General features: G+C 68.8%; 56 protein-coding genes and 2 pseudogenes (2 of these 58 cut by a window edge). 11 read left to right on the forward strand and 47 right to left on the reverse strand.

The window, feature by feature from the left end:
• The 4 genes from cysT to AC0LPE_RS15080 all read right to left on the reverse strand — a co-directional run.
• A protein-coding gene (cysT, locus tag AC0LPE_RS15065; protein ID WP_016694104.1) for a sulfate ABC transporter permease subunit CysT crosses the window boundary here: on the reverse strand, window positions 1–52 show its 5' end (the start). Its footprint begins 746 nt before the window's first position; 52 of the gene's 798 nt are visible here — the first part of the coding sequence; its start codon is at window positions 50–52; its stop codon lies off the left edge, out of view.
• A 114-nt stretch (window positions 53–166) separates the two neighbouring features.
• A complete protein-coding gene (locus AC0LPE_RS15070; protein ID WP_490604762.1) occupies window positions 167–1,192 on the reverse strand; it encodes a sulfate ABC transporter substrate-binding protein in 1,026 nt (341 codons plus the stop codon).
• Between the two features lie 150 nt (window positions 1,193–1,342).
• Complete coding sequence (locus AC0LPE_RS15075; protein WP_315899260.1) at window positions 1,343–1,435, reverse strand: Ms4533A family Cys-rich leader peptide; 93 nt, start codon at window positions 1,433–1,435, stop codon at window positions 1,343–1,345.
• 171 nt (window positions 1,436–1,606) lie between these two features.
• On the reverse strand, window positions 1,607–1,813 hold the full coding sequence (locus AC0LPE_RS15080) for a hypothetical protein (RefSeq protein ID WP_016694101.1): 207 nt from the start codon (window positions 1,811–1,813) through the stop codon (window positions 1,607–1,609).
• Between the two features lie 66 nt (window positions 1,814–1,879).
• Between AC0LPE_RS15080 and AC0LPE_RS15085 the strand changes: the two genes are divergently transcribed.
• Entirely contained in the window at window positions 1,880–3,826 is a 1,947-nt protein-coding gene (locus AC0LPE_RS15085; RefSeq protein ID WP_490604763.1) for a glycoside hydrolase family 15 protein, read from the forward strand.
• A 7-nt stretch (window positions 3,827–3,833) separates the two neighbouring features.
• Here AC0LPE_RS15085 and AC0LPE_RS15090 read toward each other — a convergent pair whose 3' ends face one another.
• The 3 genes from AC0LPE_RS15090 to lepA form a co-directional block, all read right to left on the reverse strand.
• A complete protein-coding gene (locus AC0LPE_RS15090; protein WP_490604764.1) occupies window positions 3,834–4,811 on the reverse strand; it encodes an ABC transporter substrate-binding protein in 978 nt (325 codons plus the stop codon).
• Between the two features lie 68 nt (window positions 4,812–4,879).
• The gene (locus AC0LPE_RS15095) at window positions 4,880–5,812 is read right to left on the reverse strand and encodes an NAD(P)H-dependent flavin oxidoreductase (protein WP_088897202.1); all 933 of its coding nucleotides are present in this window, start codon (window positions 5,810–5,812) and stop codon (window positions 4,880–4,882) included.
• A gap of 35 nt (window positions 5,813–5,847) precedes the next feature.
• Entirely contained in the window at window positions 5,848–7,743 is a 1,896-nt protein-coding gene (gene lepA / locus AC0LPE_RS15100; RefSeq protein ID WP_237451241.1) for a translation elongation factor 4, read from the reverse strand.
• Window positions 7,744–7,806: 63 nt separating this feature from the next.
• Here lepA and AC0LPE_RS15105 point away from each other — a divergent pair, with 63 nt between their 5' ends.
• Window positions 7,807–8,475, forward strand: a complete 669-nt coding sequence (locus AC0LPE_RS15105) for a type II toxin-antitoxin system PemK/MazF family toxin (RefSeq protein ID WP_088897201.1) — start codon at window positions 7,807–7,809, stop codon at window positions 8,473–8,475.
• A gap of 27 nt (window positions 8,476–8,502) precedes the next feature.
• Here AC0LPE_RS15105 and AC0LPE_RS15110 read toward each other — a convergent pair whose 3' ends face one another.
• The 7 genes and pseudogenes from AC0LPE_RS15110 to AC0LPE_RS15140 form a co-directional block, all read right to left on the reverse strand.
• Window positions 8,503–9,324 carry an aquaporin gene (locus AC0LPE_RS15110; RefSeq protein ID WP_016694095.1) on the reverse strand — a complete coding sequence of 274 codons (822 nt, stop codon included), beginning with the start codon at window positions 9,322–9,324 and terminating at the stop codon, window positions 8,503–8,505.
• A gap of 120 nt (window positions 9,325–9,444) precedes the next feature.
• Window positions 9,445–9,882 (reverse strand): annotated as a pseudogene (locus AC0LPE_RS15115) (transglutaminase-like domain-containing protein); the annotation flags it as partial.
• Between the two features lie 180 nt (window positions 9,883–10,062).
• Window positions 10,063–10,602 carry a DinB family protein gene (locus AC0LPE_RS15120; protein ID WP_059384781.1) on the reverse strand — a complete coding sequence of 180 codons (540 nt, stop codon included), beginning with the start codon at window positions 10,600–10,602 and terminating at the stop codon, window positions 10,063–10,065.
• Between the two features lie 243 nt (window positions 10,603–10,845).
• Window positions 10,846–11,085, reverse strand: coding sequence for a hypothetical protein (locus tag AC0LPE_RS15125; RefSeq protein WP_226435577.1), 240 nt, complete (start codon window positions 11,083–11,085; stop codon window positions 10,846–10,848).
• A gap of 170 nt (window positions 11,086–11,255) precedes the next feature.
• Window positions 11,256–12,332 carry a flavin-containing monooxygenase gene (locus AC0LPE_RS15130; protein ID WP_132476112.1) on the reverse strand — a complete coding sequence of 359 codons (1,077 nt, stop codon included), beginning with the start codon at window positions 12,330–12,332 and terminating at the stop codon, window positions 11,256–11,258.
• Complete coding sequence (locus AC0LPE_RS15135) at window positions 12,329–13,564, reverse strand: MFS transporter (RefSeq protein WP_132476109.1); 1,236 nt, start codon at window positions 13,562–13,564, stop codon at window positions 12,329–12,331. Before AC0LPE_RS15135 ends, AC0LPE_RS15130 begins: the two co-directional genes overlap by 4 nt.
• A 5-nt stretch (window positions 13,565–13,569) precedes the next feature.
• On the reverse strand, window positions 13,570–14,910 hold the full coding sequence (locus AC0LPE_RS15140; protein ID WP_059384774.1) for an FAD-dependent oxidoreductase: 1,341 nt from the start codon (window positions 14,908–14,910) through the stop codon (window positions 13,570–13,572).
• Between the two features lie 100 nt (window positions 14,911–15,010).
• Between AC0LPE_RS15140 and AC0LPE_RS15145 the strand changes: the two genes are divergently transcribed.
• Window positions 15,011–15,898: a helix-turn-helix domain-containing GNAT family N-acetyltransferase gene (locus AC0LPE_RS15145; protein ID WP_206039778.1), complete on the forward strand. Its 888-nt coding sequence runs from the start codon at window positions 15,011–15,013 to the stop codon at window positions 15,896–15,898.
• 17 nt (window positions 15,899–15,915) lie between these two features.
• Complete coding sequence (locus AC0LPE_RS15150) at window positions 15,916–16,227, forward strand: DF family (seleno)protein (protein WP_169687941.1); 312 nt, start codon at window positions 15,916–15,918, stop codon at window positions 16,225–16,227.
• A gap of 364 nt (window positions 16,228–16,591) precedes the next feature.
• On the opposite strand, the gene AC0LPE_RS15155 is transcribed toward AC0LPE_RS15150, so the two are convergent.
• The 5 genes from AC0LPE_RS15155 to AC0LPE_RS15175 form a co-directional block, all read right to left on the reverse strand.
• On the reverse strand, window positions 16,592–17,431 hold the full coding sequence (locus tag AC0LPE_RS15155; protein WP_132476104.1) for a F510_1955 family glycosylhydrolase: 840 nt from the start codon (window positions 17,429–17,431) through the stop codon (window positions 16,592–16,594).
• Between the two features lie 39 nt (window positions 17,432–17,470).
• Window positions 17,471–19,663 (reverse strand): copper-translocating P-type ATPase, encoded by a 2,193-nt coding sequence (locus AC0LPE_RS15160; protein ID WP_132476101.1) that lies wholly within the window; start codon window positions 19,661–19,663, stop codon window positions 17,471–17,473.
• A gap of 52 nt (window positions 19,664–19,715) precedes the next feature.
• Window positions 19,716–20,387 (reverse strand): DUF305 domain-containing protein, encoded by a 672-nt coding sequence (locus AC0LPE_RS15165; protein ID WP_132476099.1) that lies wholly within the window; start codon window positions 20,385–20,387, stop codon window positions 19,716–19,718.
• A 77-nt stretch (window positions 20,388–20,464) separates the two neighbouring features.
• Window positions 20,465–21,982 carry a multicopper oxidase family protein gene (locus AC0LPE_RS15170; protein WP_490604765.1) on the reverse strand — a complete coding sequence of 506 codons (1,518 nt, stop codon included), beginning with the start codon at window positions 21,980–21,982 and terminating at the stop codon, window positions 20,465–20,467.
• A complete protein-coding gene (locus AC0LPE_RS15175; protein WP_132476093.1) occupies window positions 21,975–22,262 on the reverse strand; it encodes an SHOCT domain-containing protein in 288 nt (95 codons plus the stop codon). The genes AC0LPE_RS15170 and AC0LPE_RS15175 overlap by 8 nt, the downstream gene beginning before the upstream one ends.
• A gap of 136 nt (window positions 22,263–22,398) precedes the next feature.
• Between AC0LPE_RS15175 and AC0LPE_RS15180 the strand changes: the two genes are divergently transcribed.
• Window positions 22,399–23,175, forward strand: a complete 777-nt coding sequence (locus AC0LPE_RS15180) for a winged helix-turn-helix domain-containing protein (protein ID WP_199233400.1) — start codon at window positions 22,399–22,401, stop codon at window positions 23,173–23,175.
• Complete coding sequence (locus AC0LPE_RS15185; RefSeq protein WP_490604766.1) at window positions 23,172–24,329, forward strand: sensor histidine kinase; 1,158 nt, start codon at window positions 23,172–23,174, stop codon at window positions 24,327–24,329. The genes AC0LPE_RS15180 and AC0LPE_RS15185 overlap by 4 nt, the downstream gene beginning before the upstream one ends.
• A 132-nt stretch (window positions 24,330–24,461) precedes the next feature.
• Here AC0LPE_RS15185 and AC0LPE_RS15190 read toward each other — a convergent pair whose 3' ends face one another.
• The 4 genes from AC0LPE_RS15190 to AC0LPE_RS15205 are packed head-to-tail and all read right to left on the reverse strand — an operon-like array spanning window position 24,462 to window position 27,086.
• Window positions 24,462–24,896 carry an arsenate reductase ArsC gene (locus AC0LPE_RS15190; protein WP_132476087.1) on the reverse strand — a complete coding sequence of 145 codons (435 nt, stop codon included), beginning with the start codon at window positions 24,894–24,896 and terminating at the stop codon, window positions 24,462–24,464.
• A gap of 27 nt (window positions 24,897–24,923) precedes the next feature.
• Entirely contained in the window at window positions 24,924–25,574 is a 651-nt protein-coding gene (locus AC0LPE_RS15195) for an arsenate reductase/protein-tyrosine-phosphatase family protein (RefSeq protein ID WP_059384770.1), read from the reverse strand.
• 25 nt (window positions 25,575–25,599) lie between these two features.
• Window positions 25,600–26,640 (reverse strand): ACR3 family arsenite efflux transporter, encoded by a 1,041-nt coding sequence (arsB, locus tag AC0LPE_RS15200; protein WP_132476153.1) that lies wholly within the window; start codon window positions 26,638–26,640, stop codon window positions 25,600–25,602.
• 32 nt (window positions 26,641–26,672) lie between these two features.
• Entirely contained in the window at window positions 26,673–27,086 is a 414-nt protein-coding gene (locus tag AC0LPE_RS15205; protein ID WP_132476083.1) for an ArsR/SmtB family transcription factor, read from the reverse strand.
• 53 nt (window positions 27,087–27,139) lie between these two features.
• On the opposite strand from AC0LPE_RS15205, the gene AC0LPE_RS15210 reads away from it, so the two are divergent.
• From AC0LPE_RS15210 to arsA, 3 genes are read left to right on the forward strand one after another with little or no spacing between them, the layout of a single operon-like run.
• Window positions 27,140–27,562, forward strand: a complete 423-nt coding sequence (locus AC0LPE_RS15210) for an arsenate-mycothiol transferase ArsC (protein WP_132476081.1) — start codon at window positions 27,140–27,142, stop codon at window positions 27,560–27,562.
• Window positions 27,563–27,620: 58 nt separating this feature from the next.
• Window positions 27,621–28,013: an arsenite efflux transporter metallochaperone ArsD gene (arsD, locus tag AC0LPE_RS15215; protein WP_064063745.1), complete on the forward strand. Its 393-nt coding sequence runs from the start codon at window positions 27,621–27,623 to the stop codon at window positions 28,011–28,013.
• A gap of 57 nt (window positions 28,014–28,070) precedes the next feature.
• Window positions 28,071–29,867, forward strand: coding sequence for an arsenical pump-driving ATPase (gene arsA, locus AC0LPE_RS15220; RefSeq protein ID WP_169687517.1), 1,797 nt, complete (start codon window positions 28,071–28,073; stop codon window positions 29,865–29,867).
• Window positions 29,868–29,937: 70 nt separating this feature from the next.
• Here arsA and AC0LPE_RS15225 read toward each other — a convergent pair whose 3' ends face one another.
• The 10 genes and pseudogenes from AC0LPE_RS15225 to AC0LPE_RS15270 form a co-directional block, all read right to left on the reverse strand.
• Window positions 29,938–30,285, reverse strand: coding sequence for a DUF3703 domain-containing protein (locus AC0LPE_RS15225; RefSeq protein WP_054720545.1), 348 nt, complete (start codon window positions 30,283–30,285; stop codon window positions 29,938–29,940).
• Window positions 30,286–30,295: 10 nt separating this feature from the next.
• Window positions 30,296–32,260: a heavy metal translocating P-type ATPase gene (locus AC0LPE_RS15230; RefSeq protein WP_169687516.1), complete on the reverse strand. Its 1,965-nt coding sequence runs from the start codon at window positions 32,258–32,260 to the stop codon at window positions 30,296–30,298.
• A complete protein-coding gene (locus AC0LPE_RS15235) occupies window positions 32,257–32,622 on the reverse strand; it encodes an ArsR/SmtB family transcription factor (RefSeq protein ID WP_169687515.1) in 366 nt (121 codons plus the stop codon). Before AC0LPE_RS15235 ends, AC0LPE_RS15230 begins: the two co-directional genes overlap by 4 nt.
• 148 nt (window positions 32,623–32,770) lie before the next feature.
• Window positions 32,771–33,637 (reverse strand): TniQ family protein, encoded by an 867-nt coding sequence (locus AC0LPE_RS15240; RefSeq protein ID WP_072738915.1) that lies wholly within the window; start codon window positions 33,635–33,637, stop codon window positions 32,771–32,773.
• Window positions 33,638–33,683: 46 nt separating this feature from the next.
• Window positions 33,684–34,748 carry an ATP-binding protein gene (locus tag AC0LPE_RS15245; protein WP_059384188.1) on the reverse strand — a complete coding sequence of 355 codons (1,065 nt, stop codon included), beginning with the start codon at window positions 34,746–34,748 and terminating at the stop codon, window positions 33,684–33,686.
• Window positions 34,745–36,799 carry a TnsB C-terminal domain-containing protein gene (locus AC0LPE_RS15250; protein ID WP_490604767.1) on the reverse strand — a complete coding sequence of 685 codons (2,055 nt, stop codon included), beginning with the start codon at window positions 36,797–36,799 and terminating at the stop codon, window positions 34,745–34,747. Before AC0LPE_RS15250 ends, AC0LPE_RS15245 begins: the two co-directional genes overlap by 4 nt.
• Window positions 36,796–37,485 (reverse strand): TnsA-like heteromeric transposase endonuclease subunit, encoded by a 690-nt coding sequence (locus tag AC0LPE_RS15255; protein WP_226435562.1) that lies wholly within the window; start codon window positions 37,483–37,485, stop codon window positions 36,796–36,798. Before AC0LPE_RS15255 ends, AC0LPE_RS15250 begins: the two co-directional genes overlap by 4 nt.
• 140 nt (window positions 37,486–37,625) lie before the next feature.
• Window positions 37,626–38,036 (reverse strand): annotated as a pseudogene (locus tag AC0LPE_RS15260) (transglutaminase N-terminal domain-containing protein); the annotation flags it as partial.
• A complete protein-coding gene (locus tag AC0LPE_RS15265) occupies window positions 38,033–39,007 on the reverse strand; it encodes an alpha-E domain-containing protein (protein ID WP_490604768.1) in 975 nt (324 codons plus the stop codon). The pseudogene AC0LPE_RS15260 and the gene AC0LPE_RS15265, both read right to left, overlap by 4 nt.
• Entirely contained in the window at window positions 39,007–40,635 is a 1,629-nt protein-coding gene (locus tag AC0LPE_RS15270) for a circularly permuted type 2 ATP-grasp protein (RefSeq protein WP_016694092.1), read from the reverse strand. The genes AC0LPE_RS15265 and AC0LPE_RS15270 overlap by 1 nt, the downstream gene beginning before the upstream one ends.
• A gap of 202 nt (window positions 40,636–40,837) precedes the next feature.
• On the opposite strand from AC0LPE_RS15270, the gene rpsT reads away from it, so the two are divergent.
• Window positions 40,838–41,098: a 30S ribosomal protein S20 gene (rpsT, locus tag AC0LPE_RS15275; RefSeq protein WP_006554505.1), complete on the forward strand. Its 261-nt coding sequence runs from the start codon at window positions 40,838–40,840 to the stop codon at window positions 41,096–41,098.
• A gap of 126 nt (window positions 41,099–41,224) precedes the next feature.
• On the opposite strand, the gene holA is transcribed toward rpsT, so the two are convergent.
• From holA to AC0LPE_RS15345, 14 genes are all read right to left on the reverse strand, one after another.
• Window positions 41,225–42,196, reverse strand: a complete 972-nt coding sequence (holA, locus tag AC0LPE_RS15280) for a DNA polymerase III subunit delta (protein ID WP_016694091.1) — start codon at window positions 42,194–42,196, stop codon at window positions 41,225–41,227.
• The gene (locus AC0LPE_RS15285) at window positions 42,193–44,553 is read right to left on the reverse strand and encodes a DNA internalization-related competence protein ComEC/Rec2 (RefSeq protein WP_490604769.1); all 2,361 of its coding nucleotides are present in this window, start codon (window positions 44,551–44,553) and stop codon (window positions 42,193–42,195) included. The genes holA and AC0LPE_RS15285 overlap by 4 nt, the downstream gene beginning before the upstream one ends.
• Window positions 44,550–45,389, reverse strand: a complete 840-nt coding sequence (locus AC0LPE_RS15290) for a ComEA family DNA-binding protein (RefSeq protein ID WP_423660204.1) — start codon at window positions 45,387–45,389, stop codon at window positions 44,550–44,552. Before AC0LPE_RS15290 ends, AC0LPE_RS15285 begins: the two co-directional genes overlap by 4 nt.
• 145 nt (window positions 45,390–45,534) lie before the next feature.
• The gene (locus AC0LPE_RS15295; RefSeq protein ID WP_088897197.1) at window positions 45,535–46,374 is read right to left on the reverse strand and encodes a DegV family protein; all 840 of its coding nucleotides are present in this window, start codon (window positions 46,372–46,374) and stop codon (window positions 45,535–45,537) included.
• A gap of 5 nt (window positions 46,375–46,379) precedes the next feature.
• Window positions 46,380–47,162 (reverse strand): diglucosylglycerate octanoyltransferase, encoded by a 783-nt coding sequence (gene octT, locus AC0LPE_RS15300; protein WP_088897196.1) that lies wholly within the window; start codon window positions 47,160–47,162, stop codon window positions 46,380–46,382.
• Window positions 47,149–47,727 carry a histidine phosphatase family protein gene (locus AC0LPE_RS15305; RefSeq protein ID WP_390889786.1) on the reverse strand — a complete coding sequence of 193 codons (579 nt, stop codon included), beginning with the start codon at window positions 47,725–47,727 and terminating at the stop codon, window positions 47,149–47,151. Before AC0LPE_RS15305 ends, octT begins: the two co-directional genes overlap by 14 nt.
• A gap of 89 nt (window positions 47,728–47,816) precedes the next feature.
• Window positions 47,817–48,224, reverse strand: coding sequence for a ribosome silencing factor (gene rsfS, locus AC0LPE_RS15310; RefSeq protein WP_016694085.1), 408 nt, complete (start codon window positions 48,222–48,224; stop codon window positions 47,817–47,819).
• Complete coding sequence (gene nadD / locus AC0LPE_RS15315) at window positions 48,221–48,883, reverse strand: nicotinate-nucleotide adenylyltransferase (RefSeq protein WP_016694084.1); 663 nt, start codon at window positions 48,881–48,883, stop codon at window positions 48,221–48,223. The genes rsfS and nadD overlap by 4 nt, the downstream gene beginning before the upstream one ends.
• Before the next feature lie 70 nt (window positions 48,884–48,953).
• Window positions 48,954–50,399, reverse strand: coding sequence for a VWA domain-containing protein (locus tag AC0LPE_RS15320; protein WP_160875653.1), 1,446 nt, complete (start codon window positions 50,397–50,399; stop codon window positions 48,954–48,956).
• 1 nt (window position 50,400) lies between these two features.
• Entirely contained in the window at window positions 50,401–51,297 is an 897-nt protein-coding gene (locus AC0LPE_RS15325) for an AAA family ATPase (RefSeq protein ID WP_120279733.1), read from the reverse strand.
• Between the two features lie 29 nt (window positions 51,298–51,326).
• Complete coding sequence (locus AC0LPE_RS15330; RefSeq protein ID WP_490604770.1) at window positions 51,327–52,610, reverse strand: glutamate-5-semialdehyde dehydrogenase; 1,284 nt, start codon at window positions 52,608–52,610, stop codon at window positions 51,327–51,329.
• A gap of 48 nt (window positions 52,611–52,658) precedes the next feature.
• Window positions 52,659–53,765, reverse strand: coding sequence for a D-alanine--D-alanine ligase family protein (locus tag AC0LPE_RS15335; protein WP_172414872.1), 1,107 nt, complete (start codon window positions 53,763–53,765; stop codon window positions 52,659–52,661).
• 71 nt (window positions 53,766–53,836) lie between these two features.
• Entirely contained in the window at window positions 53,837–54,976 is a 1,140-nt protein-coding gene (locus AC0LPE_RS15340; protein WP_490604771.1) for a cystathionine gamma-lyase, read from the reverse strand.
• 5 nt (window positions 54,977–54,981) lie between these two features.
• On the reverse strand, window positions 54,982–55,980 hold the full coding sequence (locus tag AC0LPE_RS15345) for an NAD(P)H-dependent glycerol-3-phosphate dehydrogenase (RefSeq protein WP_088897192.1): 999 nt from the start codon (window positions 55,978–55,980) through the stop codon (window positions 54,982–54,984).
• A gap of 240 nt (window positions 55,981–56,220) precedes the next feature.
• Between AC0LPE_RS15345 and cofC the strand changes: the two genes are divergently transcribed.
• On the forward strand, window positions 56,221–56,257 hold the 5' end (the start) of the coding sequence (gene cofC / locus AC0LPE_RS15350) for a 2-phospho-L-lactate guanylyltransferase (protein ID WP_088897191.1). It continues 665 nt past the right edge of the window; only the first 37 of its 702 coding nucleotides appear in the window; the start codon lies at window positions 56,221–56,223; its stop codon lies off the right edge, out of view.

Here is a 56,257-nt window from a genome sequence, read left to right on the forward strand (position 1 = left end):
ACCACAGGGTGGCGATGCCGATACCGAGGGGCCCGACGGCGCCGGTGAACATCCGGCGACGTGGTCGGGCGGGGGCCGTGGCGGACGGCCCGCGACGCGAACCCGCCGGGGCGGGAGACGAATCTCCCGACCCGGCGGTGTGTTCCGAAACGGTCACGCGCGTGCTCTACTTCGTGGCGTTGTCGTAGATCACCGCGATGGTGCCGGTGCTGTCGGCGAACAGCTCCTCGTTCACGGTCTCCCAGCCGCCGAGATCGGCGACGGTCCACAGCTTCTCCGGCTGCGGGAACTCGTCGGCGAACTCCTCGGCGACGGTCGGGTCGACGGGCCGGAAGCCGGCCTCGGCCCACAGGCGCTGGGCGTCGGGGGTGTACAGGAAGTCGTTGAACGCCTGCGCGACCTCGACGTCCTTCGCGTTCTTCAGCACCGCCGCGGGGTTCTCGATCTTGAACGTGACGGGCGGGGTGACGTGCTCGACGGGGTCGCCGTTGCGCTCGATGAACAGCGCCTCGTTCTCGTAGCTCAGCAGCACGTCGCCGGTGCCCTGCAGGAAGGTCTCGGTGGCCTCGCGACCGGACTTCGGCTGCACCTTCACGTGGTCGGTGACCAGTGCGTCGACGTAGTCGATGCCGGCCTGCGGATCGGCGCCGCCGTTGCTCTTCGCGGCGTAGGGAGCGAGCAGGTTCCACTTCGCCGAACCCGAGCTGAACGGGTTGGGGGTGACGACCTCGACGTCCGGCCGGAGCAGGTCGTCCCAGTCCTGGATGTTCTTCGGGTTGCCCTCGCGGACGACGATGGTGACGACCGATCCGAACGGGATCCCGTTGTAGGCGTTGTCGTTCCAGTTCTCGTCGACGAGGCCCGCGTCGACGAGACGGGTGATGTCGGGTTCGACGGAGAAGTTCACGAAGTTGGCCTCGGCACCGTCGCGCACCTTGCGGGACTGATCTCCGGAGGCGCCGTAGGACTGCTGGAAGACGACGCCTTCCCCCTCCTCGGTCTCCTGGAAGGCGGGGATCAGCGAGTCGAATCCGACCTTGGGCACGGCGTAGGCGTAGAGGTTGATCGTGCCGCCGGATCCGTCGCCGCCGCTCTCGGCTCCGACGGTGTCGCTCGAACCGCCGGCGCAGGCGGTGAGGGAGAGCGCGGTGACCGCGGCGAGCGCCGCGACGACGAACCTGGAACGTTTCATGACGAGCCTCCTGAGGGGCTGTTTCGAGGGGGGGATGAACGCGACCGGCCACCGGACGAGGGGCTGCCGGATCGGACCGGCCGGGATTCGCGAGGATGCGGCACCGACGGACGCGAGGATCCGCAGACGGGGACCGCAGAGAAGAAGGGTTCAGCGACAACAGTCGATGTCGGCGACCGAAGGCATGCCCACAGCGATCAACGCCAACTCGTGGCGGATGCGGGGCAGAGTGGTCGCGGACACGCGGCAGAGATTAGCAGAGGTCGAGGATCGACCGAAATCGACGATTCGGACACCGGGCGTCGAGCACCGGACCGGATGCGCGAGCGGCGTGCTCACATGGAGACGAGCCATGCGACGACGACGATGATCAACAGCGCGATCAGCGCCAGGGTCACGCGCGAACGCGGCATGTCAGCAATCCTCCGTCGTCGTGGCGGGCGAGTCCGTCTCTCCACGGCCGAGCAGTCCGAAGACTCCGGCCATCGCCCGATCGAGCAGCCATGCGACCCCGAAGCAGGCCGGCACCAGCACTGCGAGCACCAGGGCCACCTGAGGGACGAAGGACAGGCCTGCGAGCCACAGCTCGAAGCCGTCCCACCACGAAGCCACCCGATCCATTGCCTACACCCTAGTAGGTTCGGCAACCGCCCTGCGATCCGCCCGGCCCGCGGTGATCATGGAGGGATGGACCACCACCACTCCTCCTCACCGCTGTCGGGGGCACCCTTCCGAGGGAGTCCGTTCCCGCCGATCGACGACTACGCATTCCTCTCGGATTGCGAGAGCACCTGCCTGATCGCGCGCGACGGCACCGTGGAGTGGATGTGCGTGCCCCGTCCCGACTCCCCGAGCGTGTTCGGGTCGCTGCTGGACCGCAGCGCGGGACATTTCCGGTTGTCGCCGCACGACCGCACCGTTGCTGCGGCACGCCGGTACCTGCCGGGCGGTCTGGTCCTCGAGACGACCTGGCAGACCGACACGGGTTGGATGATCGTGCGGGACGCGCTGGTCATGGCGCCCTGGTACGACGTCGAGGAACGCTCCACGACGCACCGCCGGACCCCGTCCGACTGGGAGTCCGAGCACATGCTGCTGCGCACGGTGCGCTGCGTGAACGGGACGGTGGATCTGTACGTCAGCTGCGAGCCCGCCTTCGACTACCACCGCGGCCGCACCGAATGGAGCTACACCGGCAAGGTCTACGAGGAGGCCACCGCGGTATGCCGGAATGCGCCGGACGAACATCCGACGCTGCGCATGACGACGGATCTGCGCCTCGGGATCGAGGACCGCGAGGTCCGCACGCGTCGTCGACTCCACAAGGGCGACACGGCGTTCGTCGCCCTGTCGTGGTCGGACTGCCCGATGCCGCACACCTTCGACGAGGCCGCCGTGAAGATGGCCGCCACCCAGGACTACTGGCGCGAGTGGATCACCACGGGCCGCTTCCCGGATCACCCCTGGCGCACCTACCTGCAGAGCAGCGCGCTCACGCTCAAGGGACTGACCTACAGCCCGACCGGGGCGCTGCTCGCCGCATCGACGACCTCCCTGCCGGAAACCCCTGGCGGAAGACGCAACTGGGACTACCGCTACGCATGGGTGCGTGATTCGACGTTCGCATTGTGGGGCCTGTACACACTCGGGTTCGACCGGGAGGCAGACGATTTCTTCTCGTTCATCCTCGACGTCTCGCGCGACGCGGACGGCGTGAGATATCCGCTCCAGGGCATGTACGGGGTGGGTGGTGAGCGCGAATTGCCCGAGTCCACCCTCGCGCATCTGAGCGGCTACGACGGCGCGACCCCGGTCCGGATCGGCAACGACGCCTATCACCAACAGCAGCACGACATCTGGGGCACGCTGCTCGACTCGGTGTACCTGCACGTCAAGTCCCGCGGACACTTCCCCCAGACGTTGCTGCACACCCTGCGCCGGCAGGTCGAGGAGGCGGCGGCCAACTGGCGCAAGCCCGATCGCGGCATCTGGGAGGTGCGCGGCGAACCCCAGCACTTCGTGTCGTCGAAGGTCATGTGCTGGGTTGCCCTCGATCGCGGCGCGAAGCTCGCCGAGCTGCAGGGCCGCCCCGACTACGCCCGCAAGTGGACGGCCGTCGCCGACGAGATCAAGGCCGACGTCCTCGAACACGGCGTCGACGAACGCGGTGTCTTCACCCAGCGGTACGGTCACCCGTCGCTCGACGCATCGGCTCTGCTGATCCCCTTGCTGCGCTTCCTGCCCGCGGACGATCCCCGCGTGCGGGCCACGGTGCTGGCGATCGCCGACGAACTCACCGAGGACGGACTGGTGCTGCGCTACCGCGTGGAGACCACCGACGACGGACTCGCGGGTGAGGAGGGTTCGTTCACCATCTGCTCGTTCTGGCTGGTCTCGGCGCTCGTCGAGATCGGTGAGGTCGAGCGGGCCGCCGCACTGTGCCAGCGCCTGCTCGACTACGCGAGCCCCTTGAAGCTCTATGCCGAGGAGATCGACACCGAGACCGGACGTCATCTGGGGAACTTCCCGCAGGCGTTCACCCACCTGGCGCTCATCAACGCCGTCGTCCACGTCATCCGCGCAGAGCGGGAGATCGGAGCGGGCAACTTCCGGCCCGCGCATCTCGGGCCGTGAGCCGGTCTCAGGCGTTCGCGACGGCCTCGAGCTGCGGCCGGATCACGTCGAGCGCATAGCCGATCGACAGCGACGAGGGCGTGTTGAACGCGACCACCGTCGGGAAGTCGACGACGGCGAGACCGCCTCCGGTGACGGCGGGCAACCGGTCGAATCCGGGCAGGGCCATCAGGTCCTGCTCGGTTCCGCCGCGCGGCAGGATGATCAGTAGATCGGCGACCAGGGCGTCGACGCGTTCGGGACCCAGCACGACCCGCCCCTGGGAGGCTCCGCCCTCCGCGACCAGCGCGGGCGGCAGCGTCATGCCCAGCTGCGTGAACAACGCCGCCGCCCCGTCGTTCGGATCGGCAACCACGACGACCTGCTGCTCGTTGGTGACGTACTGCGACAGCGCGGCGGTCCGGCCCTCGAGTCCCGGCAGAGCGGCCTCCTCGATCTCGGCGTTGCGGTCGGCGATGATCCGCTCGGCGTCGTCGGTGCGGCCGAGGACCTCACCGAGCACGCGCACCTGTTCGTCCCAGCGGTCCACGCCGGTGTCGCCGAGAGGTCCGATGGTGGGGGCGACCGCGGAGATCGTGTCGTAGTCGTTCTGCGAGGCGATCTGCCAGGCTCCGAGGATCAGGTCGGGTTCGAGAGCGGCCACCTCCTCGACGGGCACCGACGTCTCCGCTGTCGGACTCAGCGCCACCGCATCCGGGGAGACGTCGGTCTGCCAGGGATAGAGGCCGCGCTCGTCGCCGTACGAGCCGGCGCTGTAGTACGCGACCGGCTGCACTCCGAGTTCGACGAGGGCGTCGAGCCATTGGCTGGAGGTCGCGACGATCCGCTCGGGTGTGCCCTCGATCGACGTCGTGCCGTAGGAGTGTTCGACGGTGACGGTCTCGCCACCGGCGGTCGCGGGTTCGTCGGTGTCCGACGAACATGCGACGAGGGTCGGGACGGCGAACAGTACGAGCGCTACGGCGGAGAGAACGACTCGACGCATGGGCGACCTCCATTTCAGGTGAGGCTCACCTTAACTCGAGTGGAGACGTCCGTGTGCCGATGCCGTCCTCAGCGGAAGCGGGACAACAGGGTCTCCGCCTGCTCGGCGATTCCACGGATGACCTCGCCCGCGGGTCGCTCGGACCGCACCAGTCCGGCGGCCTCCCCCGCGTAGACCACACCGATGTCGGGATCGTCGCCGGTGTACGTCGCGGCGAGGGTGTCCTCGTCGGCGCCCCGGCCGTGCCACTCGTCGGTGAAGGCATTGCGCAGGGCGCGTCCGCCCCAGCGCGCCGGCCACGGCTGGTGCCGGGCCTTGTCGAAGACGTCGGTGTACACGGTGTCGGCGCTGCCGGCCTCCACGAGCCGGCCGCGGGCGTAGTCGGGGCCGACGGTCTCCGGGCTGGCGAGCAACGCCGTCCCGACCAGGGCGCCCTGCCCACCGGCTGCGAGCACCGCCGCCAGACCGCGACCCGTGGCGATGCCGCCCGCGGCGAGCACGGGCAGCGACGTCGACTCGAGCACCTCCTGCAGCAGCGGGAGGGTGCCGATCCGGCCCGTGTGCCCACCGGCCTCGTGTCCTTGCGCGATCACCGCGTCGACACCCGCGGCCTCGACCACCCGGAGATCGTCGATCGTGTTGATCTGCGAGAGGACGACGGCCCCGGCCTCGTGGACGCGCTCGACGTAGGGTGCGGGATCGCCGAACGAGAGCGTGACCACCTGCGGCCGGTGCTCGAGCACGGCGGTGAGGAGGCTGTCGTCGTCGGCGAGCGCCCAGGTCATCAGACCGAATCCCACGGGCCCACCGCCGATCTCGCGGGCGGTGCGCACCTCGCCCTCGATCCATTCGGCGGTGTTGTAGCGGGCAGCGCCGATCAGGCCGAGGCCGCCGGCCCGCGTCACCTCGCCGGCGAGCCGCCCACCGGCCCGGCCACCCATGGGCGCACCCAGCAGAGGAACGGAGATTCCGAGTTCACGGGTGAGCCAGGTGTCGAGCACGCGAATCCTTCCGGTGGGCGTCGTAGCAGGGACGGCTACTTCTTCGGCTTGTCCGACGATGCCTCGGACGACAGCGCGGCGACGAACGCTTCCTGCGGCACGTCGACGCGGCCGATCGTCTTCATCCGCTTCTTGCCTTCCTTCTGCTTCTCGAGCAGCTTGCGCTTACGGCTGATGTCGCCGCCGTAGCACTTGGCGAGAACGTCCTTGCGGATCGCCCGGATGTTCTCGCGGGCGATGATCTTCGAGCCGATCGCGGCCTGGACGGGCACCTCGAACTGCTGCCGCGGGATGAGTTCCTTGAGCTTGGTCGTCATCTTGTTGCCGTAGGCGGCCGCGGCGTCCTTGTGGACGATCGCGCTGAACGCGTCGACGGCCTCGCCCTGCAACAGGATGTCGACCTTGACCAGCGCGGCCTCCTGCTCGCCGGCCTCCTCGTAGTCCATCGAGGCGTAGCCGCGGGTACGCGACTTCAGCGAGTCGAAGAAGTCGAAAATGATCTCGGCCATCGGCAGCGTGTACCGCAGCTCGACGCGGGTCTCGGACAGATAGTCCATGCCGCCAAGCTCACCGCGCCGCGACTGGCACAGTTCCATGATCGAGCCGATGAACTCGCTCGGCGCGATGATGGTGCACTTGACGATCGGTTCGTAGATCTCGCGCGCCTTGCCCTCGGGCCAGTCGGACGGGTTCGTCACGACGACCTCCTGGCCGCCTTCGAGCACGACGCGGTAGACGACGTTGGGGGCGGTGGAGATCAGGTCGAGGCCGAACTCACGCTCGAGACGCTCGCGGGTGATCTCCATGTGCAGCAGACCGAGGAAGCCGCAGCGGAAACCGAATCCGAGGGCGACGGACGTCTCGGGCTCGTAGGTGAGCGCGGCGTCGTTGAGCTGGAGCTTGTCGAGCGCGTCGCGCAGCACCGGATAATCGGAGCCGTCGACCGGATACAGGCCGGAGTAGACCATCGGGCGCGGTTCGCGGTAGCCGGTGAGCGGCTCCTCCGCACCGTTGCGGGCGGTGGTGACGGTGTCGCCGACCTTCGACTGACGCACGTCCTTCACGCCGGTGATGAGATAGCCCACCTCGCCGACGCCGAGACCGGCGGTGGCCTTGGGTTCGGGCGAGACGATGCCGACCTCGAGCAGTTCGTGGGTCGTGCCCGTCGACATCATCTTGATCTTCTCGCGGGGCACGATCTTGCCGTCGACCACACGCACGTACGTCACGACACCGCGGTAGGTGTCGTAGACGGAGTCGAAGATCATGGCGCGGGCGGGCGCGTCGGCGTCACCGACCGGCGGCGGCACCTGGCGGATCACGGCGTCGATGAGTTCGGGGACGCCCTCGCCGGTCTTGCCGGAGACCCGGAGCACGTCGGACGGCTCGCAGCCGATGATGTTCGCGATCTCACCGGCATAGCGGTCGGGGTCGGCGGCGGGCAGGTCGATCTTGTTGAGGACCGGGATGATCGTCAGGTCCTTGTCGAGCGCGAGGTAGAGATTGGCGAGGGTCTGCGCCTCGATGCCCTGTGCGGCGTCGACGAGCAGGACCGCGCCCTCGCACGCCTCGAGCGCGCGGGAGACCTCGTAGGTGAAGTCGACGTGGCCCGGGGTGTCGATCAGGTGCATCACATAGTCTTCGCCGTCGAGCTTCCACGGCAGACGTACGTTCTGCGCCTTGATCGTGATGCCGCGCTCGCGCTCGATGTCCATGCGGTCGAGGTACTGGGCGCGCATCTGCCGCTCCTCGACCACCCCGGTGAGCTGCAGCATCCGGTCCGCGAGCGTCGACTTTCCGTGGTCGATGTGCGCGATGATGCAGAAGTTCCGGATCTTTGCGGGGTCCGTGAACGTGGTGTCGGCGAAGGTGCTGATGTCGTGCTCCTGACTCGGACTGGCAGCGGCCTGCAGACCGCGGTCACCCTGCAGAATATCCAAGTCGGGCGGCGGCCGGGACTTCGCCCGGTTCAGCTCCGGTTAAGCTCGGTTCCCGTGGCCGGTACATGGAAGAAATTGGGCAGGCAGCTGGGGCGTCTCGCCGTCGAGCAGGGTCCGAAGATCTACCAGCAGTTGCAGCAGTCCGGGGCGCTCGACAAGGCGCGCGCCGCGCTGAACGCGGCCGGCCAGGCAGGCACAGCGAGCGGAACCTCGGGGAGCGGTACCACCGCGGCACCGAAGCCCGGCGCGTCCGGGACCGCGACGCCGAAGCCGGGTGCTGCGAAGACCCCGTCCGGTACGAAGCGTCCGGCCCCCGGTCGGCCGGTGGCGTCGCGCACCACGCCGACGGCGCAGCGTGCCCGCCGCCTCGAGTACTCCCCCGACCTCGACGGTCGCGCCGATCCGGGCGAGATCGTGTGGACCTGGGTGGCCTACGAGGAGGATCCGACGCAGGGCAAGGACCGCCCGGTGCTCGTCGTGGGCCGTGACGACAGGACGCTGCTCGGACTGATGCTCTCGTCGAACTCCGACCGCGACGGTCACCGCGACTGGCTCGGAATCGGCTCCGGACAGTGGGACGCCGAGAACCGCCCGAGCTGGGTGCGTCTCGATCGCGTGCTCGACGTCCCCGAGGACGGCATCCGCCGCGAGGGTGCGATCCTTCCCCGCGCACGCTTCGATCAGGTCGCGGCCCGGCTCCGTACCGGTTTCGGCTGGAGCTGAACCGGGCCGCGTCCCGACCGCAGGGCCTCAGGAGGCCCGGAGCCCGTACCGCCGTCCGAAGAGGAAGGTGTAGACGAGCGCTCCGAGCGCGCCGCCGATGAGCGGGAACACGATGAACGCCCACAGCTGCCCGAGCGCACCGTCCTGATAGAAGGCGACGGCGAGGCTGCGGGCGGGATTGACCGACGTGTTGTCGATCGGGATCGAGATCAGGTGGATCACCGCGAGGGTGAAGCCGATGGCGATGCCGGCGATCGGTGCGTCGGCGACCTGGTCGGTCGCACCCAGCACCACGAACACGAGCACGGCCGTGAGCAGGACCTCGACGACGATCATCGCGCCGATGCCGTAGCCGTTCTCGAGCACACCGCCGAGCGGGCCGTGCACGGCCGAGGGGCTGTGCGCGCCCCAGCCGTTCGCCCCGAGCCCGTCGGCGGCACGGTCGTAGCTCGGCAGCGACGACGCCACCGCGTAGAGCGTCAGACCGGCGATCAGACCGCCGACGACCTGCGCGATCCAGTAGCCCACGGCGCGCACCGGGGTCACGTGACCGACGATGAGCTGACCGAGCGTCACCGCCGGGTTCACGTGACATCCGGAGATCGGGCCGATCGTGTACACGAGGAACAGCAGGGTCAGGCCGAACGCCAGCGCGACGCCGAGCTGGCCGACATAGGTTCCGGCGAACACCGCGGTGCCCACCGCGGAGAACACCAGGAGGAAGGTTCCGATCGCCTCCGCCACGTACTTCCGCAGGTCGGAGAACTCACCGGGGTCTCTGATCTCCAGGGATGTCTGGCGCGCGAGATCTTCGTCGAGTCGGGATTCGGGATCGCGTGGGGGTTCCATGGGTCACCTCGATGCTCGCGGCCCCGCACGCAGGCGGAACCTGGTGGTAGAACACTTCGAGTCGATGTACCGCTGTCGATGTACCGCTACGGCGAACTCGCGTTCGCGCTGTGACGCAGATTACGCAAGGCGAGTGACCTCGACAACGACTTCGTGCGCAGTGGCGTGTCCGCCCATGTAGATCCCCTTGAGCGGTGGCACGTCGGTGTAGTCCCGCCCGATGGCGACCGAGGTGTGTTGTTCACTCACGAATTTCGCGTTGGTCGGGTCGTATCCCCACCACGATCCCGTCCACGCCTGGATCCACGCGTGCGACTGCCCCGCGACGGTCTCACCGATCTCGGCGTCCGCCACCGGATGCAGATAGCCGGAGACATACCGGGCGGGGATCCCCATCCGCCGCAACAACAACAGCGTCAGGTGCGCATAGTCCTGGCACACGCCCTGACGTTCCTCGAAGGCCTGCAGTGCGGACGTATGGACGCCGGTCGTGCCGGGGACGTAGTCCATCTGGTCGTACACCCACTGCGCGGCCGCGATGACGGCGTCGACCTGTAGGTTCCCGCCGGAGGTGTCAGTAGTGCGGCGCACGGGCCTGCGGCTTTCCAATTTCGTGTCAGTCAGGGATTCTCACGATCTTGTCGGAATCCTCAGGCATCCCGGACGATGTTTCGGTCCTGTGCCCAAGCCGCGAGAACCGAATCGAAGAGTCTGCTGCCTCGAAGCCTGAGTTCTGACTCAATGCGGACGATCGAGAGTGAGCTGTCGTTCGTGGAAATCGAAATGTCTGACGGGATATCGGTACAGCTCACCAATGGTCATGTAATCGGTGAAGAACGGGTCCCAGCGCACCGGGAAGAACATTCCCCGTCCCAACGCCTGCTCCGATTCGCGTTGCAGTCGGCGGCTCAGCGCACCGATGACCCGGTCGGCTTTCGTGCCCATCCGGTTCCGGTCAAACACCAGGGCTGCAGCGCATGAACCGTAGTAATTCACCACGTCAAAAGGCCGCGTACCGGCATCGAGGACCTGGGCGAATCGACGCTCCACTCCGGCGGGCAGCCGGCTGACCATCCGCACCAAGGGCAGCAGCGCCGCCACCACCATGTACCCGAAGACCATGTGGAACAACAGTTGCTCGTTGGTCCACCGCGTCCCCGCCGATCGACTCCGCAACGAGGTGTCGGAAGCGTCGGCGAGGAGCCGGTGCAGATGCACACGGGTGCGTTCGAGCTCGCCGGCGATAGCGGCCCTGTCCACCCGCTCGGAATGGCCCATGATCCACCACCTGTCCAGGGAGCCGACGGCACTCGATGGCCGTCGATACCAGACTTCCCCCTCCCGGGCGGCCTCCACAACTGCCGGCCGAATTCAGTCTCATGTCGCGAATCGATATAGCGCCCCCGTCGACCCTCGGATGCCACGTCGGACGTACCTGCCGCAGTGGCGCGGCGCGGATCGCCGTGTCGTGACCGCCGGACGGCTGGCGTAACAGCAGCAGCGCGGGATGACGTGCGCCGCTCAGAGATCGAACAGCGAGAATTGGTCCTTCTGTGCTCGAGTCTCGGAGTCGGCGAGGTATCGGTCGGCCATGGCCCGGGCGACGGTTTCGTCGCAGCCGAGCTCGGCGGCGACTTCACTCCAGTCGTGTCCGTTGTGCTGGAGTTGCCACGCCAGCTGGTGCAACTGTTCGTCCATGTCCATCAGCGCCGCTCCCGCGGTCGTGTCGGCCGGAACCCGTTCGACGACGCGGGTTCTCATTGAGACAGATGGTAAACGCGGATGCGGGCATGCGGCGGCAGACATGCCGCCCACCGTCTCGAATCGGCGACGGATCGCACGAGAGATAGGTAAACCCGCCCCCGAGGGGACGGGCGGTGTGCCGTCCATGGTGTCACCGTTTCCGTGAACATCTATGGACGCAGCGCCGGTCAGGGACGGATAGGCAGTGCGCGGCGGGACCGGGCGGCGGCGACCACACGATCGGCGACCCGGCCGGCGTCGCGGCCGACCCCGCGCAACGACGCCGACGACAGGCTGCGCTGCCATTCGAGACCGACATACCCCAGCCCCAGATGAGTGGTGGAGAGACCCTGCCGGTGCCGGGGCCGGCCCGTCTCGTCGAGAGCGCCGAGACCGGTCAGATAGGGCAGGTGCGGGCGATAACCGGTACCCAACAGCACGGTGTCGGCGGTGGTGGCGGCGCCGTCGGGCCAGAACACCCGGCGGTCGTCGAGGCCGGTGAACAGCGGCCGCGGCTGCGGGTTGCCGCTGGCCAGGGCACGCCGGTAGCGGCCGGTATCGAGGACCTGCTGGGTCGGCGACGCAGGCAGCCACGGCCCCAAGGGGGCGCGGTCGACTCCGGTGACCGTGAGCCAGAAGTGCACATCACGGCCGAAGATCCGCTGCGGCAGGAACTTCGGCGGTCGGCGGCTGGCCAGAGTCACAGTAGCGACCTCGGCGAGTTCGGTGGCGATCTGCACCGCCGAGTTACCGGCACCGACCACCACCACGTTCTGGCCCGTGAGTGCAGCGGGGTCGCGGTAGTCGCCGGTGTGCAGCACCGTGCCGCCGAACGTGTCCAGCCCCGGCAGCGGTGGGATATTCGGGGACCCGAGATAGCCGGTGGCCGCGATCAGAATCGGCGCGGTGACACTGCCGCCGACAGCGGTGTGGGCGGTGTAGACGCCCCGCTCGCAGGTGACGGTCTCGACGCGGGAGCCGGTCACAATGTCGACGTCGAGTCCGGCGGCGTAGCGGCGCAGATAGTCGATCACCTCGTCGCGCCGCGGATAGCGGTCCGGATCGCCGGGAAACGCCAGGCCGGGCAGGGCGCTGTATTTCGCCGGGGAGAACAGGGTCAGGCTGTCGTAGTAGTGCGGCCAGGCCCCGACCGGCTCGTCGCCGGCTTCGAGCAGTCCGGTGCGCAGGCCTCGAGCAGACAGGGCGTGGGCGGCGGCGAGGCCGGACTGGCCGCCGCCGACGACGAGAGCGTCATAGTCGGTCATGGTGTTCCTTCGAGGGTGTCGGTGGGGGTCAGCCGCGGCACGGACGCGACCGCGAGGAGCGCGGCGATCACGGCAACGACTGCGAGGACGAGGTAAGCGGTGGCGTAGCTGCCGGTCGCGCCGGCCAGGGCGGTTCCCGCCCACGGCGCCAACGCCATGACCAGGACGATCGGGGCGGACATCAGCCCCCCGAGCCGCCCGTAGTGGGTCGAGCCCCACCGGTCGGTGATGGCGGTGGCCTGGATCAAGGTGAACAATCCGCGCACCAGTCCCGCGCCGATCGCCGCGCCGATCAACGCCGCGGCCGTGGTCACCGCCCCGAGCAGCGCGGTGGTTGCCGCAGTCCCGGCCAGGATCACCACGATGCGGCTGCGGACGCTGGTACGGGCGACCAGGGTCAGATAGCCGAGGCGGCCGAGGACCTGTCCGGCGCCGCCGAGCCCGAGCGTCACCGCCGCCACCGACGGGGAGAAGCCCTGTTCGAGCAGCAACGGCACCAGATTGAAGACCCCGGCGAAGGCGGTGAACGCACCGAGAGCCAACGCGCCCACCAGCGCGAGGAACGCGGGGCTGCGGGCGATCTCCCGGTGCCCTAGGTCCGCGCCGTTCGCCGGCGGGGTCGCGGCGGGCCAGGATCCGCATAGTCCCCACCAATGCCCGGGGATGGTGATCGCGGCGAGGATCACCGCCAGAACCAGGTAGGTGGTGCGCCAGTCCGACTGCTGATCCACGACCGAGGTCAACGGGGCGAAGATGGTGCTGGCCAACCCCGCGGCGAGGGTCAGGATCATCAGGGCGTGGACGGAGCGGTCGCCGTACCAGCGGGTCAGCGCCGCGAACGCCGGTGGGTAGAGCACCGCGCCCATCGCGGTGCCGGCCAGCAGCCACCCGGCGTAGAACACCGGCAGCGTGGGGGCGAGCGCGATCAGGACCAGCGCGGGGACGGCGAGGACCGAGCCGGCGGTCATGATCGTGCGCGGTCCGACCCGGTCGAGGATGCGCCCGACCGGGATACCCGCGAGCGCGGTGGCGAGCTGACCGAGCGAGAACGCCGCGGTGATCGCCGTGGGCGACCAGCCGGTCTCGGTAGAGATCGAGACCGACAGGACCGGGAACGCGTAGTACAGGATGCCCCAGCTGGTGATCTCGGTCAGGCACAGCACCGCCAGCACCCGCCGCAGCCCGGCCCCGGTGAGGGCACCGGGCTGCGGGCGGATCGAGGTGTCGGTCACCGGCGTTATCCGCCGGCGCGGGCGGAGAGGGTGACCAACGCCGGCTCCGCGGGGCCGCAGCACCCACCCGCGTCGGCGGTGTCGGCGGCGGGGTCGTCGAACACTCCGGCGCCGCCGCACACTCCGGTCTCGGGCAGGGTCAGCTCGACGCGGGCGGCGGCATCATGATCACCGGCGAGGGCGGCGGCGATGCTGCGGACCTGCTCGTAGCCGGTCATCGCCAGGAACGTCGGGGCCCGACCGTAGCTCTTCATCCCGACCACATAGAAGCCGGGTTCGGGGTGGGTGAGCTCGGCGACGCCGTGCGGGTAGACGGTCCCGCACGAGTGCACGTTCGGGTCGATCAGCGGGGCGAGCGCGGTCGGGGCCTGCAGCACCGGGTCGAGGTCGAGACGGATTTCCGAGAGCCACGACAGGTCCGGCCGGAAGCCGGTGGAGGCGATGATCTCGTCCACCGCCTCGAGGCGGGCTCCGGTATCGGAGACCACCGCGACCTGACCGTCGGTGGCGGGTTCGACGGCGGCGGTGCGGAACCCGGTGACCACGGTGAGCAGCCCGTCGTCGACGGCCTTTTTCGCGCGCAGTCCCAGGGCGCCGCGGGCAGGCAGTTGGTCGTCCTGGCCGCCGCCGAACGCGGCGCCGACCTCGCCGCGGCGCACCGCCCAGGTCAGGCGGGTGCCGGAGGCGGTGCGGGCGAGCTCGGCCAGCGCCACGATTGCGTTGAGTGCCGAGTGGCCGCTGCCGGCGATGACGGTGTGGCGGCCGGCGTAGCGGGTGCGCACCGCATCGTCGCCCAGGTCGGGGACGCGGTAGGTGATGGTCTCGGCTGCGGCGCGTTCACCGAGGGCGGGCAGGCCTTCGCCGCCGAGGGGGTTGGGAGTGCTCCAGGTGCCGGAGGCATCGATGACGGCGCGGGCGAGCAGGCGGGTGTCGGTGCCGTCGCGGTGGCGGATGTGCACCGACAGTGGTTCGGTGTCGCGGCCGGCGTCGACGATGCGGTCGCGGCCGCGGCGGGCGATGCCGACGACCTCGTGATCGAGGCGGACCGCGTCGCCGAGGGCGGTGGCCAGCGGGCTCAGGTACTGCCCGGTCCAGTCCTGGCCGGTGGGGTAGGCGTCGTCGTCGGGGGCCTTCCAGCCGGTGGTGTCGAGGAGGCGGCGGGCGGCGGGGTCGATCAGTTCGGCCCAGCGGGAGAAGGTGCGGACGCTGTGCCATTGCGTGATGGCGGCTCCGACGACGTCGCCGCGTTCGAGTACCAGCGGTTCGAGGCCGCGTTCGCGCAGGTGGGCGGCGGCGGCCAGGCCGATCGGTCCGGCTCCGACGACGACGATGGGCAACTCGCTCATGACAGATCCTTTCATCGATGGGTATCGATCTAAGCTGCTGTCAGAGTATCGATGGTCGTCGATGTATGCAACCATCGATGCTGATCGATATAGTGGGGGTATGACAGCACTCGGCCTACCGATCACGGTGACCCCCGGCGCGGAGGTGGACCTCGACGCCCTGAGCCCGCAGGACGCGGCCACCTACGCCGGATGGTTCGCCTGCCTGGCCGAACCCACGCGGGTGCGGCTGCTGCACCACGTCGCCGCCCATCCGTCCGGCATCACCGTCGGCGAGCTCGCCGACAGGCTCGGGATCGGCCAGCCCACCATCTCCCATCACGTCCGCAAACTCGCCGACGTCGGCTTCGTCACCACCGGCAAACAGGGCACCAGCACCGTGGTGCGGATCAACCCGAGCTGCTGCAGCGACCTGCCCAGTGCTGCCGACGCGGTCATGGGGGTGCTCACCGCCCGCCCGTGCTGCCCCGAGGACGTCCCCGCCGACGTGGCAGTGCGCCCGCTCGACGACCGGGATTGGGAGGCGGTGCGCCGCATCTACGCCGACGGCATCGCCACCGGCGCCGCGACGTTCACCACCGAGGTCCCCAGCCGCGACCACCTCGAGAGCCAGTGGTTGCCCGAGCATCGCTGGGTCGCCGAGATCGACGGTCAGGTGGTCGGCTGGGCAGCGTTGAGCCCGGTGTCGAACCGCGAGTGCTACCGCGGGGTGGCCGAGAACTCGGTGTATGTCGGCGACGGGATGCGCGGGCGCGGCGTCGGCAAGGCGCTGTTGCGTACTCAGGTCATCGCCGCCGATCAGGGCGGATTGTGGACGCTGCAGACCTCGATTTTCCCGGAGAACCGGGCCAGCCTGGCGCTGCATCATTCGGCGGGTTTCCGCACCGTGGGGGTGCGCGAACGCATCGGCCGGCTCGACGGCATCTGGCGCGACACCGTGTTGCTCGAACGCCGCTCCGAGACAGTTCCCGCCGCCGCGCACGAGTGAGAGCGACGCGGGTGACGATGGACATCGAACTGCTGTACTTCGACGGCTGCCCGAACTGGGAGGAGGCGCGAGGCCGCCTCGCCGAGGCCCTGGCAGCGACCGGCAACGCCGGTACCCCGATCCGGCTGCGCCGTATCGAGACCCCGGAGGCCGCCGAACGCGTCGCCTTCCCCGGATCCCCGACCATCCGCATCGACGGGACCGATCCGTTCGGCCTCACCGAGGGCGTCGGGTTGACCTGCCGCGTCTACCGCACCGCCGACGGGCTCGACGGTGCTCCGAGCACCGCCGATCTGATCACCGTGCTGCGGCACGCCGAACACCGGTAGACCTGGCATCGGCTTGACCTTCGAGTCGACTCGAAGGTTTACCGTCGAGGAGTGAGCACGATGCTGATCTCCCAGTTCGCCGAACACACCGGTGTCCCGGCCACCACTTTGCCCTTGGGCTTGCTATACCCCGTACCCGTTTGTCACGGGCAGCCCACTCGGCGCGTCCGATCCCGCACACCCGCCACGCGATCGCTTACTGAACGGAAAAGGAATTGAGTCCACTCTGGGCGCAGTCTCGGGGCCGCAGTTGCTGCCGATCGCTGCCTGACACATCGGAATCGGAGAGGACCACGCTGGACAGCGTGGTCACCACTGGATTCCTCTGCAGTTCCGCAGGATCCGGACCAGTGCTCCTCCGGGGTCAGTTCAGCGGATAGAGCATCTGGGCGGTCGCGGCGTAGGCGGTGTCGAAGTCGACGGCGAGCACTGCCTCGACCGGCCCGACCACCGCGTGCTGCTCCCAGGCCTGGCCGGTGCGGCTGCGCCACGCGGTGCCGGCGGTGTCGATACCCCACACTGAGCCGTCCTGCGCGGCGGACAGCAACGCCAGCGGTGGGGCGTCGGGCACCACGGTGAAGGTGAGTCCGGCGTCGGTGCTGTGCTGGAGTCCGGCGGTGGTGGTCGCCCACACCCCGGCGTCGGTGACGGCGAGCGCGGCCGCAGCCACCGGAGCGCCCGCGGTCCAGCTGCTGCCACCGTCGGTGGAGATCAGCAATCCGGTCACGCCATCGAAGCCGACCAACAGCGCACCGTCCGTAGCAAGAGCGTGAAAATCCACCTCGCTGCTCAAGGATGTCGGCGTCCAGGTGCGGCCGCCATCGGTGCTGTCGATCAGCCCCAACGGATTCGGCGCCGAACTCGACGGTCCCGGATGCCCGGACGCGAAGAGACGGTCAGTTCCCGGAGCGCCGGTCAGTCCCATGAAGTCGTCGTCGGATACGCCGACGCGGGTGGTGCGCCCGCTGTCGGCGATCTCGACGAGACCGGTGTGGGTACCGGCCAGCACCACACCGCCGGAATCGAGGTGCAGACCGTGCAGATGATCCAGGGCCGGTTCCAACGCTGTGCCAGGCACCTCCGATGCGACCCCCGACTCGGTGGTCGTGGTGGATTGTTCACCGGTCGCACAAGCGGCGAGCACAGCCACCGCAGCAACAGGCACCAGGACACGCGCCCACCGGCGCGGGGGAAAACTCGACATGAGAAGCAGAAACTCGTTTCGGATCGATCGGGTGCCGGCTCAGGTGTGAGCCAGGCGGGTGGGGTCGAGGTCGAGGCGCCGCAACAGCTGGGCGTTGAGCGCCACGACGATGGTCGAGACGGACATGAGGATCGCGGCGACCGCCGGGGAGATCGCGACGCCGGCGAATGCGAGCACACCCGCGGCGAGTGGCACGGCGATGATGTTGTAGCCGGTGGCCCACACCAGGTTCTGCCACATCTTGCGGTAGCTGGCGTGCGAGAGCGCGATGATCGACAGCACCGCCCGCGGATCGTTCGCCGCCAGCACGACCCCGGCGGATTCGATGGCGACGTCGGTGCCGGCGCCGATCGCGACACCGACATCAGCCCGGGCCAGAGCCGGGGCGTCGTTGACACCGTCGCCGACCATCGCGACCGTGTGCCCACGATTCTGCAGCTCGGTGACCTTGGCGTCCTTGTGTTCGGGTAGTACCTCGGCGAAGACCTCGTCGATCCCGAGGTCGGCGGCTACCGCGTCGGCGACCTGCCGCGCATCGCCGGTGATCATCGCGACCTTCACCCCGCGGGCGTGCAGGGCGTCGATGGCCTGACGGGATTCCTCGCGCACGGCGTCCTCGAGCGCCACGGCCCCGAGGACGCGGTCGCCTTCGGCGATGTGCAGCACCGACGCCCCGCGCGCTACCCACTGCTGGGTCACGGCGGTGACGTCGGTGGGCACCGACAACCGCAGATCGGCCAGCATCGCCGGGCCGCCGACAGTGATTTCGGCGCCGTCGACGAGCGCGCGCACCCCGCGGCCGGGCAGCGACCGGAAATCGGTGGCGACGATCCGCTTACTGGCCGGCACCCGATCGTCGGCGGCGGCGACAATGGCCCGGGCGACGGGGTGCTCGCTGTCGGCTTCGGCCGCCGCCGCCAGCGCCAGCAGATGCTCGTCGGTGACTTGGTGGGCGGTGGCGATGCCGGTGACCTGGTGCCGGCCCTGGGTCAGGGTGCCGGTCTTGTCGAACAGGACCACGTCGACGGTGCGCATGCGTTCGAGCGCGAGCCGGTCTTTGACCAGCACCCCGGATCTGGCGGCGCGTTCGGTGGAGATCGCGATCACCAGCGGGATCGCCAACCCGAGTGCGTGGGGGCAGGCGATGACGAGCACAGTGACGGTGCGGACCACCGCTTCGTCGACGTTGCCGACGAGCAGTGTCCAGATCGTGAAGGTGAGGATGCCGGCGACGGTGGCGAAGTAGAACAGGAACGCTGCGGCTTTGTCCGCCAGCGCCTGGGCACGGGACGAGGAGGCCTGGGCGTCGGCGACCATCCGTTGGATACCGGCCAGGGCCGTGTTCTCGCCGACGGCGGTGATCTGCACCCGCAGGGCGCTGTCGGTCGCGACGGTGCCGGCGACCACGGTGTCGCCTACCTGCCGGGTGACGGCCTTGGATTCGCCGGTGATCATCGATTCGTCGACCTCGGCACGGCCGTCGGTGACGGTGCCGTCGGCGGGCACCCGCGCCCCGGCCCGCACGAGTACCAGATCCCCGAGCGCCAGTTCCGACAAGGGAACGTCGGCGGTGCCGGTATCGGTGATCTTCTCTGCGGTGTCCGGCAGCATCGCCGCGAGCGCGTCGAGGGCGCCCGACGCCGAGCCGAGAGCGCGCATCTCGAGCCAGTGCCCGAGCAGCATGATCACGATCAGCAGCGCGAGTTCCCACCAGAAGTCCAGGTCGAACCCGCCGAGACCCAAGGTGGTGACCCAGGACGCGAGGAACGCAACGGTGATCGCCATGGCGATCAGCAGCATCATCCCGGGCCGGCGAGAGCGTAGTTCGGCCCAGCCGCCGGTGAGGAACGGGGTGCCGCCGTAGACGAAGATCACCGTGCCCAGTACCGGGGGAATCCACATGGCGCCGGGGAAGTCGGGCATGGTGTAGCCGAGCAGGTCGGCGACCATGTGGCTGAAGAACACCACCGGTATCGCCAGCACCAGTGACACCCAGAACCGGCGGCGGAACATCTCCCCGTGTGCCCCGTGCCCGGCATGCCGATCGTGCCCACCATGGCCGCCATGAGCGTCGTGCTCAGGGTGGGTGTCGTGACCGACGTGGGCGAGGTGCTCGCCGTGCCCGGCGTGCGCATCATGCTCGTCGGGTGGCGGGCTCTGGACCTCGGCGCCGTCATTGTGTCCGGCGGGCGACGGGTCCGGGTGGGGGTGTCCGTGCTGCGGGTGCGACATCGAAAGCCTCCTGGGATGGCGAACGGGCCGAGAGGAACCGGGCGGCGCCCGGTTACAGGGTGGTCAGCAGCTGCCGCATGGTCTCGATCTCCTGCTGCTGCGTGTCGCCGATGGTGCGGGCCATCTCTACCGCGTCGGGGAACTGTCCGTCCTCGATCTCGGTCTGCGCCATGTCGACTGCGCCTTCGTGGTGGGCGATCATCTGCTCGAGGAACAGGCGAGCGGCGTCGGCGCCCTGTGCCTCGGACAGCGCCTGCATGTCCTCCTCGCTCATCATCCCTTCCATCTCCATCCCCTCCATCCCCTCCATACCGTCCATACCGTCCATGCCCTCGTCCATGCCGGGCATGTCGTGGCCTGTCTCGGGCATCGCGGTGGGCTCACCCCACTGCTCGAGCCAGGACTCGAGCTGCTCGATCTCCGGGCCTTGAGCGGCCTTGATCTGCTCGGCCAGGGCGGTCACGTCCGCGGGAATGTCCTGCTTGGCCAGCAGCATGTCGCTCATCTCGATCGCCTGACTGTGGTGCGGCAACATCATCTGCGCGAACATCACGTCGGCGTCGTTGTGCGCCGCGGCCTCGTCGGCTGCCGAGGTGGCGGTGGCCGAGGTCGTGGCCGGCGAGGTCGCGACGGTGGTGCCGGTCCCGGTGTCGCTGCACGCAGCCGCGGCGAACACCACCGCCAGGGCGGTGGCGCCGACGGCGAGAAACTTCTTGTTGTTCATGGGATGTGGTCCTTTCTCGAACGGTCACAGACCGCCATGGCACCGAAGTCCGGACACGGCCGGTCCGCATGCGGGGATCAGGCCAGGTAGGACACGGTGGTCATCATCCCGGCTTCCTGGTGATACGCGTTGTGGCAGTGCAGCGCCCACTGGCCCGGGTTGTCGGTGTCGAATTCGATCTCCACGGTGCGCATCGGCCCGATCGTGACAGTGTCCTTGCGCAGGCCGGTGTCGGTGAGCGCGAAGGTGTGTCCGTGCAGATGCATCGGATGGAACATGTCCGACATGTTCCGCATCCGCATCCGCACCCGCTGCCCTTCGGCCACGTTCAGCGGTGGGATATCGGGATGAGCGCGGCCATTAAGAGTCCACCGGTACGGCGACATGGTCCCGCCCATATCCACGCTGTGATACACATCGTGCTCCCTCTCGGCCAGACGCACATACTCCCGAGGCGCCAGATCGGTGCCCAGTAGTACCTGCCGGTCCAGCTCGCCGGGTCGCGACTGTGCGGGCAACTCGCCGACGGCGGTGCGCACCAGGGCCTGCCCGTGCCCGGTCTTGCCTTCCGCCTGCGCGAACAACGGGAACACGCCGTCGCCGAGAGTGACGAGCACATCGACACGCTCGCCCATCCCGATCAGCAGCGCATCGGTGTCCTGCGGCACGACCGGGAAGCCGTCGGTGTGGGTGACGGTCATCCGGTGCCCACCGAGGGCGACGCGGAACGCAGTGTCGGCGCCGGCGTTGACGAACCGGATCCGCGCCCGCTGTCCGGGTGTCGCGGTGAACACGATCGGGTCCTCGGGGACGCGCCCGCCGACCAGGAAATGCGGGTAGCTCACGTCTCCGGCGCCGCCGAGCAGCGGGGAGAGCATGGTCTCCTCACCCGTGTCCATTCCGTCCATGTCCATGGCGCCGTGGTCCATTCCGCCCATCCCGCCGTCGCCACTGGCACCGGTGGCGGCGCCGATGCCGAGGTCGCGGGCCACGTCGTCGGGGGTGCGGCCGGTGCCGTCGAGCCAGTCGTCGAGCACCACGATCCACTCGTGGTCGTAGTCGCCGGGCTCGTTCGGATCGTCGATGACCAACGGCCCGCACAGGCCGCGATCGAGCTGCAATCCCGAATGCGAGTGGTAGAAGTACGTGCCCGGATCCGGGACCGTGAACTCGTAGGCGAACCGGCCGCCGGCCACGATCGGATCCTGGGTCAGCCCGGGCACACCGTCCATGTCGTTGCTCAACGCCAGCCCGTGCCAGTGCACACTCGTCTCCGCCGGCAGCTGGTTGTCCACCTCCACCCGCAGCAGATCCCCGGCGCGGGCTCGCAGCAGCGGCCCCGGTAGCTGCTCGTCGTACCCCCAGGTCGACACGATGCGCCCGCCAAGGTCCACCTCGACCGGACGCGGCGTCAACCGCGCCGAGACCACCTGCTGACCCGGGATGCGGCGTTGCTGTTCGAGACGGCGCACCGCAGTCGACGAGGCCTGCACGGGGGCACCGGTCGGTGAGCCCGACCCGGAACAGGCCATCAGGACTCCGGCCCCGGCAAGTATTGATCCGAGAAGGAAGGATCGACGGACCAGCTCAGCCATGAACATGCCCCTGCCGGTGCTCGACCTTCGTGGTGTCGCCGGGGTGCATCAGCACCTGCCGACGGGCCACGAATTCATCGGAGTCGATGTCACCGCGGGCGAAACGCGTCTCGAGCAGCCGAAGCGGATCGGACTCCTGGCTGGTGCGGCCGGGTCCGTTCGCACGGTCGGTGCGGAACATCATGGCCATCAGATAGATCACCACCGCCCAGAACGCGAACATGCACACGGCCATGACGATCCATCCGGTCCAGGTCAGCTCACCTGCCCAGCCCATCATGGTCGCCTCCTTTCACCGGTTCGTGCTTCCAGCCTGGTGTGCCTACCCGTGGATTCCTGTGGAGGTCGTATGAAGATTTGCTCAAGAAGCCACACCGCCTCGTCGACAGCGGTGTCCGCTGGTGAAGATGGACGCCATGGACTCCTCCGCTCGCACCCCCACCGCGACCAGCGACTCTGCGGCGCCGCCGCGCCCGTCGACCGGGTTGCGGGCGATGGTCGTCGAGGACGAGGCACCGTTGGCGAACCTGATCGGCTCGTATCTCGAACGCGACGGGTTCGAGACCGCGATCACCGGTGACGGCGCCGACGCCGTCACCCTCGCCCGACAGGTCGACCCCGACGTCGTGGTCCTCGATCTCGGCCTGCCCCATCTGGACGGGGTCGAGGTGTGCCGGCAACTGCGGACGTTCTCCGACGCCTATGTCGTGATGCTCACCGCCCGCACCGAAGAGATCGACACCCTCATCGGGCTGTCCGTCGGCGCAGATGACTACATGAGCAAACCGTTCAGCCCCCGCGAATTGATGGCCCGCATCCAGGCCATGCTGCGCCGTCCCCGCGCCCACGTCGCCGCACCCAGACCGGCCGAGACCGCCGCCACCGGCCTGATCCGCCGCGCCGGGGACCTGGCCCTCGATGTCGACGGCCGGGAAGTCACCGTCGCCGGGAGGCCGGTGGCCTTGACCCGCACCGAGTTCGACGTCCTGGCCGCGCTGGCCCGCGATCCCGGCGTGGTGCTCACCCGGGCTCAGCTGATCGAGGCGGTGTGGGGACCGAGCTGGACCGGCGACGCGCATCTGGTCGATGTGCACGTCGGTCATCTGCGCCGCAAACTCGGCGACGATGCTGTCCGCGGCCGCTATGTGCGCACCGTGCGTGGGGTCGGCTACAAGATGGGCGCCGGACAATGACGGCCCGGCGCCCCCACCGCAGACGAGGTTCAGCTGCATCGCCCCAGCAGGCACTGGCGGGATCGAGTTTCGGCACCCGGCTGTTCCTCGCCTTGACCGTGGTGGTGGTCGGCTGCGCCGCCAGCGCCTGGCTCGTCGCCTCCGCCCTCGCGCCCGGGATCTTCCATGATCACCTCGGCCAGGCCGGCATCGACCACAACTCGAGTCAGGCCGCGCACGTCGAAGAGGCGTTCGCCTGGTCGATCGCCCTTGCATGGGGTCTGGCGGTCGCGGTCGCGGTGCTGCTGGCATTGGCGGTGAGCTGGTACATCACCCGCCGTGTTCAACGCTCGTTGACCGCGGTGACCACCTCGACCGCCCGGATCGCAGGCGGCCGGTACGACACTCGCGTGTCCAGCCCCGGTCTCGGCCGCGAATTCGACGAGCTCGCCGTCACCGTTAACGAACTCGCCCGCCGTCTCGACGCCACCGAAAGTACCCGCCGCCGGATGCTCACCGACCTCGGCCACGAGATGCGCACCCCGATTGCGACCCTCGACTCTTATCTCGAAGCCCTCGACGACGGCGTCCGCACCCTCGACGACGACACCCGACAAGTTTTGCGCGATGCCACCCACCGGCTGGGGCGTCTCGCCCAGGACATCACCGCGGTCTCGCGCGCCGAAGAACACCTCACCCGCATCCGGCCGGTGCCCACCACCACCGGCGTCTTGGTCACCGCCGCGGTCGATGCGGTGCGCGAACGGTACGAGAACACAGGCGTCGAATTGCACAGCCGTCTCGACGACTCCCTGGTCGTATCGGTCGACCCCGACCGGCTCGGCCAGGTCCTGGGCAATCTGCTCGACAATGCCCTGCGCCACACCGCCTGTGGCGGCACGGTCACGGTCACCAGCAGACGAGCGAACCGCGATCGGGTGGAGATCACGGTGGCCGACACCGGCGAGGGCATTGCTCCCGAGCACCTCGACCACCTCTTCGACCGGTTCTACCGCGCCGATACAGCCCGTGATCGCCGACACGGCGGCAGCGGTATCGGCCTGACCATCACCCGTGCCCTCGTCGAAGCCCACCACGGGCGCATCCGAGCACACAGTGACGGGCCGGGCCGTGGGGCACGCTTTACGATCGAACTGCCCGTCATTGCAGTCTGACCTCGGAGCCTGCTTCGGTGTTGCCGTATCCGGCACATCTCAATCCGTGGACTCACGACCTTCGAGCGCGGACCCTCGACTCGAGGGACTGAACGCCTCCGTCATGTTTGTTGTCATCGGCGCCCACCCCTGTCAGGCTTGGGCGCCGTCTGGAACGAGCTCGGCGATCAGCGCCTCGACCTTGGCTTTGATCTCGTCGCGGATCGGACGCACCGCCTCCACCTCTTGCCCGGCCGGATCCTCGAGCACCCAATCCCGATACGACGTGCCCGGAAACACCGGGCACGTGTCGCCGCACCCCATGGTGATCACCACATCGGAGGCCTGCACCGCGTCGATGGTGAGGATCTTCGGGTTCTGCGCGGAGATGTCGATACCGACTTCGGCCATCGCCGCGACCGCGGCCGGGTTGACCTGCTCGGCCGGAGCGGAGCCCGCGGAACGGACCTCGACCCGGTCGCCGGCCAGCGCAGTGAGGAATCCCGCGGCCATCTGGGAACGGCCCGCGTTGTGCACACACACGAACAACACCGAGGGTGTGCGATCGGTCGAGGAATCAGTTGTCATGAAAACAGACGTCCTTTCGAAGAGAATTCAGGCAGAAACGGTGTCGAGTTCGGCCAGCAAAGCCCGCACGCGAGTGTCGATATCGTCGCGGACGGCGCGCACCGTGCCCAGCGACTCGTCGTCCGGATCGATCAACGACCAATCGAGGTAGCGCTTACCCGGATACACCGCGCACGCATCACCGCACCCCATGGTGATCACCACATCGGCGGCTGCCACCACATCGTCGGTCAGGGGTTTGGGATATTCGCCGCCGAGATCGAGCCCGATCTCGGCCATCGCCTCGACCACGACAGGATGAATCGCCGCTGCAGGAGCCGATCCGGCGGAGCGCACGTGCACCCGTCCCGCGCCGTGATGAGCCAGCAGTGCCGCGGCCATCTGCGAACGTCCGCTGTTACGCACGCACACGAACAGCACCTCCGGCACATCCTTCGGTATAGCGCCCTCGGCCTGCGCCAGAGCAGTGAGGCGTTCGCCCGCGAAGCGGGTGGCCAGCGAGGGCAAATGGGTATGGATCTTGGCGGTGCGCCGCAGCGCCGCATACGACTCGAAGACCATCCGCTCGACGGTCTGCGCCGAGAACACCCCGGCGTACTTCTCGGCGAGATGTTCGGCACTGCGGTGCAGCACCGCCTGAGGCATCAGTAATTCTGGCTGAGCAGCGTGCTGGGACATCGACATCTCCTGACGTGGCCGATCCTTACGACACAGTGGGGGCGGGAGAACTGGTGAAACGCTTACGCAGGGCGAGCGAGACGTAGATCAGAGCAACCAGGACGGGCACCTCGATGAGCGGACCCACCACCCCGGCCAAAGCCTGGCCGGAGGTGACACCGAAGGTGCCGATCGCCACCGCGATGGCGAGCTCGAAGTTGTTTCCGGCGGCGGTGAACGCCAGCGTCGTGGTGCGCTCGTAACCGAGCCCCACTGCCGCACCGAACAGGAACCCACCACCCCACATGAGGATGAAGTACGCGAGCAGCGGCAACGCGATCCGCACCACGTCCCACGGCTGCGAGGTGATCTGCTCGCCCTGCAGGGCGAACAGGATCACGATCGTGAACAGCAGCCCGTAGAGCGCCCACGGGCCGATCTTCGGCAAGAACGTGTCCTCGTACCACTCACGTCCCTTGGCTTTTTCACCGAAATGGCGGGTCAAGAAGCCGGCGACGAGGGGGATACCGAGGAAGATCAGCACCGATTTGGCGATCTGCCACGGGGAGACATCGAGGGTGGTCTGTTCGAGCCCGAGCCAGCCGGGCAGGATCGACAGGTAGAACCAGCCGAGCACAGCGAACATGATCACCTGGAAAACCGAGTTGATCGCAACCAGTACTGCGGCGGCTTCGCGGTCGCCGCAGGCGAGGTCGTTCCAGATGATGACCATCGCGATGCAGCGAGCCAGGCCGACGATGATCAGGCCGGTGCGGTACTCGGGCAGGTCGGGCAGCAGCAGCCAGGCGAGGGCGAACATCAGCGCCGGGCCGAGCACCCAGTTGAGAATGAGCGAGGAGATCAACAGCTTGCGATCGCCCGTGACGGTGTCGAGGCGGTCGTAGCGCACCTTCGCAAGCACCGGGTACATCATGATCAACAGACCGAGCGCGATCGGCAGAGAGATGTTGTCGATCTCGATGACGCTCAACGCGTCCCCGAGCCCGGGAATGAGGCGGCCGAGCAGCAGACCGGCGACCATGGCGATGCCGATCCACACGGCCAGGAACCGGTCGAGGACCGACATCTTGCCGGCGACGGACCGGTGTTCAGTGGTGGTCACGAGACGATCTCCTGAAGGGCTTCAGTCGGGGCGCAGGTGCAGGTGCAGGCCGATCCGGGCAGGACCCCGGATTCGGTGGCGAGCACCGCGGACAGTTGCTCGAGGGCGGCGGGGATCACCCGGTAGTACACCCAGGTGCCGCGGCGCTCACAGTCGAGAAGTCCGGCTTCGCGCAGCACCTTGAGGTGGTGCGAGATGGTCGGTTGCGACAGGTCGAACGCGGGGCTGATGTCGCACACACAGCTCTCCCCGCCCTGGTGGCTGGCGATCATGCTGAGCATGCGCAGCCGCACCGGATCACCGAGGGCCTTGAACATGCGGGCCAGGTCGGTGGCCCAATCCGAGGTCAGGGGCTCACGGGCGAGCGGCGGGCAGCACGGTTCGGCCTCACTCGACAGCTGATTCGACATGCGTCTATATTGACTGTTATCAATCCAGTCGTCAAACGGGAAGGGACCTCCACGTGCCCACTGCTTCGGTGCTGTTCGTGTGTGTGAAGAACGGCGGAAAATCCCAGATGGCCGCAGCGTTGATGCGCAAGACAGCCGGCGACCGCGTCACCGTCCATTCGGCCGGTACCGCCCCAGGGGCGTCCCTTAATGCTCTGTCGGTGCAGGTCCTCCACGAGGTAGGCGCCTCCATCGACGGTGAGCGCCCCAAGCCGATCGATCCGCAACTCCTCACCGAAGTCGACCTGGTGGTCACCCTCGGCGGCGAAGCCCACGTCGATGCGCCCGCCGGGGTGGTCGTCGAGAACTGGGACACCGATGAGCCGTCCGAGCGCGGCATCGACGGCATCGAGCGGATGCGCCTGGTGCGCGATGACATCGCTGTCCGCGTCGAGGAGCTCGCTACCCGGCTGCTTTCCGACGCCGACGCCCGATAACCGAGTTCGTCCCGGAAACTCTGTTCGCCCTCGAGCACTGAAGGAATACCTGATACCTATGAGCACCATCGCAGTCTTCGAACCGGCCCTGTGCTGCAACACCGGCGTGTGCGGCGAGGACCTCGACCAGAACCTGGTCACCTTCACCGCCGACATGGCCGCGCTGACCGAGCAGGGCGCCGCCATCACCCGCCACAACCTGGCCAACGACCCGCTCGCGTTCGCCCACAACGAGACCGTCAAGAAATTCCTCGAACTCGCCGGATCGGACGGGCTGCCGCTCGTGCTCGTCGACGACGTCACCGTCGCTACCGGGCGCTACCCGACCCGCACCGAGCTCGCCACCTGGGCCGGCCTCGAGGTACCCGCGCCGCCGTCCGGGGTGACCATGCTCGGGCTCGCGGACGACAGCGACTCCTGCTGCACCCCGGGCGAGTCCACCTGCTGCTGACCATGTAGATCCGCACCCCGCCCGCCGATACCCATCCGACGAGGAGTACCTGCTTTCATGGCTGCCGCCGACCCGACGTTTCTGACCGACCCGCCCCGGTTCGTGTTCTTCACCGGTAAAGGTGGGGTCGGTAAGACCTCCATCGCGTGCGCGTCAGCGGTGCGCCTGGCCCGGGCCGGAAAGAAGGTGCTGCTCGTCTCGACCGACCCCGCCTCCAATGTCGGGCAGGTCTTCGGTCTGAGCATCGGCAACACGATCACCGAGGTCCCCGCGGCGGCGGGGCTCTGCGCGCTCGAGATCGACCCCGAGGAGGCCGCCGCCGCCTACCGCGAACGCATCGTCGGTCCCGTCCGCGGGTTGTTGCCCGCAGCGGAGATCGCGTCGATCACCGAGCAGTTGTCCGGCTCGTGCACCACCGAAGTCGCGTCGTTCGACGAATTCACTTCTCTGCTCACCGATCCCGACGACCGGGTCGCCGGGTTCGATCACGTGCTGTTCGACACCGCCCCCACCGGCCATACCATCCGGCTGCTGCAACTGCCCGGTAACTGGACCGAATTCCTCGACCACGGCAAGGGCGACGCGTCCTGCCTCGGTCCGCTGGCCGGGCTCGACAAGCAGAAAGCCATGTACGCCGGCGCGGTCGAGGCGTTGTCGGATCCCGGCCGTACCCGCCTGGTGCTCGTGGCACGCGCGAACCGTGCCGCTCTGGCCGAGATCGCCCGCACCCACAGCGAACTCGCCGCGATCGGCATGACGAGACAGCATGTGGTCGTCAACGGCGTGCTGCCCGACCCGGCCGATGACACCGACCCGCTGGCTACCGCCGTGTACCAGCGTGAGCAGGCAGCATTGGCGGGTCGCGGCGCCGCGATCGTCGCGCTGCCCACCGATCTGGTGGAGCTCAAGCCGGTCAACATGGTCGGTCTCGATGCTTTGAGCACCCTGTTCGACACCACCACCACCACCGCTGTGAGTGTCGACGACACCGAACCGGGTGTCGCCGCGGTCGCCGATGCTTCACTGGCGGATCTGGTCGATGCGATCGAGGCTGATGGCCACGGGCTGGTGATGTGCATGGGCAAAGGTGGAGTCGGCAAGACCACCATTGCCGCCGCGATCGCGGTGGCGCTGGCCCGCCGTGGTCATGACGTGCACCTGACCACCACCGACCCCGCCGCACATCTGACCGACACTCTCGCCGGGGAACTCGATCACCTCGAGGTCTCCCGCATCGATCCGCACGAGGCGAGCGAGACCTACCGCAACCGGGTCCTGGCCACCAAGGGCGCCGAACTCGACGACGCCGGCCGCGCCACCCTCGCCGAAGATCTGCAGTCCCCGTGCACCGAGGAAGTCGCGGTGTTCCAGGCCTTTTCGAAGGTCATCCACGAATCACGCCGCAAGTTCGTCGTCGTCGATACCGCCCCGACCGGGCATACTCTGCTGTTGCTCGATGCGACCGGCTCGTATCACCGGGAGATCGCCCGGCAGATGGGCGATGGCGGGCGCTTCATCACCCCGCTGATGCGGCTGCAGGACCCGGCGCAGACCAAGATTGTGCTGGTCACTCTTGCCGAGACCACCCCGGTGCTCGAGGCGGCCGGTTTGCAGGATGATCTGCGGCGCGCTGGTATCGAGCCGTGGGGGTGGGTGGTCAACAATTCCCTGGCCGCGGCGGCGCCCACCGCGCCGCTGCTGCGGCAGCGAGCGGTTGCCGAACTCGAGCAGATCGACACGGTCCGGGACGAACTCGCCAATCGGTGCGCGGTGATTCCGCTGGCCGTCAGCGAACCGGTCGGAATCACCGCGTTGGGACAGCTGGCCGAACGGCATCCGGCACCGGTGCGTTGATCCGCCAGCACCGGGCCGGGTCGTCCACTCATGTCGTTCGTGTGAGACATGCCTGAAGCCACGATTCGGATCACGCTGTGCCAGTGAGGACGTCGGTCAGATCGGCGGGAATCGGCATGGGGGTCATCAACCCTGCAGCGACGCGGCCGGTGTTGCCTTCGGGGTAACCCCCGAGCGCGGAACCGGGGGCAGCAACCATGATCCGGATGATCTGCCCAAGGGCTTCGCGACGGTCGCGTTGACGCACCGCGAGACCGAGCATGGCGAGGTGATTGCGAGTGTGCGGCCACGGGTAGGGCTGCGACAGGATGTGCGCGCGTTCGAGATGGGTCCACCGCTCGGCTGCAGTGTGAGTGTGTCGAGCGGCGGTCATCTCCGCGGCATACCAGGCTCGGACAGTTGCAGGCATTGGACTCATGGAAGGCCCTTCAGGAAGAAAAGGATTCTCGTACCCCAGGATTCGACGCAGGTGCCGCCGATCCGGAGATTGTCAGGGGGCGAGCGCGTCCGGCGCGGACCCCGTTGGCGATCACGATGATCTCGGCGACCTCGTGAACCAGGACAACCGCCGCCAGGCCGAGTACCCCGAACAGCGCCAGCGGCATCAGGACGGTGATGATCGCCAGCGAGAGGCCGACGTTCTGCAACATGATCGTCCGTGACCGCCGGGCATGCTGCAGGGCTTGCGGCAGGTGCCGCAGGTCCTCACCCATCAAAGCGACGTCGGCGGTCTCGATGGCCACGTCGGTGCCCATCGCGCCCATCGCGATCCCCAGATCGGCGGTCGCCAAGGCGGGGGCGTCGTTGACACCGTCGCCGACCATCGCCGTCGGCCGCGTCTTGCGGAGGGTGTGCACGATGCGGGCCTTGTCCTCCGGACGCAGGTCCGCGTGCACCTCGTCGATACCGACGTCGGCGGCCAACGCGCGTGCGGTGCGCTCGTTGTCGCCGGTGAGCATCGCCACGGTGTAACCGTCGCGGCGTAGCCCAGCAACCACGTCGCGGGCCTCGGGGCGCAGTTCGTCGCGCACCGAGATCGCCCCGATCAGGGTGCCGCCGCGTTCGATGAGCACCGCGGTGGCTCCGGCGTGCTGCATCCGCTCGATATCGGCGGCGAGGGGGCCGGGGTCGATCCACCCCGGCCGGCCCAGACGGGCGGGGGTGCCGTCGAGGTGTCCGGTCAGTCCGGCGCCGGGGACCGCATCGACGTCCTCGGCTGGTGTGTAGTCGTCGACGGCGGCGAGGATCGCTGTGGCGAGGGGGTGTTCGCTGCGGGCCTCGAGTGCGGCGGCGACGTTCATGACGTCGGCGCGGGTGGCGTCGCCGGTGGTGGCGACGTCGATGACCTCGGGTCGGTTGCGGGTCAGGGTGCCGGTCTTGTCCAGCGCGACGGTGCGGATACGGCCCAACGCTTCGAGGGCGGCCCCGCCCTTGACCAGGACACCGAGCTTGGAGGCGGCGCCGATCGCGGCGACCACGGTCACCGGGATCGCGATGGCCAGCGCACACGGGGACGCGGCAACCAGCACCACCAGGGCGCGTTCGATCCACACCAGCGGATCACCGAACACGCTGCCGATCGCGGCAATCAGCGCCGCGGCGACCATCACCCCCGGGACCAGGGGTGTGGCGATCTTGTCGGCCAGACGTTGGGCCTCGCCCTTGCGGGACTGCTCGGCCTCGACGATCTTCACGATCTTGGCCAGCGAGTTGTCCTCCGCCCGGGCGGTGACCTCGACCTCGAGCACTCCGGTGCCGTTGATCGAGCCGGCGAACACCTCGGCGCCCGGTCCGGCCTCGACCGGGACCGATTCCCCCGTGATTGCGGAGGTGTCCAGGGCGGTGCGCCCGGTGCGGATGGTGCCGTCGGTGGCGAGCCGCTCCCCGGGTTTGACGATCATGATCTCCCCGAGCACCAACTCCGCTGGGGGAACGGTCTGTTCGCGGCCACCGCGCAGGACGGTGGCGGTGTCCGGGACCAGATTCAGCAGGGCGCGCAGGCCGCGGCGGGTGCGGGCGACCGCGTACTCTTCGAGACCCTCGCTGATGGCGAACAGGAAGGCGAGCATCGCGGCTTCGCCGACCTCGCCGAGCAACACGGCGCCGACTGCGGCGATCGTCATCAAGGTGCCGACCCCGATCTTGCCGCGGGCCAGACGCATCAATGTGGCGGGGACGAAGGTGTAGCCGGCGACGATCAGCGCCACCGCTTCGAGGCCCGTTCCGAGAGCATCGGGCCCACCGGTCACGTGGACGGTCAGGGCTGCGATCAGCAGGAGGCCCGCGATGGCGGCGGCTCGGATCTCGGTGACCTGCCACCACTTGTCGGGCTCGTGGTCGTCCTCGCCCTCGGGGCGGGGTTCGTCGGGGCCGCAGCCGCACGCGTCACTCATGGCTTTTCTCCGGTGTCGCTGCCGTAGTTGGGGCACAGCGCGACGGCGTTGCCGGTGGCGGCGAGCAGGGTTTCGGCCGAGGCGAGCAGGTCGAGCAATTCCGGTCGGGTCAGCGAGTAGAACACCTGCCGGCCCTGCGGGCGGCCTTGCACCAGGCCGCAGTCCCGCAGGCATGCCACGTGCGCCGACACTGTCGATTGCGCCAATCCCAGCTCGCCGACCAGGTCCGCTACTCGGGATTCCCCGGCGGCGAGGCGGCGCACGATGGCCAGGCGGGTGCCGTCGGAGAGACTGTGGAACAACGCTGCTGCAGAGTCGAGACTTTCACCGAAGCAGGTCGTCGCTCGCTCATTCATCGTCATAAAACGATGATATTGAGGAAACATGATTAATCAAGCGGAGGGAGCGGGACAACGCGCGTTCTACTCCGCCAGTGCGGACTCCGACAACGGTCGCGAATGATGACGGCTGGCGGATTCTCGGACCGGCTCGTCACGACTCAAGGGACGTTCACAGACTGGCCGGCTGGCTCCCAGCCTGGAACGGCCAACGGGTCGCATGCCAGTTCTGCCTCGCGGGAGGATCGCCTTGCTCAGACTGTCCAGGCCGGTCGCCAGGTCCTCGCACGGGAGAGCCGATCGTGTCGACGAATCGACGGCACAGCTCGTCGAGCACCTCGGTGATGGGCATGTCGGTGGTGCCGTAGCGCAACTGTCGGCTCGGCTGAAGGTCGGCGAGGGCAGCGAACTCGATCAGATTCTGCTGGGCATGACACAGCTTCGCCGGTGCAGCGAGGACAGCAGCGTCACGCAGGTCGTATCGGCAGAACGGTCTCACACGCCCCGGGCGTTGCGGTTCGCGAGCATGGCGCTGCGGGCACTGCCACGGCGGGGCCAGAGCGCTCATCCACGCCGTTCCTGTCCACGGCACCTGACCGCAGCCTTCGCATGTCGACTGCAGATACACCTGGTGGCGTACACAGAGCGGCAGCAGCGGATTGGCCCAGCCTGCATGCCACCACGGATCGGGTTCGGCCAGGCATCGGGCACAGAAACGCGATCCTCCCCGGTCGGGCCGAATGTGGCGGTGGTGCACCAGGTACCGTGCCGCGGCGGCATCGATCGGCCGGCCCCACAGGGCGGCGCGCAGGTCACCGGCAGGGACACCGAGGTGAGCGGCGATCCACCGAGCGTGCAGGCTCAGGTGCTCGAGAACGAGGTGATATCCGGTCGGGCTCCGCGGCACACGGAGCTCGCGCAAAATCTGGATCGGGGTCAGTTGGTAGCGACAGCCGACGCGCATCAGCCAGCCCGGCAGATACTCGGCGGGATGTAGTTGCACGGTGATCGGCCACCGGTCGACTCTTATCGTGGCCATAGTGGTTCCCCAACCACTGAGCCGGCCAGGGCGGGACCAGCCGGTATCAGCCGGTGCGGGCGGCGGATTCGCTGGCATTGTCGACGGTCGCGGTCGTAATCAACTCAGCAGTGACGGCTTCGACGCCGGTGACGATCGCGAGATACGAGATCCGGTCGAGCAGATTCGTCAACGACGCGATCCGCCCCTGGGTGCGGCGGTGCAGCAGCCGAGCATGCTCGCACAGCATCCCGTCATGGCTGCCGGCGAGGGTGAGGTGTTCTTCGGCGGTGCGCAGCAGCGCGAGCCAGCCGCGCATCCCGGTGTCGGTGTCGATGCTGAACGGGGCAACCGGGCAGCGGGTGGCGCGGCGGCTGGTCTGGGCGTAGACGGTGTGCTCGCCGAGCAGGCCTTCGTCGAAGAAGCGTTTGGCGGTCAGATTCACCCCGACGTAAATGAAGGTAGCGGCCATGTCGTTGGCCAAACCCTTGAGATGGTTCGATACCTCCAGGCCGTTGCGGTGCCGGAAGTCGACGAAGTGCAGATCGTCGAGCACGATCAACCGGGTACCGCAGGAGGTGACACAGTCCACCGCCAAGGCCCCGAGTTTCGAGGTGGAGGCACGGTCCACGGCCGGATGGCCGTAGAACCGCAGGATCTGCTGATTGAGGCCTTTGAGGGTGACCCCGGCGCTGAGCGGGATGAACGCCACCGGCCACCGTTGATGCCCCTCCACGGTGAGGGGTCCGTCGCGGCGCAGAACTCGCCGGTGGACGTCGCGGGCATAGCGGGTGGCGATGGTGGTCTTGCCGAGGCCGGGTTCGGCGTCGATGACCACCGAGCCGCGCAGCTTGTCGCCGTCCCGATACGCCGAGGCCATCACCTGATCGCAGATCCCGTAGGCGGCGGCGAGTTGGCTGGTCTTGATCGTCGGCAGGTTCGCGTTCCACACCATCCGGGCTTCGTTGTAGTCCTCGAGCTCCTCCTGCGACAGTCGGGACATCGCGGTGCGGGAGAGGACCTCGAACGGTTCACGCGGTGGGGCGGTGACGAAGGCGTGCCAGCCCTGTTTGCGGGAGAGCTGGTAGCGGACAGTGCCATACGTTGCCAGCCAGGTGGCCCAGGGGTTCATTCGTCGAACACCTCGAACACGTCTTCGTCGGGATGCTCCGCGTAGTACCGGTCGAATACGTCGACGTCGTCGACCACCTCCAACCGTTGAGTTCGACTGGTGGCGAGTTCGTCGAGCAGCTCGGCGACGCCCGGCACGGACGCAGTGTCGCGTTCGTCGTCGATACCGGACTGCTGTCCTTCGGTTTCCGGATGCGGGCGGTGGGCACTGAGTCGGCGGGCCAGGGCGCGGTCGCGGCGTGTCGCGACGTCGTCTCGGCTCCACGCGAGCAGCAGATCCCGTACCGCGGCGGCGGGATCGAAGTGGCGATGCTCGCGCACGGCGATGCGTTTGGCGTAGTCGGCGGCGTCCCTGCTGAACGGCTGGTTCAGGCAAGCGCCGTGCTCCCACACCAACTGATGCCAACGGTGGCTGTCCGGGTCCTGGAACCAGGCGTGCCGGATGTCGTGATTGTCGACGAAGATCGGCCACTTACCGGCGTGCACACCGCCATACGGCGAACGGGTGGTGCGATACAAGGTGAGCCCGGATCCGTCGTAACGCAGTCCGTCGACCTCGACGCCGTAGTGCTGGATCGTACGCCAACGCACATCGAGGAACTCATACGCCAGATCCGGATTCGCCGGCAACAGCAGACCACCCGATTTGGCGACCCCGATCTCGAACATCTCGCTCGGCGAAAACCCCACCCGCGGCAGTTCCGGCACGCACAGCCCGTCATGTCGGGTGTGGTGATAGACCCGGCCCACCCATTCCCGGATGATCTGCTCGAGTTCGCTGGCGTAGTAGAACGCGGCGTCTTCGACGTCTTTGCCCCGTGAGTACACGTCCGGGCCCTTGTAGGCGGGCAGGTGCTGTAGCAGTGATTCGCGCAGGGTGCGGAAGAAGCGTTCGACGGTGGGTTTGTCGGTGGGCTTGTGCGGGATCGCCGGCTGAACGGTGATACCCAGTCGGGCGCAGACTCCGATCACATGAGAGGACAGGTACTGCTTGCCGTGATCGACGACGATCGCCTCGGGCAGACATGCCGGTAGATCCCCGACGCGTCGCTGGGAGATCCCGTCCGGGGTTTCGGTGCCGACGAGCAGGTTTCGCGGCACCCCGTGATACGGCCAGAGTTGATCCGCAGTCGGGTCGGTGTCGCGGGCGGGAGTGATGCACTGGTACAGCACATTCGCCACGTCCTGGGACCGCGTCGATAGCGGTGTCAGGCGCAGTCCGAGGATGCAGCGGGTGAACAGGTCCATCGCCACGGTCAACTCCACCCCAACCCAGCGCATGGTGACCGGTTCCATCGCGAACACATCCAGCGCGGTGGTATCGAGCACCACGTACTCCCCCGGACGGGTCGCGCGCAGTCGGCCGAGGACACCGCGGGGCCGGTCCGCCACCGACCGCCGGCCTTTCGCGCTACCGAACGCGTGCCGCCCCTTCGACAAGGTCTTCACCCGCCGGTATGCCGTGCTCAGGGAGGGCAACGGCACCATGCCCGGCCCGAATTCTGCTTCCAGGTCCTTGGCAACGGCATCGATGACCGCGCCGATCGTCGGGGTCGAGACGGTGACGTACCTATCGAGCACCCGCACACATGCTGCGTCCCACCGGTGATCGACACTGGTGGCGTAGCGGCTACGGATCCGACTGTCCGTGAGTCCGGCAACTCCTGCCGCGCGGTATCCGGCGATCCAGCGGTACAGGGTGCGCACAGAGACGTGAAGTTCCGCCGCTCTGGTGGCCAACACCGATTCGAGTTCGGCGCCGGAGGTCGCAACCTCGGTCAGGATGCCGCGGACGTGTTCGGCTCGTGTTTCCAGTTCCTGAATCTGGGTTGCGGTCAGCGAGGAGAGCACTACGGCAGCAGGGTCAGCGGAGGCGGTGTCGTCCGGCGGTGAGATCGCTGTTCCCCGTGCCGCGATCTCGGTGACCGCGACACGCTGCATCCGCTCTCCGGACCGGAGGGTGACATCGTGTCCCTGCAGCGCCACGACTTCCCATGAGCAGCCGTCGAGCCAGACCTTGATTCCTGCACGTAGTTCGACGATGTTGGTCACGGCGTGCTCCTTACACCGGACACCTGCGACTGTCCGGACAGCGGCACCGTCAGGTCCACCGACCACAGACCGGACCACAGCTTCGCCAGCACCGCGATTCGCGAGCCGGGCCTGTTCACCGATGCGGCGAGGTCGTCGAGGGTCATCCCGGGCACTGCGACGCTGTCGAGTGCCCTCATCACCGCGGGGTCGATCCACTCGCTACGACGAGCGCCCCCGAGGATTCGGAGGTTCGCCAGCACTACTGGGTTTGCACCGGTCCACACTTCATACGACCAGCCCCGACTCGAACACAGTCGTTCGGTCCAGGCGAACACCTGCGCAACTGCGTCGCGACGGGCGAACTCGGCGGGTTTGACGTCGACGACCGTGAATCCGCCGTCTGTGCGTTGGAGCAGCAGATCGGGCGCATGCCGACGCATGGTCTTCCCGTCCGGGCCGCACAGCCACATCGGCTGTGCGGCGATCCGCACCACTTCCGGTGCGTAGTCCGCCAGCCACAACCGGTCCAGTTCGAGTCGGCTCTCGTAGAGGACGTGGCCACGGTTGGTGGCCGACCAGAACATCCCGGAATAGTGGCGCTGATGGGGGTGACTGCGGACTTTCCGTACCGGCAGGCCCAGGATCATCCGATAGGGATCTGCCGCAGCGAGGGTCGTCGCGACAGGATCACCTGATTCCTGCACGTACCTGACCTCAACCTCGCTGGTCCGGGGCACTTTTTCAGGGTCCCGCTACTGACACGAATTTGAGAAACCGACACGCCGCTGACAGGCGACTGACATGAAATTGAGAAACTGACACCGAATCCGAGAACCTACACGACCGGTTCGAGTCCGCGGGCGAGTTCGCGGGCCGTCGCCTCGAGTTCCGGATCGGTGGGCACGTACGCGCTGGGGGCCAGCACCTCGTCGTACCGGTCCCGGGTGCGCTGATCGGTGATGACGTCCCAGCCCGCGGGCTCGTCGGGCGGGCGGACCGGTTCGGTCTCGACCACCGAGTGTCCGACGACCTCGAGCGAGGTGTGCGGGGCGTGCAGGTCGAAGGCCGTCACAGCACTGCCCCAGTAGTCGGTGTACCGGTAGGAGCGTGTGGCCGGGGTGGTCTCGACGCGGTTGAGCACCACCGTCTGACGGCCGTCCGAGCGCGGCGTGAGTCGGGCCTCGTTGTACGAGGCGGTGACCGGACCGTCGTACTCGTACCCGGTCTTGTGCACCACACGCATCCGCCAGCTCACAGTTCTCCCTCCAGAATCGACATGTCCGCGCCGGCGTCCCGTGCGGAGACCCACGCGACCCACGGGGCCGCGTGGAAGTACTGCAGCGCGATGGCCTCGCCGGCCGTGCGGCACAGCTCCTGCAACGACGACAGCCGCGTCGCGAGTTCGTCGAGCAGCACACCCGGACCGATGAATTCGAGTTCGCTGCGGGCGCGCCCGAGCAGACGCTGCGCCTCGTCGCGTGCCCCGAACCGGTAGTCGCCGTGGTCGTCGAGTTCGGCGAGGCACTGTTCGGCCTGCTTGAGCGCGAAGAACACCGAGCGGGGGAACAGCCGGTCGAGCATCATGAACTCGACGATGCAACCGGCGTCGAGCGCTCCGCGGTAGGTGCGCAGGTAGGTGTCGTATCCACCGGCGGAACGCAGCACGGTCGCCCAGCTCGGGGACGTCGGGCCGTCCCCCGCGCGGGAGAGCAACTGCCGCACGGTCATGTCGACGCGTTCGATCGACCTGCCGAGCAGCAGGAAGCGGTATCCGTCGTCGCGGCACATGGTGCTGTCGGCCAGGCCCGCGAACATCGCGGCACGGTGTTCGACGTACCGGAAGAACTCGTGGGGCCCGAGCCGTTTGGCCGCGCGTTCGCGTTCGGCGAGGCCGTTGTAGGTGGTGTTGAGGCACTCCCACATCTCGGTGGAGGTGACTTCACGTGCGCCGCGCGCGTTCTCCCGCGCGTAGCCGATGGTGTCGAGGATCGACCCGGCGCCGTCCCGGCCGAAGGCCACGATCTCGGTGACGGTGCGTACATCGAGTCTGCCCTCGGGCTCGGTGAATCCGAGCACGCGCAGCAGCCGGCGGCAGGTGCGGTCGGGGTCGACGGTCGAGTCCTCGAGCAGCTGGTGCACTGCCACGTCCATGATCCGGGCGGTGTCGTCGGCGCGTTCGACGTATCGGCCGATCCAGAACAAGGATTCCGCGTTCCGTGCGAGCATCAGCGGTCCCTTCCGCTCTGTTGTTGCTGTTGTTGTTGCTGCTGCGAGGTGGTGAGTTCCGGGCCGTGCTCGGACCGGTTCACGTCCTCGCGCTCCGCCACGACGCCCTCGCCGCCCAGTTCGGCTGCGGTGTCGGAGGTCTCGGCGAGCACCCAGGTGTCCTTGCTGCCGCCGCCCTGACTGGAGTTGACGACGAGCGACCCTTCGGGCAGCGCGACCCGGGTGAGACCACCGGGGAGAACCCACACGTCCTCGCCGTTGTTGACGGCGAACGGACGCAGGTCGACGTGACGCGGAGCGAGCGCATCTCCCGCGCGCGTCGGCACCGTGGACAACTGCACGACCGGTTGTGCGATCCAGCTGCGCGGGTCCTCGCGGATCTTGCCGATCATCTCGTCCAGCTCGGCGCGCGAGGCGTCGGGACCGAACAGGATGCCGTAACCGCCGGAGCCCTCGACGGGCTTGAGGACGAGTTCGTCGATGCGGTCGAGAACCTCCTCGCGTTCGGCGTCGAGCCAGCACCGCAGGGTGTCGACGTTGGGCAGCAACGGCTTCTCACCGAGGTAGTAGTCGATGATCTCGGGCACGTAGGTGTAGACGAGCTTGTCGTCACCCACGCCGTTGCCGACGGCGCTGGAGATGACGACGTTGCCGGCCCGAGCGGCGTTGACGAGTCCCGCGACGCCGAGCACCGAGTCGGGGCGGAAGTGCATCGGGTCGAGATAGTCGTCGTCGATCCGCCGGTAGATGACGTCGACCTGCCGTTCGCCCTCCGTGGTGCGCATGTAGACGACGTTGTCGCGACAGAACAGGTCGCGTCCCTCGACGAGTTCGACGCCCATCTGCCGCGCCAGCAGCGAATGTTCGAAGTACGCGGAGTTGGCGATACCCGGGGTGAGCACCACGACGTTGGGGTCTGCGGCGTTCGGGGCGGCGGACGCGCGCAGGGCCCGGAGCAGGTGCAGGGCGTAGTCCCCGACCGGTCGCACCTTGTGCTGGGCGAACAGATCGGGTGCGACGCGGGCCATGGCCCGGCGGTTCTCCATGACGTAGGAGACGCCGGAGGGCGAGCGCAGGTTGTCCTCGAGGACGCGGAAGGTGCCGTTCTCGTCGCGGATCAGGTCGATGCCCGCGACGTGGATGCGCACCCCGTTGGGCGGGACGATGCCCGAGGCCTGGCGGTGGAAGTGCTGACACGAGGTCACCAGGCGCCGGGGAAGGACCCGGTCGCGCAGGATGCGCTGCTCGCCGTAGACGTCGGCGAGGAACAGTTCGAGGGCGCGCACCCGCTGCCTGATTCCGCGTTCGAGTTCGGACCATTCGGCGGCGGCGATCACCCGCGGGACCATGTCCAGCGGGAAGGGCCGTTCCTGTCCGGACAGCGAGAAGGTCACACCCTGGTTGGTGAACGCGCGGCCGAGCGCCTCGGTGCGGGCTGCGAGGTCGTCGACGCCCTTGGACGAGAGGGTTTCGAAGAGCCGTCGGTAGGGTTCGCGGACCTGTCCGTCCGCGTCGAACATCTCGTCGTAGGCGGTGGGGTCGCCGGATCCGGGGTAGCCCGCGAACACGTCGGTGCCGGCGCGTCCGGGGGCGGGTCCGCCCTGCTCGAGGGGGGTCGTGCTGATCATGCCGAAATCGTTCTACATGCCGGGGCAGGTGACCTCGGACGAAACGAAGTCGTTTCATGCACGAAACATTAGACTCGGTAACGAGGGTGATCCGACCACCGGTTTGGGCTTTGTGATCCGTTCTTGGTAACCTTGTCCATCGGTGCTCAGATGCACCCAGAGCTTTCCTACCAGCTACCAGCAAGACGACAGGATTTTACGCGTGGCCAACATCAAGTCCCAGGTGAAGCGGATTCGCACCAACGAGCGCAACCGACTCCGGAATCAGTCGGTGAAGTCGTCGCTTCGTACGGCGATCCGTTCGTTCCGCGAGGCTGCGGCCGCCGGCGACAAGGACAAGGTCAACGAGCTCCTCGTCGCCACCAGCCGTCAGCTCGACAAGGCTGCCAGCAAGGGTGTCATCCACCCCAACCAGGCCGCCAACAAGAAGTCTGCTCTCGCGAAGCTTGCCAACAAGCTCTGAGTTCATCGCTCCGAGGTAGTAGACGCAGGCTCTGCTTCACGAAGGCCGTCCCCCGCCGGGGACGGCCTTCGTGGCATTGAACGGCAGACATGACGCCGCCCCGGAAGCGGGATCGACGCGGACGGCTCAGGCCGCCAGTTCGGAGATGACCCGCACGGCGTGCTCGAGAGCGTAGTCCGGATCGGCCGCCGCTCCCTTGACGTCGGCATTGAGCGCAGCGACCACCGTGAGTGCGGTCCCGATCGACGCCGGCGCCCATGTGCGCGCCTGCGCCTGCGCCTTCTTCACCTTCCACGGCGGCATACCGAGCGACGACGCGAGGGAGAACGGGTCGCCGCGACCGGCGGAACCGACCCGGGCGATGGTGTGCACGGCGTCGGCGAGGGCATCGGCGAGCAGCACATGGGCGACACCGCGGTGCATCGCCCACCGTAGTGCTTCGAGCGCACCGGCCGTGTCGCCGGCCACGGCCTTCTCGGCCACGTCGAATCCCGACACCTCGGCTTTGCCCGAGTAGTAACGCCGCACGGCCGCAGCGTCGATCTTGCCGCCGGTGTCGGCCACGAGCTGGCTGCACGCAGCGGCGAGTTCGCGCAGGTCGGATCCCACCGCTTCGATGACGAGCTGTTCGACGTCGCCCGAGACCCGCACGCCCGCGGCCTGGAACTCCTTGTGGACGAACGTTCGCACCCACGCAGCCTTCTCCCCCGCCTTCGCGGGAGCGGCACACATGTGTTCCTCGGCGCCGCACTTGCGCAGGGCGGGCACCATCGCCTTGGTGCGACCGCCACCGCTGTGGAGGATCACCAGCGTCACGCCCGGAGGCGGATCGCCGGCGACGTCGAGGATCAGCGCCGCGGCGTCCTTCCCGGCGTCGGCCGTGGATTCGAGGATCACGATGCGTTCTTCTGCAAACAGCGACGGGCTGAGCAGCTCGGCAAGTTCGGGCACACCCGCGTCGCCGGCGCGCAGCCGGGAGACGGGGAGGTCACCGGGAGTTCCGCTGCGCGTGCGGACATCGGACACGATCTGCGCGACGGCACGGTCGACGAGCAGTTCTTCCTCACCGAGGACCAGATGCAGGGACGCGTCGCTCACGGTTCGATCGTGCCACGCACGTCCGACACCACCGCGAGCGCCCCGGAACCGGCACGGACCACTGCGACGTCGCCGTGCAGGTCGGTCCGCAACACCCGCGCCCCCATTCCGGCCAGGGCGGACACGATCTCGGGATGCGGATGCCCGAACAGGTTGTCGCGCCCGGCGCTGACGAGGGCGACGCTCGGCCGCACGGCGGTGAGGAACCGGGCAGGAGTGGTGCGCGAGCCGTGGTGCGGCACCTTCAACACGTCCGCACGCACGTCGATGCCCGACCGCACGAGTGCGTCGAGCGCGGCCTCCTCCGCGTCGCCCGGCAGCAGGATCCGCCCCACGACAGTATCGACCACCAGGACGAGGGAGTCGTCGTTCTCGGAACCGCCCGTCCCGCGTGCGGCCGGTCCCACCACCCGGATCTCGAGATCGCCTGCGCGCAGGACCGCACCGGCGGCCACTTCCCGCACGACGACACCGCTCTCGATCGCGGGGTCGAGAACGTCCGCCGCGTCGTCACTCGCAGCGCCCGGCCCGACCACGACCGCCTCGACCGAGCGCCCGCCGAGCACACCACGGATTCCGCCCGCGTGGTCGGCGTGCAGGTGCGACACGACGAGCAGCGCGACACCGCGGATCCGCAACCGGCGCAAGCACCGATCGACGGGTTCCGGCTCGGGCCCGGTGTCGACGACGACCGCGCGTCCGTCCCCCGTCGCCAATACCAGTGCATCGCCCTGGCCGACATCGCATGCGACGAGGACCCATTCGGCTCCGGGCCAGCCCGGCCGCAGCATCCGCACCGGAAGCCACACCGCCGCGACGGCCACCGCGATCACGAGAGCCGTGATCCGCACCCGCCGGTGACGAGCCACCGACGACACCACGACGACCAGTACGGCCGCGACGAGTGCCCCCGCCGGTCCGTCCGGCACCTCGAACTCTGCCGACGGCATCGAGGCCGCCCGGTCGGCCACCGAGATCAGCCACCACAGGAAGGGCCCGGTGCCGCGTGCGAGCATCTCCCCCGCCCACGGGACGACGAAAGCGGCTACCGCGACGAGCGAGCCGAGGACCGTCAGTGGCGCGAGTACCGGGGCGACGAGGACATTGGCCGCGACCGACACGACGCTCACCGTCCCGCTCACCGCCGCGACGAGAGGTGCGGTCGCCGCGAACGCGACCAGCGACATCGCCATGACTTCCGCGACGGGACGCGGCCACCCGCGATCCACGAGTCGGGTCACGACCGGTGGCGCGGCGACGATGAGCGCCGCCGTCGCGGACACCGACAGCGCGAACCCGACGTCGACGGCGAGGTCGGGCACGAGCACGAGCAGCACGCCCACCGCGGTGCACAGTGCGGGAAGTGCCTGTCGCTCACGACCCGTCACGAATGCCAGCAGCCCGATCGATCCCATCGCCGCCGCGCGCACCACACTCGCCGACGGACGGACCACGACGATGAAGGCGACGAGAGCCGTTGCGGCGAGGACGGTCCCGGAACGCGGGCCGAGTCCCGCCGCGCGCACGAGCAGCAGCACCGCGCCGAGGACGATGCTGACGTTGGCTCCGGACACGGCGGTCAGGTGCGTCAGTCCGGCCACCCGGAAGTCCTCGCGCACCTCGTCGGTGAGCGCGGTGGTGTCGCCCACCACGAGACCGGGCAACAGTCCGGCCCGATCAGCGGGAAGCACGGCGGAACTCACCTGCGTGAGTCGGTCGCGCACCGTGCCCGCCCACTGCTGCCACATCGGTGGCGGGCCGAGGGCCGTGGGCGCGTTCTCCGCGCGGAGCACCGCCACCGTGGTGCCCGGCCCGGTGTGCGGCGCGACCCGCACCCGTGTGGTGACCGACTGTCCGGGCAGGAGATCTCCCCACGAGTCGGCCGGCGCGAACACGACCACCGATCCCCCGGTGTCCATGGATCGTCCACCGACCGTCACCTGCTCGAGCCGTGCCGGAATGCGTACCCGGGGCGTGTCGTCGAAGGCCGCGGACCGGATGCGCCGCGGGTCGTCCGTGGGGACGAGAACGACACCGGCCCACGCTCCCCTTTCCGCTGCGGAGGCGATCGGGTGCTGGTCGGCGGCCCACATCCGGAGACCGGCAGCCGGCCCGAATCCCGCGACGACGGCCAGTGCGGCGAGGAGGATCCGTGCACCTCCGCGAGGGATACGCCCGGTCGCGACGAGACGGACCGTCACGGCGCATCCGACGACGGCCGCGACCGCCACGACGGTGACGATCCGCCATCCCGTGTACAACCCGAGAAGCGTCACGCCCCACGCGGCCAACGCGCACGGCACCAACCTGGCGTCGAGAACCGTTGCGGAATCGGACCTGTCGTTGCGGACGGTCACACCGTCACCAGTTCACGCAGCCTGGCCAGTCGCGCCGGTCCGATCCCGTCGACCTCACCGAGTTGTTCGACGTCCGTGAACGGTCCGTTGGTGTCGCGCCACGACACGATCGCCGCGGCCGTCACGGGACCGACTCCCGGCAGCGCGTCGAGCGCGGTCTCGTCGGCGGTGTTGAGGTCCACCAGCCCGCCTTCCTCCGGTGGAGCATCGCCCGGTGCCTGCACCCCGACGATTCCACTGGCCTGCGGAACAGGTTGGGGCGGGGCGATTCCCACGACGATCTGATCACCGTCGGCGACCCGCCGGGCCAGATTCAGGCCGATGAGGTCGGCGCCGTCGACGGTACCGCCGGCCGCGTCGAGCGCGTCGGCCACACGGGACCCTGCCGGCAGCCGCACGAGTCCGGGCCGTGTCACCGCGCCCACGACGCTGACGACGAACTCGGCGGAATCCGGCTGTGCCGTGTCCGTCTCCTTCGTGGCGGACGGCTCTGCGGTGTCCACGACTTCGACCCGTGGCAGCGGCGGTACCGGTTCGGGGACCGGCCGGTCGCGCCACACGACGACGAGAGCCACTGCGGCGGCGAGCACTCCGATCGCGGCGAGAGCTGCGGTTCCCCGTCGTCCCGTGTCCCATCGCGCGGCGGTCAGCCGATCGACGAATCGTTCCCGGCCGGGACCGCTGTGGAGGGGTTCGTCGCCGTCGTCGGGATCCGCCCAGGGGTGGTCGTCGGTCGATGTGTCTTCGGTCCAGGGCGGTTCCGCGGGCATCGCCGAGGAACGCGTGATTGCGCCGAGGCGGGTGCGCGCGAGATCACGGTGGTCACTGCTCGCCATGCCGCGACGCTAACCGCGTCCGCGAACGCCGGATTCGGTGTCGGCGCCGATCCGGCCCAGGTTGTGGATGACCAGCACCCCTGTGGATGAATGCCCGGATCGGGCCTCCACCGGCATGATCCGGGCCGGGAGGTGGTGTAGGTGGTCAGTCCTCGGTGGTACCGGTCGCCGCGGAGGCGACGACCACACCGACCGCGCCCGGCCCGACGTGCGCGCCGAGAACCGCGTCGAGTTCGGACACGACGATCTCGGTACCCTCCGGAAGGCGCTGCGCGAGCTGATCGGCGAGGCTGCGGGCCCGCTCGGGTGCCTCGCGGTGGTGTACCGCGACGAGCGGTTCGTCGCCGACATCGGCTGCGGCTCCGTCGACGAGTTTGGCCATCGCCTTGGTCATCGTGCGGGTCTTCTCCCGCAGGACGAGCTTGCCGTCGGAGATGTGCAGCACGGGTTTCATCGCGAGCGCGGTACCCAACAGCGCTGTGGCCGTGCCGATCCGGCCGCCGCGACGCAGGTGGTCGAGCCGGTCGACGACGAGTAGGGTCCGGGCGGACGCCGCGACCTCCACGGCCCGGTCGTACACCCGCGCCAGATCGGCTCCGGCCCGGGCGGCGCGCACCGCTTCGAGAACGGCGAAACCCGAACCCATGGCGGTGTTCCGCGAATCGACGAGCCGGATCCGGTCGCCCAGCGATTCTGCGGCGTGCCGGGCGGCGTCCCACGTCCCGGACAGCACACGCGAGAGGTGCACGGCGACGACGCCGTCTCCCCCGCTGGCCTCGAGCGCCTCGGTGTAGGCGTCGGTCAGTTCGGCGGGCGACGGCCCGGAGGTGGTCACGGTCGACAGGTCGTCCGGCAACTCGTCGACGCCCTCGCGGAGGTCGCGTCCGCCCGCGATGATGTGCAGTGGCACAACACGGATGTCGTACCGACGGACCAGTTCGGGGTCGATACAACTCGACGAATCTGTGACGACGACGACGGACACGACGCCTACCGTAGGCCCTCCACCGGGATTTCCGCATCCCGATGCACGATCCGGACCGCATCGCCGACAGCGGAGGCGACGCGACGGTGTCCTTCCCAACCCCAGTGGATCCCGTCGGGATTGGCGTCGTCGGAGAAGACGTTCTCCCGCACCGCTTCGGCGAGATCGACGAGGGGAACCGACTTCTCGGCCGCCCAGCGGGTGATCGCGCGTGCCGCGGGGAGCCGGCCGACATGCACCGACCGGTACTGCTCGCTGCGGTGCACCGACGGCAGGGTGCCGATGACGGGCAGATCGGGGCGCATGTATGCCAGTGCGTCCCTGATCGTTTCGAGGTACTCGACGCTGACCCGGGGCGGGAGCGCCACGGGACGCCCGAGCGGCGACAGTCGCGGCTGCAACCACCCATAGGCGTTACGCGCCGCGCGACGCAGGGCCGGCGGGCGGATGTAGCGCAGGCCTTCCCGCAGTGCGGTGGGCAGCGGGGACGGCAGAGTGTCCATCCCGCCCACGGCGAGGACGACAGCCCCGGCGTGCGGGATCGCGGCCCATACCCGCGGGTCCTGGGTCATGGCCCACCACGCGTCGCGTGTGGTCCACCCGATCCGGGCGACGAGTTCGATGTCCCAGCCGAGTTCGGCCGCGACCAGGTTGGGCCAGATCTGCGGATGGTCGGCGGGCAGACCGCCCTTCGGACCGTAATAGCTCAGCGAGTCGCCGATCACCAGCAGGACCGGGCGCCGCGGAGCGGCGTCGGTCTCGATCGGCGTGGGTTCAGAGGACGTCATCGGGCGCCACCGTGGCCGACGCGTTCCACACGTCGAGGCGCCAGGACGGCACCTCGCCGTATCCGCTGAGCTGCACCCAGCCGGTGTTCCCGAGACCGCCGAGGACGGGCCACCGGTCGACCGGCAGGTCGAGCAGGGCCGCGGTGAGCGCGGCGATCAGGCCCCCGTGCGCGACCAGCACGATGGGCCGATCGTTCCAGTCCTCGTACTTGTCGAGCAGTTCGCCGACGACGGCGATGCTGCGCCGTGCCACGTCGACGCGGTTCTCGCCCCCCGGCGGTGCCCAGGTCGCGTCGGCGCGCCACGCGCTGCGCGCGCCCGGGGCCACGGCGTCGACCTCGGTGTGGGTCAGGCCCTGCCATTCGCCGAGATGCGTCTCGCGCAGGCGCGTGTCGATCGCGACCGGCAGGCCGATGCGGTCACCGAGCGCGGTCGCGGTGTCGTAGGCGCGGCGCAGATCGGACGAGACGACGGCGAGCGGATCGAACCGGGCGATCACGTCGGCGACGGCGAGCGCCTGCCGTCGGCCGAGTTCGGACAGATCGGTGTCGAGCTGTCCCTGCATCCGCCGCGTGGCGTTGTACTCGGTCTGACCGTGGCGCAGCAGGACCAGCTGCCGCACCCGTGGGCTCTGCGCCCCCTCCCCCGGATGGCTCACACGTCCTCCGGCGAGTCGGCGGCGTCGATCGCCGAACGGGGGCCGCCCACACCGTCGACCTCGATGGTCGGGCAGTCCTTCCACAGGCGGTCGAGGGCGTAGAAGTTGCGCTCGTCCTCGTGCTGGATGTGCACCACGACGTCGACGTAGTCGAGCAGGGTCCACCGTCCTTCGCGGGTGCCCTCGCGGCGGACGGGCTTGTGGCCGGCCAGACGCAGCTTCTCCTCGACGTTGTCGACGATGGCGTTGACCTGACGCTCGTTGGGTGCGGACGCGATGACGAAGCAGTCGGTGATCACCAGCTGCTCGGACACGTCGAGCACCACGACGTCGGTGGCGAGTTTCTCGTCGGCGGCCAGGGCTGCGATTCGGGCCATCTCCGTGGCTTCTGCCGTTGCGCTCACTGCGTGCTCTTTCTCTCGATGGTGCCGGGGGTGTTTCCGTCGAACACCGGGACGGGATCTCCGTCGGGGTGCGGATTCGTGCGGTAGAGCCGGCGTTTGCTGATGTACTGCACCACTCCGTCGGGCACCAGATACCAGACGGGACGGTTCTCGCGTGCCCTCCTGCGGCAGTCCGTGGAGGAGATCGCCAGTGCCGGGATCTCCACCAGGCTCACCGCCTCCGGCGGAAGATCGTCCAGATGCGGTGCCAGATGTTCGGCGTGCAGGTCGTATCCGGGCCGGGACACCCCGACGAAGCGGGCGAGGTCGAACAGGGTCTGCCAGTCCTGCCAGGACAGGATCGATCCCAGGGCGTCCGCGCCGGTGATGAAGTACAGATCCGCGTCGGGATACTGCTCGCTGAGATCGCGCAGCGTGTCGACGGTGTAGGTGGGTTTGCGTCGATCGATGTCGACGCGGCTGACGGAGAACCGCGGGTTGGATGCGGTTGCGATCACCGTCATCAGGTAACGGTCCTCGGCGGCACTGACGTCGCGTCCGGTCTTCTGCCAGGGTTGCCCGGTGGGCACGAAGATCACTTCGTCCAGGTCGAAGCTCGCGGCGACCTCACTGGCCGCCACGAGGTGTCCGTGATGGATCGGGTCGAACGTTCCACCCATGACGCCCAGGCGGCGCCTGGGGGCCGAGGGCCGATCCGTTGGCTGATGCACGGTTGTCCAGCTTACGGGTTCACACGGGGAGCAGACTCGCCACCACCGTTGCGAGCTGCTGCGCCGACCGGCACTCGTGCATCGTGACGACCTCGCTGTAGACCCTGGCGGCCGAATCCCCCGAACCCCATTGTCCCTTCGGCTCGGGATTGAGCCAGTGCGCGTGCCGTGCGACGGACACGAGATGTTCGAGGACTTCGAGGTTCGGATTGCGGTAGTTCGTGCGACCGTCGCCGAGGATCAGCAGTGAGCTGCGGCTGGTGAGGGCGTGTGCGTGGTTCTCCGCGAAGCTGCCGAGGGCGTGTCCGTAGTCGGAGTGACCGTCGTAGGTGATCAGCTCCGCTTCCTTCAGCATCCGCGACATGGACTCGCCCAGATCGGAGCCCGCACTGAAATAGTGGGTGACCTCGTCGGCGGTGTCGATGAACGCGAACACGCGCACGCGGGAGAACTGCTCGCGCAGAGCGTGCACGAGCAGCAGCGTGAAGTGGGAGAAGCCGGCGACGGAACCGGAGACGTCGCAGAGCACGACGAGCTCGGGACGCGCCGGACGGGGCTTGCGGTTGACCAGATCGATGGGCACGCCACCGGTGGACATGGACTTGCGCAGGGTGCGTCGCAGGTCGATGGCGCCGGCACGAGCGCGCCGGCGGCGCGCGGCGAGACGGCTCGCGAGCAGACGCGCGAGCGGCATGACGCTGCGGCGCAGGGCGACGAGTTCCGCGTCGGACGCGCGCAGGAAGTCGACCTCCTCGGCGAGCTTGGGCACCCCGTACTTCTCGACTCGTTCGCGGCCGACCTGCTCGGCGGTGCGCCGGCGGGTCTCCCGTTCGACCATCGCCCGGAAATCGGCGATGCGCTGGGCGGCGGTGCGCCGCGCGACCTCGCTCTCGTAGGCGGCGTCGTCGCGTTCCTCACGGGTGCCGTTGCCGAGCAGACCCTCGAGGATCTTCGTGAGCAAGGTCTCCGGGGAGACGTCGCGCAGCGCCTGATAGGCCGAGAAGGACGGGCCGTTCGACGACGCGTACTGGCCGAGTTCCTCGACGATGGCGGAGACGAGCATCTCGGAGGCCTCGAGTGCCTCCGGCGACTCGTCGGACAGCAACTCGGCAATGAGGTCGCGCAGGGCCTCGAAGTCGACCTCCCCCGTGGGGGTGCGCGGGATGCTCACCTGCGGGCCGGTGGCCTCGCGACGTCCGATCGCGGGTGGGAACCACAGGTCGAACAGGGCGTCGAAGGTCGGGCGGTGCGTGGACCGGCGGAGCAGGGTACACGCGAGACCTTCGCGGAGGGCCTCCCGGTCGAGGAGATCGAGCACCGTCATGACCCGTCCGGCGTCGACCGTCTCGGACGGCCCGACCGCGATGCCGCGGCGACGCAGCGCCTCGACGAATCCGACCAGGTGCCCGGGCAGTCCGTGGGGAGCCGGGGGCGCCCCGGATCCGGGAAGGTGCGCGGCCGCCATGTCAGTTCAGCCGGAGCTCGGCGGCAGCGCGGACCTGGTCGGACTGGTGCTTGAGGATCACGCCGAGCGTGCTGCGCAGCGCGGTGTCGTCGAGGGTATCGAGACCCAGCGCGAGCAGGGTGCGGCCCCAGTCGATCGTCTCGGCCACCGAGGGCACCTTCTTGAGCTGCATGCCCCGCAGTACCCGGACGGTGCGCACGAGCTGTTCGGCGAGCGCGTCGGGCAGATCGGGGACCCGGCTGGCGAGGATGCGCCGTTCGAGGTCGGCATCGGGGAAGTCCAGGTGCAGGAACAGGCACCGGCGCTTGAGCGCTTCGGACAACTCGCGGGTGGCGTTCGAGGTGAGCACCGCGAACGGCTTGCGGGTGGCCCGGATGGTGCCGAGCTCGGGCACGGTGACCGCGAAGTCGCTGAGCACCTCGAGCAGCAGGCCTTCGATCTCGACGTCGGCCTTGTCGACCTCGTCGACGAGCAGCACGGTCGGATCCTCGCGGCGGATCGCGGTGAGCAGCGGCCGCGACAGCAGGAACTCCTCGGAGAAGACGTCCTCCTTGGTGCGGTCCCACGACTCCCCCGCCGCGGCGGTCGCCCCCGCCGACTGGATGCGCAGGATCTGCTTGGCGTGGTTCCACTCGTACAGCGCGCGGGACTCGTCGACGCCCTCGTAGCACTGCAGGCGCACGAGTTCGGCCTCGGAGGTCTCGGCGACGGCGCGGGCGAGTTCGGTCTTGCCCACGCCCGCGGGTCCCTCGATCAGCAACGGCTTGCCGAGGCGATCGGCGAGGAACACCGCGGTCGCGGTGGACTTGTCGGCGAGATATCCGGTACCGGCCAGACGATCGACGACGTCCTGGACGTCCGCGAAGATCGGCGGGGTGGCGGGCAGCGCACGATCCACGCTGGTTCCTTTCGTCGGGCCGGTCTCGATCAGGCGGGGCGGGTGTGGCCGTCGCCCCACACCACCCACTTCGTCGACGTCAGCTCGGGCAGACCCATCGGACCGCGGGCGTGCAGCTTCTGGGTGGAGATCCCGATCTCCGCGCCGAATCCGAACTGCTCGCCGTCCGTGAACGCCGTCGAAGCGTTGACCATAACGGCTGCGGCGTCCACGCGCGTCGTGAACTCCCGCGCAGCGGCGAGGTCCGAGGTGACGATCGCTTCGGTGTGGCCGGTGCCGTAACGGTCGATGTGGTCGACGGCGGCGTCGAGGTCGTCGACCACAGCGAGGGCGACGTCGAGCGAGAGGTACTCGTCGGACCAGTCCTGGTCGGTCGCGGGCACGAGGCCGGGCAGGTCGCCGTGGACCGTCACGCTGTGTTGCTGGAACGCCTGCAGGAGCTTCGGGACGGCGGTGTCGGCGATCGCCTTGTCGACGAGGATCGTCTCGGCGGTGTTGCACACGCTGGGCCGGCGGGTCTTCGCGTTGATCACGATCTTCTCCGCCATCTCCAGATCGGCCGCGGAGTGGACGTAGACGTGGCAGTTGCCGGTGCCCGTCTCGATCGTGGGGACGGTCGCGTCGCGGACCACCGCGGCGATCAGACCGGCGCCACCGCGCGGGATCACGACGTCGACCAGGCCGCGAGCCTGGATCAGATGCGTCACCGACGAGCGGTCGGCGCTCGGCAGCAGCTGCACGGCGTCGGCGGGGATGCCCCGGCTCTCGAGCGAGGCACGCAGCACCTCGACGAGCGCGGCGTTCGACCGGGCCGCGGACGACGAGCCGCGCAGCAGTGCGGCGTTGCCGGACTTCAGGGCGAGACCGAAGGCGTCGACCGTGACGTTGGGACGCGCTTCGTAGACCATGCCGACCACGCCGAGCGGGACGCGCACCTGGCGCAGCTCGAGACCGTTCGGCAGCGTCGAGCCGCGGACCACTCCGCCGATCGGGTCGGGCAGGCCGGCCACCTGGCGCAGGCCGGCGGCGATCCCGTCGATCCGGGCGGAGGTCAGGCGCAGCCGGTCGAGGATGGCCTCCTCGGTGCCACCGGCGCGGGCGGCCTCGATGTCCTCCGCGTTCGCGGCGAGGACGGTGTCGGCGGCGGCGAGCAGAGCGTCGGCCGCGGCGTGCAGAGCCACGTCCTTCTCGGTGGTGGTGAGCAGCGCGAGACGACGCGAGGCCACGCGGGCGCGACGCGCGGCCTCGTGGACGGCCTCACGGGTGTCCGTGCCGGCGTCGGTCGCAGCTGAGTCGGGGGTCACGGCAGTCATGTGTCCAGCCTAGTCGGGTCCTCGCGGAACCCGACAGGCCGTGTGCCGTCAGCGCAGGCCGGTCCCCCGTGCGAGCGCCGTCTCCACCAGGATCGACAGCAGCTCGGCGTACTCCACGCCGGTGGCCTCCCACATCCGCGGGTACATCGAGATCGACGTGAAACCGGGCATCGTGTTGATCTCGTTGATCACCGGTCCGTCCTCGGTGACGAAGAAGTCGACGCGGGACAGACCGTGGCAGTCGAGGGCGCGGAACGCCCGGACCGCGAGCTCGCGGATCCGGTCGGAGATCTCCTCGTCGAGCTTGGCCGGGACGTCGAACTCGCAGACGTCGTCGAGGTACTTCGTGTCGAAGTCGTAGAACGCCTCGTGGTCGCCGGAGGTGTCGGGCATGCGGATCTCGGCGACGACACTCGCGCGGACGTCGCCGTCCGGGAACTCGAGCACGCCGCACTCCACCTCGCGGCCGAGGATCGCGGACTCGACGATGACCTTGGGATCGTGCTGCCGGGCCTTCGCGACGGCGTCGTCGAAGGCGGCCCAGTCGGCCACGCGGCTGATGCCGATCGACGATCCGCCGCGGGCGGGCTTGACGAAGACGGGCAGGCCGAGGCGGTTCTTCTGCTCCTCGGTGAGGGTCGCGGTGCCGGGACGCAGGACGATCTGGAAGCCGACCGGCAGGCCTTCGGCCGCGAGCAGCTTCTTGGTGAACTCCTTGTCCATCCCGGCGGCGCTGGCGAGGACGCCGGGACCGACGTACGGGATGTCCGCGAGTTCGAGCAGACCCTGGATGGTGCCGTCCTCGCCGTAGGCGCCGTGCAGGACCGGGAACACCACGTCGACCGACGCGAGCACCCGGCCGTAGGAGGCCTCGTCGAGGGCGACGATGTCGCCGCCACGAGTGGGATCCGCGGTGAGCACGAGATCGGAGCCGTCACCGGCGACGACGGGCAGTTCGCGACCGGCCGCGGCGAGGCCGGCGGGGTCCGCGTCGCCGAGGACCCATGCGCCCTCGGGAGTGATGCCGATGGGCACGACCTCGTACTTCTCCGGATCCAGGTTGCGCAGGATGCTCCCCGCCGAGATGCAGGAGACGGAATGTTCGTTGCTGCGACCACCGAAGACGACGGCCACCCGGGTTCGGGGCGTACTCACGTGTCGAACCGTACCGGGTGGCGATCTCCGCGTGACGGGCGAGTCCTACACGGGTGGGACCGGACACCCTGCTATGTCCCCGCCGACTCCGTCTCCTTCAGCGCTGCGTCGAGATCGGCGAGCAGATCCGCGGTGTCCTCGATTCCGCACGACAACCGGACGAATCCCTCCGGCACCGCATCGCCCCAGCGTGCGCGGCGATCCGCTGTCGTATGGATGCCGCCGAAACTGGTGGCGGGGGCGACGAGCGCGGCCGCACGGACGAAGCGGTGCACTTCGTCGCGGCCGGGCAGCCGGAAGGTGACCAGGGGGCCGAAGCGGCTCATCTGGCCGGCCGCCACGGCGTGAGCGGGGTCGCCGGGGAGCCCGGGATAGCGGACGTCCGTGACGGCGGGATGCTCGAGCAACATCCCGGCGACGGCGAGTGCATTGGCGCACTGCCGTTCGAAGCGCAGTCCGGCGGTGCCGAGGCTGCGGTGCGCGAGCCAGGTCTCGAACGGTCCCAGCACGGTTCCCGACAGCAGTCGTTCCCGGTCGATCGCGGGCAGCAGGTCGGGATCGGCGACGGCGATGTATCCGAACAACAGATCGCTGTGTCCGCTGAGCGATTTCGTTCCGCTGGCCACCACGACGTCGGCGCCGAGGTCGAGCGGGAGCTGTCCGAGCGGGGTGGCGGTCGTGTTGTCGACAAGCAGCAATGCCCCGGTGCGACGGCACGATTGCGCGGTCTCACGCAGATCCACCGTGTCGAGACCGGGATTCGACGGCGTCTCGGCAAGGACCACCGCACCCCGGCCCGCACCGTCGAGGACCCGCTGCAGGGAGCCGTCCCCGAATTCGGCGACGGAGAGTTCGTGGACGTCGATGCCGTGCGGCGCGAGATATTCGGTGGCGAACTTGCGCACCTGGTAGTAGCCGTCGGAGGGGACGACGACCGTGCCACCCGGGGCCACGAGTGATCGCAGCGCGACCGTGATCGCCGACATGCCCGAGCCGACGACGCGGGCGGCCGAGGCGTGCTCGAGTTCCGCGAGCGCCGATTCGAGTGCGCGCCAGCCGGGATTCGAGGCCCGCGCATAGGTGTCGACATCGTCGCGTTCGTCCTCACCGAGCAGATACGGCGCGGCGAAGACCGGCCCCGCCTGCAGCGGGGAGCCCGGAACACCCTCGTGTGCAACCGCCTTCACACAGCGTGTCGAATCGCCCGTCATGCCGCTCATTCCGGCTTGATCCGGCGTCCGAGCAGCTGTCCGATCGCGTCCGGCACCGACATGCCTTCGTGGCACACGCGGTGCACGGCGTCGGTGAGCGGCATCTCGACGTCGTAGCTCGCCGCGAGGGCTCGGACCGAGGTGCACGACTTGACCCCTTCGGCCACCTGACCGTGGGTGGCCGCCTGCGCGCTCTCGAGCGACTCGCCGCGACCGAGGCGTTCGCCGAACGAACGGTTGCGGGACAACGGGGACGTGCACGTGGCGACGAGATCGCCGACCCCGGCGAGACCGGCGAGCGTGGCCGGCTTGGCACCGAGGGCGGTTCCGAGCCGGGTGATCTCGGCGAGACCGCGGGTGATGATGCTCGCGACGGTGTTCTCACCGAGGCCCACCCCGGCGGCCATGCCGCACGCGAGGGCGATGACGTTCTTGCAGGCGCCGCCGATCTCACAGCCGATCACGTCGGAGTTGGTGTACGGACGGAAGTACTTTGTGGCGCAGGACTTCTGGATCTCCATGGCGCGGGTGGAGTCGGGGCACGCGATGACGGTCGCGGCCGGTTGCCCCTCGGCGATCTCGCGAGCGAGGTTGGGGCCGGACAGCACGGCGATGCGATTCTGTTCGGCGCCGGTGACCTGACCGATCACCTGGCTCATGCGCATCAGGGTGCCGCTCTCGATTCCCTTGGCGAGACTGAGAAGTGTGACCTCCGGTCCGATATCCACCTTCCACGCCTCGAGATTGGCCCGCAGGGTCTGGCTCGGGACGGCGAGGACCACGAAATCGGCGCCCTCGACGGCCACCCGATGATCGGCCGTCGCCTTCAGCGAGTGCGGCAGTTCCACACCGGGCAGATAGTCGGAGTTCTCGTGTCGCTCCGCGATGCAGCGCGCCACCTCCTCGCGCCGTGCCCAGATCGTCACGTCCGTTCCGGCGTCGGCCAGCACCTTGGCGTACGCCGTCCCCCACGAACCCGCGCCCAGAACTGCTGCTGTGGTCACGCGATCCTCACTCTCGTCCGATGCCCGGCACTCGCGGTCGCGATCGGCCCGGAGCGGGCGGTCGCGACCGGTTCGGTCCGGGCGGTCACCACCCACGGTCGCACCCAGTATCGCGCAGGCGCCACCGACACCGCGCCGGGTCGGAGGACGGACCGCATACGACGGCGGTCACAGCGGGCGGTCGTGCGGTTCGTCACCTCGCGCGATCGTGCGATCGATCGCTGATGGCACAATCGGGCAATGCCCGCGACGCACGTGCTCGTTCCCGTCAAGGCCC

The sequence above is a fragment of the Rhodococcus sp. S3 genome (assembly GCF_058211795.1).

What these genes read in the sequence shown, in the direction of transcription:
- AC0LPE_RS15070 (WP_490604762.1), bottom strand. Translation starts at nt 1,192, where the DNA reads ATGAAACGTTCCAGGTTCGTCGTCGCGGCGCTCGCCGCGGTCACCGCG.
- AC0LPE_RS15080 (WP_016694101.1), bottom strand. Translation starts at nt 1,813, where the DNA reads ATGGATCGGGTGGCTTCGTGGTGGGACGGCTTCGAGCTGTGGCTCGCA.
- AC0LPE_RS15085 (WP_490604763.1), top strand. Translation starts at nt 1,880, where the DNA reads ATGGACCACCACCACTCCTCCTCACCGCTGTCGGGGGCACCCTTCCGA.
- AC0LPE_RS15090 (WP_490604764.1), bottom strand. Translation starts at nt 4,811, where the DNA reads ATGCGTCGAGTCGTTCTCTCCGCCGTAGCGCTCGTACTGTTCGCCGTC.
- AC0LPE_RS15110 (WP_016694095.1), bottom strand. Translation starts at nt 9,324, where the DNA reads ATGGAACCCCCACGCGATCCCGAATCCCGACTCGACGAAGATCTCGCG.
- AC0LPE_RS15120 (WP_059384781.1), bottom strand. Translation starts at nt 10,602, where the DNA reads ATGGGCCATTCCGAGCGGGTGGACAGGGCCGCTATCGCCGGCGAGCTC.
- AC0LPE_RS15125 (WP_226435577.1), bottom strand. Translation starts at nt 11,085, where the DNA reads ATGAGAACCCGCGTCGTCGAACGGGTTCCGGCCGACACGACCGCGGGA.
- AC0LPE_RS15130 (WP_132476112.1), bottom strand. Translation starts at nt 12,332, where the DNA reads ATGACCGACTATGACGCTCTCGTCGTCGGCGGCGGCCAGTCCGGCCTC.
- AC0LPE_RS15140 (WP_059384774.1), bottom strand. Translation starts at nt 14,910, where the DNA reads ATGAGCGAGTTGCCCATCGTCGTCGTCGGAGCCGGACCGATCGGCCTG.
- AC0LPE_RS15145 (WP_206039778.1), top strand. Translation starts at nt 15,011, where the DNA reads ATGACAGCACTCGGCCTACCGATCACGGTGACCCCCGGCGCGGAGGTG.
- AC0LPE_RS15150 (WP_169687941.1), top strand. Translation starts at nt 15,916, where the DNA reads ATGGACATCGAACTGCTGTACTTCGACGGCTGCCCGAACTGGGAGGAG.
- AC0LPE_RS15155 (WP_132476104.1), bottom strand. Translation starts at nt 17,431, where the DNA reads ATGTCGAGTTTTCCCCCGCGCCGGTGGGCGCGTGTCCTGGTGCCTGTT.
- AC0LPE_RS15160 (WP_132476101.1), bottom strand. Translation starts at nt 19,663, where the DNA reads ATGTCGCACCCGCAGCACGGACACCCCCACCCGGACCCGTCGCCCGCC.
- AC0LPE_RS15165 (WP_132476099.1), bottom strand. Translation starts at nt 20,387, where the DNA reads ATGAACAACAAGAAGTTTCTCGCCGTCGGCGCCACCGCCCTGGCGGTG.
- AC0LPE_RS15170 (WP_490604765.1), bottom strand. Translation starts at nt 21,982, where the DNA reads ATGGCTGAGCTGGTCCGTCGATCCTTCCTTCTCGGATCAATACTTGCC.
- AC0LPE_RS15175 (WP_132476093.1), bottom strand. Translation starts at nt 22,262, where the DNA reads ATGATGGGCTGGGCAGGTGAGCTGACCTGGACCGGATGGATCGTCATG.
- AC0LPE_RS15180 (WP_199233400.1), top strand. Translation starts at nt 22,399, where the DNA reads ATGGACTCCTCCGCTCGCACCCCCACCGCGACCAGCGACTCTGCGGCG.
- AC0LPE_RS15185 (WP_490604766.1), top strand. Translation starts at nt 23,172, where the DNA reads ATGACGGCCCGGCGCCCCCACCGCAGACGAGGTTCAGCTGCATCGCCC.
- AC0LPE_RS15190 (WP_132476087.1), bottom strand. Translation starts at nt 24,896, where the DNA reads ATGACAACTGATTCCTCGACCGATCGCACACCCTCGGTGTTGTTCGTG.
- AC0LPE_RS15195 (WP_059384770.1), bottom strand. Translation starts at nt 25,574, where the DNA reads ATGTCCCAGCACGCTGCTCAGCCAGAATTACTGATGCCTCAGGCGGTG.
- arsB (WP_132476153.1), bottom strand. Translation starts at nt 26,640, where the DNA reads ATGTCGGTCCTCGACCGGTTCCTGGCCGTGTGGATCGGCATCGCCATG.
- AC0LPE_RS15205 (WP_132476083.1), bottom strand. Translation starts at nt 27,086, where the DNA reads ATGTCGAATCAGCTGTCGAGTGAGGCCGAACCGTGCTGCCCGCCGCTC.
- arsD (WP_064063745.1), top strand. Translation starts at nt 27,621, where the DNA reads ATGAGCACCATCGCAGTCTTCGAACCGGCCCTGTGCTGCAACACCGGC.
- arsA (WP_169687517.1), top strand. Translation starts at nt 28,071, where the DNA reads ATGGCTGCCGCCGACCCGACGTTTCTGACCGACCCGCCCCGGTTCGTG.
- AC0LPE_RS15225 (WP_054720545.1), bottom strand. Translation starts at nt 30,285, where the DNA reads ATGAGTCCAATGCCTGCAACTGTCCGAGCCTGGTATGCCGCGGAGATG.
- AC0LPE_RS15230 (WP_169687516.1), bottom strand. Translation starts at nt 32,260, where the DNA reads ATGAGTGACGCGTGCGGCTGCGGCCCCGACGAACCCCGCCCCGAGGGC.
- AC0LPE_RS15235 (WP_169687515.1), bottom strand. Translation starts at nt 32,622, where the DNA reads ATGACGATGAATGAGCGAGCGACGACCTGCTTCGGTGAAAGTCTCGAC.
- AC0LPE_RS15240 (WP_072738915.1), bottom strand. Translation starts at nt 33,637, where the DNA reads ATGGCCACGATAAGAGTCGACCGGTGGCCGATCACCGTGCAACTACAT.
- AC0LPE_RS15245 (WP_059384188.1), bottom strand. Translation starts at nt 34,748, where the DNA reads ATGAACCCCTGGGCCACCTGGCTGGCAACGTATGGCACTGTCCGCTAC.
- AC0LPE_RS15265 (WP_490604768.1), bottom strand. Translation starts at nt 39,007, where the DNA reads ATGCTCGCACGGAACGCGGAATCCTTGTTCTGGATCGGCCGATACGTC.
- AC0LPE_RS15270 (WP_016694092.1), bottom strand. Translation starts at nt 40,635, where the DNA reads ATGATCAGCACGACCCCCCTCGAGCAGGGCGGACCCGCCCCCGGACGC.
- AC0LPE_RS15290 (WP_423660204.1), bottom strand. Translation starts at nt 45,389, where the DNA reads ATGGCGAGCAGTGACCACCGTGATCTCGCGCGCACCCGCCTCGGCGCA.
- octT (WP_088897196.1), bottom strand. Translation starts at nt 47,162, where the DNA reads ATGACGTCCTCTGAACCCACGCCGATCGAGACCGACGCCGCTCCGCGG.
- AC0LPE_RS15305 (WP_390889786.1), bottom strand. Translation starts at nt 47,727, where the DNA reads ATGCAGGGACAGCTCGACACCGATCTGTCCGAACTCGGCCGACGGCAG.
- nadD (WP_016694084.1), bottom strand. Translation starts at nt 48,883, where the DNA reads ATGGGTGGAACGTTCGACCCGATCCATCACGGACACCTCGTGGCGGCC.
- AC0LPE_RS15320 (WP_160875653.1), bottom strand. Translation starts at nt 50,399, where the DNA reads ATGGCGGCCGCGCACCTTCCCGGATCCGGGGCGCCCCCGGCTCCCCAC.
- AC0LPE_RS15330 (WP_490604770.1), bottom strand. Translation starts at nt 52,610, where the DNA reads ATGACTGCCGTGACCCCCGACTCAGCTGCGACCGACGCCGGCACGGAC.
- AC0LPE_RS15340 (WP_490604771.1), bottom strand. Translation starts at nt 54,976, where the DNA reads ATGACGGGCGATTCGACACGCTGTGTGAAGGCGGTTGCACACGAGGGT.